This window comes from Salegentibacter sediminis (assembly GCF_002078605.1).
In the GTDB taxonomy this organism is placed as follows: domain Bacteria; phylum Bacteroidota; class Bacteroidia; order Flavobacteriales; family Flavobacteriaceae; genus Salegentibacter; species Salegentibacter sediminis.
In genome coordinates this window covers 288,357-346,027 of sequence record NZ_MSJR01000003.1, presented here as the reverse complement: position 1 = coordinate 346,027, position 57,671 = coordinate 288,357, and the positions used below count along the sequence as shown (strand labels likewise).

Below are 57,671 nucleotides of genomic sequence, written 5' to 3'. Positions count from 1 at the left end.
TGACCATTCCATCCTCATTCAAGCCGAAAAAAGCAAAATTCTGCACCTGGGTGATTTCAGCATCAATATCAACTAGCTTTTTTGAATTCAGTTTAAAATATAATTGCTGTGTATTTACATTTTCGAAACTGGTTTGCCAGTTATAGTTAAGATAATTGCTTTGATAAAGCAAAAAGTTATAATCGGGCAGACTGCTGTTCTGGTTAAAGCCGAATTCGATCTCGTTCTCTTCATTAAAAGCATAAGCAGCCGAGGCGTTAAGATAATTTGCATTGAAATCGCCACCAAAGCTTAGCATGGCATCGGCCTTTATACTAAATCCGCCCAGTTTATTTTCATATTCTCCCCCGGCGGCATAATTTGTTCCCTTCAAGCGATTATCGATCCTGCCTACCGAAGTATAATAGACAGTATTATAACCATAATTATAAGTGGTAACCGAGGCTTTGGCCTTCAGATCACCCAGGATTTCATTAGTAAACCGGGCATAGGCTTCGTTGGTAAGTTCTTCCAGACGAACCTCATCATTGAGGTTAGCACTATCGAAAGATTCTCCAAAAATATCGTTGGCCGCATTGGTTTGCTCAAACTGAAACTTTTTGTAATCGAAATGAAAAATATGCCCAAAAGACAGGGCACTGGTATTATCGGGTCGTGGCTCGGCCAGATGATAAAGATGATCAAGATAAAAACGCTTTCCAAAAAGTGTGCTTTGGGCATTTTCAAAATTCATTTCCAGAAGGGAACGATCTTCAAATTCTTCCTCCTCGTTAATATATTGTTCCATCGCCTGGGAGCTTAGCCCACCGTTTTCCTGATTCAATAGCTTGTGGGACACAAAATGAGACTTCAGCTGATATTTTCTATTTAAGGTTTGATAATTAAGGGTGGTCCTGAAAATTCCGGTACTCGTTAATTGATGCTGGTATTTTCCCAGGGCACGCACTCCATTGTAGGCCATAGAGAAATTTAACCTATCGGAAGTATTGATGGTGAAAAACGCATCTAATTGCTGCCCCTGTTCGGGGACTGTTTTAAAATATAATTCGGTAAGCGGCGTTGGCACATGGTAGTAATAAATATCCTCCACCTCCATAAAACCAAAGTGTCTTGCTCCTGCGACAAACCCCGGCATCAATTTATCGGTTTCCCGCCGCATACTTAAAGAGTTGTAAGTTTGACCGGTATTGGGAAAGTTGAGAAGCTCAAAATTATCCTTCCGCAGGTAATTGAATTTATAGTCTTTTTGAATATTAAGGCTAGTGTCTACATAAGTGGTATCACTATCAATTGAAATTATCTTGTAAGCATCTATAGGAGCCTTTGCCAGAGTATCGGAGCCAGCTTGCTCCTGGTCTCCACTACCACCAGTGGATCGAATAGGATTTTGAGCAACTAGCCAGGCAGGAAAAAATATTAATAAAAGAAGGTAACTCTTCATTAAACAGGATTTGCAACAAAGTTATATTATTTAAAAAAACAAAGGCCGTTTTGTAGAAAGTTTTAAGGAAGACTGGTTTCAAGTTAACGTGGATGACCCAGGCCGAACATGCAGATAGACCCGAAAAAGATCTAAGCTATTACCGCATCTACAGTTGTAAACTTTTTTTACCAGATTTAAAGCAGCATAAAAATAAATATAATATCAAAAAAAACCGCCCGGGACGTGCCGGGCGGTTTATCAATATTGAAACGGATTAAAATTAGTATCCAGGATTCTGCTCCATATTAGAGTTAGCATCCAATTCAATCAATGGAATTGGGTAAGCAAGTCTAAAGTCACCATAAGGAATGGTTTCAGTAATGTTTTGCTGAGGATCGATTTTCTCGATATCCATACCATTTCTCAATAAATCCCAGTAGTAAAGACCTTCAAAAATAAATTCTTTTCTTCTCTCTTCAAGGATATTATCAAGGTTCACTTGAGTATAAGGAGTTGCATTTCTATGCTCAGGAATCTTATTAAGCTGAATAAGCGCTTCAGCTTCATCTGGTGTAGATGAACGGTATAAAGCTTCAGCATAGTTAAGGATCACTTCCTCATAGCGGATAACAGGGATATTAGCCTCACGGTCTGGGTATTTCGCCATGTTTCTAATCATCTCTCCATCCATACCAAGAACATCTTCACGAACATCTGAATCTTCGTAAAGATTCAGTACGTTCGGAGCAGCTTCGATATCACCGTAAGATTCTCCACGGTAAATATATTCCATAGAGTCACTTCCCTGGTTGTCAGTTCCACTAAGGGCGATCTCAAAAAGAGAGTTAACTGCACCATCAACAGCGAAGGAGGATACGAAATTATCAGCATCTACGATATCATATTTACCAGAGTTGATCACTTCTTCAGCCGCAGCGATAGCTTCAGGCCACATTTCGAAGTAAACGGCAGCTCTGGATTCAAGAGCTGGAGCGGTATATTTAGACATAAATTCTTTTGAAGGGTCGAAGTAGTCTTCACTCATCAATTCAAAGGCAGTTTGAAAGTCACTCATTATCATACTGCGATTATCTTCAATAGTAGGTCGTGAAGGAATATTATCTTCTCCCTTAAACTCGGTCATATAAGGAACTCCAAGAGTACCTCCGGTATGTTCCTGTCCAAAAGTTTTCAAAAGGTCAAAGTGAGCTAATGCTCTAATAGCATAAGCTTGCCCCTGGATATGCTTGGCATATTCCTGATCTCCTTCAAGTGTTGTCAAATCGGCTCCAATCAGGATGTTTGCAATTGCAATAACACCGTAAGCTTCATCCCAGAAGAAAGTACCACTAGGCAAGTAAGCGAACTGTGCCTGAGTTACAAAACGTCCAGAGTTACCATTTGAAAAGGCATTTGGAGTTCTAACCTCGTTGGTAACAAAGTAATCCCTTCCATAATAAGCAGCACTGGACATCCGGTTATAAGCCCCTTTAATAAGGCCCTCCATATCTCCAACAGTTGCCAGCGCCTCACTCCCCTCTTTAGATTGCTCTAAAGAAGGATTAAGATCATCTGTTGAACACGCACCAACTACCGTTAGAGCGGCAATTAAAACTGCGTATATAAATTTATTTGTCTTTTTCATAGTTCTTAAATATTTAAGTTAATTCCTAACACTACAGACTTAAGTGGTGGAGTAAATATACTGGTAAAACCTAGTTGCTCAACTTCAGGATCGTGCTGAAGGTTGTCATCTTTAACCCATGTGTAAAGGTTTGTACCTCTAACGAAGATTCTACCTGAGTTTAATCCGATAGCGTCATTGATAGCAGGTGAGAAGTCATAACCAACAGTTACATTTCTAAGTCTAAAGAAGTCTCCTTCGTGTAAGAACTTAGAGTTGTACTGCCATGGCTGACCACCATAGATCATCTTAGTAACCCTGGTTTGGTCACCAGGTTGTTGCCATCTGTCCATTAGACTTGCATAACCATTGTATATCCCCGCCGAATAAAGGTTCGGTTGGTTTAAGTATAGATGCCAGGATTCATAAGTGGATTGACCACCAGCGTAGTATCCGCTAGCATCAAGGAAGAAACCTTTGAAATCTACATGGAAGTTAAGCCCTGCTGTTAAAGTAGGCAAAGCACTACTTCCCTGGAAGGCTCTTTCAGCAGCATTATAATTCGTAGTAGTTTCTCCATCTACACCATTAACGTACCAGGTATCCACTCCCGTTTCAGGATCAACTCCCGCCCAGGTTGGCATATACCATTCGTTAACCATAGAACCGGTTTCTGAACGCTGAGTACCACTTGGGGCGTCAGGATTAATAACTGGAATTTCTACTCCGTTTGCATCGCCAGCAAGTTCAAGAATTTCGTTTTCGACAGTAGCTACATTTCCTCCTATACTGAGGTTAAAGTCATCAGATCTTACGATAGCAAGGTCAAGTTCTGCTTCAAAACCACTGTTTTCCATTCTACCTATGTTTCTTCTTTGCGTATCAAAGCCGGAAGTTAGGGAAAGAGGCACATTAAGCAACATGTCTTCAGTCTCTTTGGTGTAGTAAGCAAGGGAACCGGTTATTCTGTTTTCAATTAAACCAAACTCAAGACCTACATCAAGGGTATAACTGGTTTCCCATGTTAAATCCTCATTACCAAAGGTATCAGGATAAGAAGCACCCGTACCCGCATAGTCGGCATCATAATTAAACAAAACCTGGTAGCTATTAATATCAATATTAGCATTACCCGTCTTACCATAAGAACCTCTCAACTTAAGGGTATTAACCATATCGTTGTTAGCAAGGAAAGCTTCTCTGTGAAGGTTCCAGGCAGCACCAACGGCCCAAAAGTCACCCCATCGGTTATCTGAACTAAATCTTGAGTTACCTTCTCGTCGGTAAGTAAGATCTAACACATATCTATTGTCAAAATTATAAGAAGCACTTCCAAGATAAGAAGCCACAGCCCAGTCAGTAAATTCTGAATAAGCAAGAGTTGGATTACCGGCTGAAGCAAGATTGGTTAAGCCATCCGTTACAAACTGGTCCCCATCAGCACTTATATAATTTCTTCTGTACTTCTGATATTCCTGAAGAACCTGAAAATCAAAATTATGATCTCCAGTGTTCCATAAGTAATTTAGAGAGTTCTGGAACACATAGGTAGCAGTATTTCTATTCACAACCCATCCATATCCATTGGTAGCGTCTCCATCACCTCTTACACGATTACGGTATCTCTTGTAGTTATATACCTGATAATCTACAGAGAATCTTGAGGTAGCCGTTAGATTCTCAATAGGAGTCTGCCAGTTCAGGGAATTGTTAGAAAGAATCCTTGTAAGTTTAGACTGGTCGATATCATTTTCAGCGATATACAATGGGTTAGGAAGACCTGTACCAATGTTTATAGAACCATCTTCGTTGTAAGGCTGATCGATAGGAGACATAAAGTACTTGGCGGTATGCGGAGAAGAGAAGTAAGCACTTCCTTCAAGAATACCATCCTGGAAAGTATGCGACGCATTATTTGAAGAAGTGAATTCCAACTTATCATTAAATTGTTTGCTAAAATTCAAGGCTCCTGAAATTCTGTCAAAAGCTGCACCAATTACGGTAGCTTCCTGATCGAAGTATCCTAAAGAAGCATAGAAGTTATGATCTTCGGTACCACCGGTTGCAGAAATCACGTGTTCCTGAATAGGCGCATCTTCATTTTTAATATTCTCTTCCCAGTTACCTTCAGGTCTTCCCGCGGCATTCCATGCCTGATAAGAACGACCATACGAAGATTGAAGAAGGTTTGTATCAAATTCTTTAGCATCTTCTATAGATGTTAAATCATAGTCTTCTCCAAAAGTATTCAGAACGCCTTCGTAAAAAAGTTCTTCTCTCTGAGCTCCGGTAAGCATTTCTGGTCCATCAACGGCATTATTGGTGAAACCATAGTATGAGCTTACATTAAAGGTAGTTTTTCCTTCTTTACCACTCTTAGTAGTAATAACGATTACCCCGTTTGCTCCACGCGCACCATAGGCTGCAGTGGCCGAAGCATCTTTAAGAACGGTCATACTCTCAATATCATTAGAATTGATACTGGCAAGAGCAGATAAAGATGAACCAGAAGTAGCACCCCCAACGTTATCGTTGATAATTGGCACTCCATCAATTACATATAAAGGCTCGGTACCGGCATTAAGTGAGCTCACCCCACGAATTCTGATATTTTGAACAGCACCGGGAGTACCAGAAGAACTCTGAATAGTTAAACCAGCAACTTTTCCCTGAAGCGCCTGGTCTACAGAAGCCATAGGAGTTTGCTGCAGTTCTTCTGAGCCTAACTGCACAGCAGAACCAGTCATATCGTCTCTTCGTTTAGAAACATACCCCATAACCACCACCTCTTCAAGAGCTGCGGCATCTACCCCAAGAGTAGCATCAATTCTAGTCTTATCACCTACAGGAATTTCCTGAGTTTTAAAGCCTACATAAGAAAACACAAGAACATCTGTACTCTGAGCACTGATGTTGTAATTTCCGTCAAAATCTGTTTGGGCACCTTTCATGGTACCTTTAACAATAATGTTCACCCCCGGAAGAGGCAAACCATCTTCATCGATAACCGTACCGGTTATCGTCTTTTCTTGTGCAAAGGTTATTTGCACTACGAACGCTAATAATAGCGTTAGAAAACCATGTAATTTGTTTTTCATTATTAAGTTAATTTGAATTAGCCTGCGCCAAAAATCCTAATTATTTCTTAATAAAACAAGTAAAATTATATTTAAGAGTAGTTAAATAGCAAAATCTCCATGAAAGCGATTTAAAATAATGGAAAGTTTTATCACCATCCAGAAAGCCTATTAATAATTGAATTTCATCCTTTAATAAAAAAAAGGCCGCCTTTGGAGGCGACCTTTTTTCGTACAAATTTCAGGTTAAATTACCTCCAACCTCCGGTTGAATAATCTTCTCCGGGAGTTCCGGTAGTCCCTCCAAAAGTATAATAAGGAATTCCGGCGGCATCAAGTGCGGCTCCAGGAATTGGGAAGTGCAATAGCGTGCCAGGCTCAAGTAGGTCTTTACCTCTAAGGCTTTAGAAAAGAAATCTCCGAGGGAATTCCTGTTAAACCAAATATTAATAAAAACATTATTCTCATTTTTTTACCTTTGGCCCTCAAAGCAAGTCAATCATGCTCCTACCCTATTTTAACGATACTAATCTTTATGAGTGCGGCACCGATGAAGCGGGGCGGGGATGCCTGGCGGGGCCGGTAACAGCTGCAGCAGTAATTCTACCAAAAGATTTCAGAAACGAGTTGCTTAATGACTCGAAGCAAACGGGGCTTAAAACGCGAAATCTATTAAAAAGTATCATCGAAAAAGACTGTACTTCTTACGGACTGTCGTATGTATTCATGGAGGAAATTGACGAAATCAACATTTTAAACGCTTCTATTCTGGGTATGCACAGGGCAATAGACCAACTCAAATGCGAGCCGGATTACATCCTGGTAGATGGAAATAAATTTAAGCCTTATGCCAGCATAGCCCATTCCTGTATCATTAAAGGAGATGGAAAATATCTTAGTATCGCTGCGGCATCAATCCTGGCAAAAACTTACCGCGACGCCTATATGGAGAAGATCCACGAAGAATTTCCTATGTATAACTGGAAACAGAACAAAGGTTACCCCACGGCCGAGCACCGGGCTGCGATTAGGAAATACGGCAGCACAAAATATCACCGCCAAAGTTTTCGGCTTCTGCCTGAAGAGCAGTTGAGGATGGAGATTTAGAATTTTTTTCGGTTTTCAGTTATGCGTTCTCAGTTTTAACTTTTTCTTAGTTGGATTGGAGGAACATATTAGCTCACTCAGAGGCGATTTCTCCCCCTGGTCGAAATGACAAATCACGGCTTATTCAGATGTGACTCTGAATCGATCCTGAAAGTTTTTGGGACAGGGGGATAAATTTTTGAAGTTATTCCTCAATAGTTTTTTCCGTCATCCCTCCCGATAGCTATCGGGATGACCCGGGATCTCATCCAGCGAATTGATTCATAAACCTGATTATTCACAGCAAAAAGAATTCAACAACGAGATCCCGCCCGGCGGCGGGATTAATTCAGCCAACCGCCTCACCTACGCCTTCGGCTTTGGAAAATTCCAAAAAAAATCCACCCCAAACAATGAATGAACAATTCCAGAGATCCCGCCCTTCGGCGGGATTAATTCAGCCAACCGCCTCACATACGCCTTCGGCTTTGCGAGGCGGGGCTTCATTAAATTAAGAGGCCGCGAAGATATCTCCGCGGCCCCACCTTTAAAAAACCAAACAAAAAGGATCATTTCAGACTAAAAGAACTCAAAAGCCTGATGTTGTTATCAGTATAGGAATACTGATGCAGAATGCCATCCCCAACCATTAACAGCACCTCTTCCAGAGGGATTACATCATAGGTGTTAATGTCCTGAAAGTGGTCTGTTAAGGTTAAACCAGGGGATTGTGTTTTATCATAAATTTTAAGTCCGGAGTCGCCGTCGCATACGAATAACATATCGTCTTTAACACCCAGGCCATAAGGGCTATCCATTTCGTAGGTTGCCAGCAGCTCGGGATATTGTTTGTCGGCTACATCTATTACCTGCAATTGGCTCCAGCCTTGTCCGCATTCGTTACCGCCACGAATAGTTACATAGGCCATATCTCCATCTACAACCACAGGGTCACAACCCAGCACATGTTGAAGATGGGAGACAAAAACCGGTGTAGAGGGATCTTCAATGCTGTAGATATACATTCCGGAAGAACTACCTAAATACAAATAATCGTCTTTATTAAAGATGGTTTCTATCTGCCAGCCAATATAATCTGTTGAAAAATGTTCCGGATCAGAAAGACTGGAAATATCAAAAACCGACAAGGACTGGTTCCCTACCACATAAAGAAATTTGTCCTTAATATTAAAACGGGCCATAGAGCCGCCCGTTCCAGTATTGGCATCACCCGAAGCATAGGAGTTAAAAGATTCAGCAGCTATCATTCTTCGCTCATCCCGTACCATTTGGATTTTTCTACGCTCTAAAACATAGCCTATAATTACTTCTTTTTGAAAATCAAGATTTTCTGTATCCACAAATGCAACACCCACAGGAGTTGAAGGTTGATAATTCTCAAAAACCTCTTCCAGTCTTTCCTCCTGCCTTATATTATTGATATCACTTATATTAAAAACAACCAGATCCATCCCGCTATTAGCAAAAAGCATATCCTCTTTTATAGCGACATCAGTATTTTGTGGAATCTTCAGGTATTTTATTTTTTGAGGGGCTTCAGGATTGGAATTATCTATAATATGCACTCCACGGTTAACATCATTTATAAAAACAAAATTCTTATATGCATAGATCTTTCCGGCCTGTTCAATTTCTTTTGGTTCCTGGATAGCTACCGAAGACCTGAAATCGGTTACCGAAATGGTTACCGGAACGGCAACCAGTTCAACATTCCCGGCTTCTTCCTCCTTTTCACAGGAAGTGAACAAAGTCATTAAAGCCATAAGGAGCAAAGTGATAAGAGAGTAGAAAATTCTCATAATAGTGGTGGTTAGTTTCCTATTAGATGCAAAAATTCCGGAAAGGTTGCGTTGGAGCGATAAAAAAATTTCTGTCACTTTGTCAGAAACAGCTTAAGTTCTATCTTTGCAAATCTTAAAGCCCCTAAAGGCAATAAAAGTAGTATGGAGAAGATAATTGATGAAAAGCAGCAAGGCAACAGCCTTGTGATGGAACCAAAAAAAGAAAACAGCCGAAAGCTCTTTATTGAGAGTTATGGCTGCGCGATGAATTTCAGCGACTCTGAGATAGTGGCTTCAATACTTTCCAAAGAAGGTTTTAACACCACCCAAAACCTGGAGGAAGCCGATCTTGTTTTGGTCAACACCTGTTCAATACGAGAAAAAGCCGAGCAAACTGTTAGAAAACGCCTTGAAAAGTATAATGCCGTAAAACGCATTAATCCTGAAATGAAAGTTGGCGTGCTTGGCTGCATGGCCGAGCGGCTAAAAGACAAATTCCTCGAGGAAGAAAAAATAGTAGATCTTGTAGTAGGACCAGATGCCTATAAAGATTTGCCTAACCTTATCAACGAAGTAGAAGCAGGAAGAAATGCGGTAAATGTAATTCTTTCTAAGGAAGAGACCTACGCCGATGTTTCCCCGGTGCGTTTACAGAGCAATGGGGTTTCTGCTTTTGTCTCTATTACCAGGGGTTGTGACAATATGTGTACTTTTTGTGTGGTGCCATTCACCCGCGGAAGGGAACGCAGCCGTGATCCACAGAGCATCGTAGAGGAGGTAAACGACCTGGCTGCAAAAGGTTATAAAGAGATCACGCTTTTAGGCCAGAATGTAGACAGCTACTTATGGTACGGCGGCGGCCTGAAGAAAGACTTCAAGAATGCTTCTGAAATTCAAAAGGCTACGGCTACGAATTTTGCCGGCCTGCTGAAGCTTGTTGCGGAAGCCCAACCAAAGATGCGCATTAGGTTTTCTACCTCAAATCCACAGGATATGACTTTGGATGTTATAGAAGCCATGGCTAAATACCCGAACATTTGTAAATACATCCATCTGCCCGTGCAAAGCGGAAGTGACAGGATTTTGCAGAAAATGAACCGCTTACATACCAGGAAAGAATATTTCGGTTTAATTGATAACATCAAAGAGTTGATTCCCGATTGCGGAATCTCCCACGATATCATCACCGGTTTCCCCACCGAAACCGAGGAAGATCACCAGGATACGCTTTCACTTATGGAGTATGTGAAATATGACTTTGGATTTATGTTCGCCTATTCTGAAAGACCGGGCACTATGGCCGCAAGAAAATTAGAAGATGATGTACCTCAGGAGGTGAAAAAACGCCGACTCACCGAGATCGTAAACCTTCAACAGGAACACAGTTTATACCGAACTCAGCGCTTTGTGGGAAAAACAGTAGAAGTTCTCATTGAAAAAGAATCAAAGAAGTCGAGCGAACACTGGAGTGGTCGCAATACTCAAAATACCGTCGTGGTATTTCCGAAGGAGAATTACAAGATTGGGGATTTCGTGAATGTAAAAATAAACGATTGTACCAGTGCCACCCTAATTGGGGAACCGGTAGAGCTGAGTGAGAATAATTAGATTTCCGCCTTCACGGAAATGACGAAGATTAAAAGAAGTTTCCGCCTTTACTGAAATTAATTAAGAACAGGCTGGTAAGAATAACAAGGATTGGATTAGATTTCCGCCTTCGCAGAAATGACAGAGATTAGAATTATGGAATCTATACAAGCAACAAAACAAAGGTTTGGTATTATTGGGGACGATCCCAAACTGAACCGGGCCATCGAGAAGGCCATACAGGTTGCCCCTACCGATATTTCGGTGTTGGTAACCGGAGAAAGCGGGGTTGGGAAAGAGAGTATTCCCAAGATCATACATTCGCTATCTCATAGAAAACATGGCAAATATATCGCCGTGAATTGCGGGGCGATTCCAGAGGGAACAATTGACAGTGAACTTTTTGGGCACGAAAAAGGCGCTTTTACAGGAGCTTCTCAAACCCGAAGCGGTTATTTTGAAGTTGCCGATGGAGGAACCATTTTCCTGGATGAAGTTGGGGAACTCCCCCTGCCAACCCAGGTGCGCTTGCTTCGGGTATTGGAAAATGGCGAGTTTATGAAGGTAGGTTCTTCCAAAGTCCAAAAAACCAATGTGCGTATCGTAGCTGCCACTAATATAGATATGCAGGAATCCATAAAGAAAGAAAAATTCAGGGAAGATCTGTATTATCGCTTGAGCACGGTAGATATTCACCTGCCTCCTTTAAGAGAACGAAAAGGCGATATCCATCTTTTATTTAGAAAATTCGCCTCCGATTTTGCTTTGAAATATAAGATGCCCACCATCAAACTGAATGATGATGCGATAAAGCTTTTGGAAAATTACCGATGGGGTGGAAACATCAGGCAGTTAAGAAATATAGCCGAACAAATTTCGGTGCTGGAACAGGAACGAATCATTACTGCTGAAAATCTCAAAGAGTATCTTCCAGACATTGGCAGCAACCTGCCTGCGGTGATTGCCGGGAAGAAAAAGGAAGGCGATTTCAGCAATGAGCGCGAAATCCTTTATAAGGTGTTGTTCGATATGAAAAATGATTTAAACGATCTGAAAAGCCTAACTCTTAAATTGATGGAGCATGGAAACACTGAAAAGGTACGCGATGAAAACGAAAGCCTGATCAATAAAATTTATGGGGATGAGGACGAGGAGGATATCGAATCAGAAGAATTAACTGCTGAAAAACTTGAGGTTTTACAAATTCCGCAGCAAAGTCCAAAATCGGCTCAAAAACCTGAAAATGACAAATATTATTTCGCTGAGGAGATCGAGGAGGAAGAAACCTTATCCCTTCAGGACAAAGAACTGGAGCTCATCAAAAAATCTTTGGAGCGCCATAGCGGCAAGCGCAAAGCAGCAGCCGAAGAACTGGGCATAAGCGAGCGTACACTATACCGCAAGATCAAGCAATATAACCTCTAACAGAAAGTTTAAATAATTATGAAAAGAAGCCTGATTCTGTTTAGTTTTTTACTGATTTTTGTGGTGCAGTCCTGCGGAATGTATTCTTTCACGGGAGCCGATACCGGCGATGCCGAAACCTTCCAGGTTAATTACTTTCAAAACACGGCCGATCTTGTAGAACCGGGCATAGACAGGACCTTTACCCTGCAATTACAAGACCTTATACAGAACCAGACCAGCCTGAACCTGGCCAACAACAACGCCGATCTAATTTTTGAGGGTGAGATCATAGATTTTTATATCGCTCCAATGACCGCCACTGCCGATAATACTGCCGCACAAAACCGCCTCACTATTGCGGTAAATGTAAGGTACTATAACACCCTGGAACCCGAAAAAGATTTTGAACGCAGATTCTCATTTTATTATGATTATCCTGCCAACCAACAACTTATTGGCGCAAATTTAGATACGGCCATAGAAGAGATATATTCCAGGTTAACTCAGGATATTTTTAACGCTGCACTAACCGATTGGTAATGGAAAAACAGGAGTTTATAAAAATACTGGAAAAGCCTGCTTCAATTACCGAAGCCCAAACAAAGGCGCTGGAGAGTATTTTGGCCGAGGCTCCCTATTTTCAAACTGCCCGGGCTTTAAGGCTGAAAGGCCTTAAAGATCATAATGCCTTAAGCTATAATTCGGCGCTAAGAAGAACTGCAGCTTATACCACAGACAGAAGTGTGCTTTTTGATTTTATTACTTCGGCTGAGTTTAATCAGAACAAGATAGCCAAACAGATAAAAGAGCAGGAAGAACATTTAAAAAATATAGTGGTTTACGAAGCCCAGGAGGTTTTTGGCAAGAGAAGCATCGCCATAGACGAGGCGATAAAAATGAAGCAATCGGAATCGGAGCGGGTGATGGACCCCGAACTTTTTCAGGAAACAAGCCCTAAGAAAGAAGAAGAAAAAAATGAAGCTACAGCTGAAGAACAGCTTGGTATCGGAGATCCATTGGAATTTAGTTCATCGGAGTCACACTCGTTTTCAGAATGGTTAAAACTCACTTCTGCAAAACCTGTAAGGGAATCGGAAAAGACTTCAGAAGAAATCACGAGAAAATTTGAACTCATCGACGAATTTATTTCCAAAAGTCCAAAGATAAAACCGGGTAAAACCACCAGGAAAAGCAATCTGGCAGAACGTAGCACAGCCTCCCCCGAAGCCCTGATGACCGAGACTTTGGCGAAAGTATACCTGGAGCAAAAAAACTACATTAAAGCCATACAGGCATATAAAATTTTAATTTTGAAAAATCCCGAAAAAAGTGGTTTCTTTGCAGACCAAATTCGGGCAATAGAGAAATTACAAGAAAATAATAACACTTCAGAATGAGCACATTCACTATTTTTTTAGCATTAATTATTATTGTAGCCTTTTTACTGATAGTAGTAATTATGGTACAAAACCCAAAAGGTGGCGGTTTATCTTCTTCTTTTGGCGGTGGAGGCCAACAGGTTGGTGGCGTTCAAAAGACTGGCGACTTTTTAGATAAGAGTACCTGGACCCTGGCCACTTTATTGTTGGTTTTAATCCTGCTTTCCAATATTACGATCATGGATGGAAGCGGAATTAGTGAATCACGAGTTTTTGAAGGCGATGAAGAAATAGAAACGAATATCCTTGCACCAATTCAGGCACCAGTTGACCCTGAAGCTGACAATAACTAGGGATTAGCAAACCATCATAAAATAAATTAATGCCAGCTTATGACAAGCTGGCATTTTTTATTTCCATATGTCAGTAATTATCCGATGGCACAATTTTAGAAACTGCTGTATTCACTTTAAAAGTTAATTAACCTTAAAAATAAATTTATAAAAAATGGGACTAAACATTAAACCGCTTTCAGACCGGGTACTTATTGAACCGGCAGCAGCCGAAACAAAAACCGCTTCGGGAATTTATATCCCTGAAACCGCCAAGGAAAAACCTCAACGCGGCAAAGTAGTAGCTGTAGGTAAAGGCACCAAAGATCACGACATGACCGTAAAAGAAGGAGATATGGTTCTTTATGGAAAATATGCCGGCACCGAACTAAAACTGGAAGGTAAGGATTACCTTATTATGCGGGAAGATGATATACTTGCAATAGTATAAGCCTTCGCTTTTCCCTCAAAGGAAATTTTCAATAAAAACATTAATATTAATAGCATTCCGCATTAGCGGAATTAACTAAATTAAATTTAACTATGGCTAAAGATATAAAATTTGACATCCAGGCCCGTGACGGGATCAAACGCGGTGTAGATGCATTGGCTAACGCCGTAAAAGTAACCCTTGGACCAAAGGGACGTAACGTAATTATCAGTAAATCATTTGGTGCACCAACCGTAACCAAAGATGGTGTTACTGTAGCCAAAGAAATAGAGCTGGAAGACCCACTTGAAAATATGGGAGCACAAATGGTGAAGGAAGTAGCCTCAAAAACCAACGATCTTGCCGGTGACGGTACCACTACGGCTACCGTTCTTGCACAGGCTATCGTAAAAGAAGGTTTAAAGAACGTTGCTGCAGGTGCCAATCCTATGGACCTTAAACGAGGAATCGACAAAGCCGTTACCGCCTTAACCAAAGATCTTGAAAAACAAACCAAAGAGGTAGGAGACTCTTCTGAAAAAATTAAGCAGGTTGCTTCTATTTCAGCCAACAACGACGAGCACATTGGGGAACTTATCGCCGAGGCCTTCGGAAAAGTAGGAAAAGAAGGGGTGATCACCGTTGAGGAAGCAAAAGGTACCGAAACCCACGTAGATGTGGTTGAAGGAATGCAATTTGACCGCGGATACCTTTCTCCTTACTTCGTGACCAACAGCGAAAAAATGACCGCTGATTTGGAGAATCCTTATATTCTTCTTTTCGACAAGAAGATATCTGCGATGAAAGATCTATTACCTGTACTTGAGCCTGTAGCACAATCTGGAAAACCGCTTTTAATCATTGCTGAAGATGTAGACGGAGAAGCTCTTGCAACCCTTGTAGTAAACAAACTACGTGGTTCCCTAAAGATCGCTGCTGTAAAAGCTCCAGGTTTTGGAGATAGAAGAAAAGCTATGCTTGAAGATATCGCTATCTTAACCGGTGGTACAGTAATTTCAGAAGAAAGAGGATTCACTCTTGAAAATACCACTATCGATATGCTTGGTACTGCTGAAAAAGTAGCCATCGATAAGGATAATACGACTATCGTAAATGGTGCCGGAGACAATGCCACTATCGATAACCGTGTGAACCAGATTAAATCTCAAATCGAGTCTACCACTTCAGACTACGACAAGGAGAAGCTTCAGGAGCGATTGGCTAAATTAGCCGGAGGTGTTGCCGTACTTTACGTAGGTGCAGCTTCAGAAGTAGAAATGAAAGAGAAAAAAGACCGTGTTGATGATGCTCTACACGCCACAAGAGCGGCGGTAGAAGAAGGAATCGTTGCCGGAGGTGGAGTTGCCCTTGTACGCGCTCAGGCTGTTTTAGCGAGTTTAAAAGCTGAAAATGACGATGAGGCTACCGGTATACAAATTGTTGTACGCGCCATCGAGTCTCCACTAAGAACTATTGTGGAAAATGCAGGAGGTGAAGGCTCAGTAGTGATCAACAAAGTACTGGAAGGTGACAAAAACTACGGTTATGATGCCAAAACTGATACATATGTAGACATGATGAAAGCCGGAATTATAGATCCTAAGAAAGTAACCAGGGTAGCTCTTGAAAACGCTGCTTCGGTTGCAGGAATGATTCTGACTACAGAATGTGCTCTTACTGACATCCCTGAGGATGACAAAGGAGGAGGCGGAGCTATGCCCGGCGGAATGGGCGGAGGTATGCCCGGAATGATGTAACAGGCTAGACCTGAAAGCAAATAATCAATCCCGCTTCTTTTAGAGGCGGGATTTTTTGTTTTATAGAAAAAAGGAGCTTTCCACCTGGCACAGGCAAAAAGCTCCTTACAAATTAAAACTTAAAAAATAAAGGTCAGAGATAATCAACAACACTCAAACAATAACCTGCTCCTGTTTTAGAAGCGCTTCCAGGTTATTGGCTGCATTTAAACATTTGCTCACTTTAGGCATATCACTGCAATCCCGGGTATTCAAAGCCTGGGATTTACACTGGAGTGCACTTAAATCCAGCTGTGCAAAGTTCTTATTAATGTCTAAGCATTTCTCATAAAGGCAATCCAGGGTTTCACAATCATCTACCTTAATCTGGTGTTTCATAAGATAACCCTTTAGAAAGTTCTCAATGGAGAATTGTGCATTCTTACAAACCGAATAGGTTACAAGGTCCTCCTCCGGCCGGAAAAATTCGTCGTTTGCCTGACTTAATTTTTCCAGAGCCTCATCAAAAAATTTGTTACTGGCTTTCATTTATATGATTTTAAAATATTGATTCTTTCTAAAGGGCAATCTTTCTTTTACATATCTCTAAAGAGTTGAAGTTTTTCCCATTTGGTTTCCACTTCTTCCTGAGCCTGTTTTAAAAGTTCAGCACCTAATTCGGCATTTTCCTTTGCTACCCGGGTAAACCTGGTTTCCTTGTACATAAAGTCGCTTAAAGGAGCGGCTGGAGCTTTGGAATCCAGTTTAAACCTCTTACCTTTTGGTTGCGCAGGATTAAACCTGAACAATGGCCAGTAACCGGTTTCAACGGCTTTTTCCTGTTGAGTAACCCCGTGTTTCAATTCATAACCGTGTTCTCCACAATGAGAGTACGCGATAATGATAGAAGGACCGGGATAAGCTGCTGCCTCCTCGATAGCTTTCAGCGTTTGCAGATCTTTTGCACCAATAGCAACCTGAGCTACATATACATTTTGATAGGATACCGCTTGCAAGGCCAGGCTCTTCTTAGAAGATTTTTTACCTGATACCGCAAACTTAGCGCTTGCTCCCAGAGGAGTCGCTTTAGACATTTGCCCTCCGGTATTTGAGTAAACCTCAGTATCCATTACCAGAATATTGATATCTTCCCCTGAAGCCAGGACGTGATCTACTCCTCCGTATCCAATATCATAGGCCCAACCATCGCCCCCTAAAATCCACACTGCTTTTTTACGCAAGTATTGGGTAAGCTGGTTTAATTTTCGGGCTTCATCGGTATCGATTGTTTCCAAAATAGATTTAAGTTCGGTGATATGAGCATGTTTCTGTTTCTTCTGCGTTTCATCTTCTTCAGTATTATTCAGAATAGAAGTCACAAGCTCTTTACCAATAACCGGTTCCAGTTCTTTAAGTAAATCAACAGCGATTTCCTGTTTCTTGGAAAGTGCCAGTTTCATACCTAAACCAAATTCGGCATTGTCTTCAAAAAGAGAGTTAGCCCAGGCCGGTCCCCTTCCAAACTCATTGGTTTTATAAGGGGTGGTTGGCAGGTTACCTCCATAAATTGACGAACAACCAGTTGCATTGGCGATCAAAATACTATCGCCGTATAACTGGGTAAGCATTTTAATATATGGCGTTTCTCCACAACCCGAACAAGCTCCAGAGAACTCAAACAATGGCTCAAGGAATTGTGAACCTTTCAGGTTTGTGATCTGTAGTTCTGAACGCTCGTAATAAGGTAATTCTGTGAAGTAATCCCAATTCTGATTCTGCTCTGCGGCAACATCTAGTTTGCTATGCATATTAATAGCCTTGAAGTTCTCGATCTCCTTGCTTTCTGCAGGACAAACGGCCACACAAAGGTCACAACCAGTACAATCTTCAGGCGAAACCTGAAGGATATAGGATTCGGTATTACTATCAAAAGGACGGCCTTTCGCAGGAACTGCTTTAAAAGTGCCCGGAGAATCGGCCAGCTGCTCGTTAGGAACAACCTTAGACCTTATCGCGGCGTGAGGGCAGATAGCCACACATTTGTTACACTGAGTACAAAGATCTTCACCGTCCCAAACAGGAACGAAATCGGCGATACCCCGTTTTTCAAATTGAGTGGTACCGGTTGGGAAAGTTCCGTCTACCGGGAAGGCACTTACCGGCAAGCCATCTCCCTCTCCTGCCAGGATCTTACCGAGAACCTCTTTCACAAAAGGATCGGCATCTCCGGTCATCATCGGTTTAAGGCCACGGGTACTTGTTATTTGTTTTGGATAATCTACTTTTTGAAGATTTGCCAGGGAGCTGTCTACCGCGTCAAAATTCATCTTCACGATCTTATCTCCTTTATGCGAGTAAGATTTCACGATAGCATCTTTGATCTTCTGGATGGCTTCCTCTTTAGGCAACACTCCCGAAATAGCAAAGAAACAGGTTTGCAATACAGTATTGGTTCTTTTTCCCAGTTTTGCTTCGTGAGCTACTTTAGTAGCATCTACCACATAGAATTCCAGTTCATTTTCCACAATCTCTTCCTGCATTTTCTGCGGAAGCTTATCCCAGATCTCCTCATTGGAAAAAGGAGCATTGAGAAGGAAAGTTCCGCCCTTCTTTACCTTTTTCAGGATATCATATTTTTCAATAAAATTAAACTGATGACAGGCAATGAAATCGGCGGTATTTATAAGGTAGCTGGAAGAAATTGGTTCCGGGCCAAAACGAAGGTGGGAAACGGTTTGAGCCCCAGCCTTTTTGGAGTCATAAACGAAATATCCCTGAACGTAATTATCGGTAGTTTCTCCAATAATCTTAATAGAGTTCTTATTAGCACCAACAGTACCATCAGAGCCTAAACCGTAGAACAAACAGTTAAAGGTTGCTTTTTTGGTCTTGAAAACAGGGTTATAAAGCAAGCTCTTAAAGCTAAGATCATCATTAATACCTATAGTAAAGTGGTTTTTGGGTTCGGCTTTTAGCATTTCATCAAAAACACCTTTTACCATCGCAGGATTAAATTCTTTGGAAGACAATCCATAACGACCACCAATTATCTTTGGCATTGCTCTATCGCTTTCAGCAAAAGCAGTAATCACATCAAGATATAAAGGCTCTCCGGTACTTCCAGGTTCTTTGGTCCTGTCTAAAACAGCGATATTTTTAACACTGGCAGGAATCTTATCCAGGAAGTCCTTCATAGAGAAAGGCCTGTACATTCTTATAAATAAGGCCCCAACTTTCTCATCATCATTAAGCAGAGTTTCTACGGTCTCCTTTACCGCGCCTTCCCCGGAGCCCATAATAATTATGAGTCTTTCCGCTTCGGGATGCCCTACATAGTCATATAAACTATATCGACGACCAGTGTGGGCATAAAATTCGTCCATTACTTCCTGAACTATTCCCGGTACCTTTTCATAATGTAAATTAGAAGCTTCCCGGGCCTGGAAGAAAACGTCGGGGTTTTGAGAAGTCCCCCTTATCACCGGGCTATCGGGATCAAGAGACCTGTTTTTATGATCCATGATCTTATCTTCCGGCATCATTTTCTTAATGATATCATCGGGTATTGCATCGATCTTGGATATTTCGTGAGAGGTCCTAAATCCATCAAAGATATTCATGAACGGAACCCGGCTACGCAAGGTTGCCACCTGGGAGATAAGCGCAAAATCCATCGCTTCCTGCACAGAGCCACCAAAAAGCATAGAAAAGCCCGTTTGCCGGGCTGCCATAACATCGGAATGATCTCCAAAAATTGACAGTGCGTGAGTAGCGACGGTCCTGGCGGCTACGTGAATTACCGTGGGCAGCAACTCCCCCGCAATTTTATACATATTAGGAATCATGAGCAACAGCCCTTGCGAGGCAGTAAAGGTAGTAGTAAGAGCACCAGCCTGCAATGAGCCATGAACAGCACCTGCGGCACCACCTTCACTTTGCATCTCCACAATTCGGGGGATGTTATTCCAAATATTCTTTTTGCCCTTTGAGCTAAAAATATCAACGTGCTCCCCCATAGGTGAAGCAGGAGTAATAGGGTAAATAGCACAGACCTCATTTGTTTTATGTGCCACCCTTGCAACCGCCTCATTGGCATCACAAATGAGTTTGGGAAATTTTTCCATCATATTACATCATTTTTAAAAAATTTATGCTCCGTGTAGCCATTCTTTCTTCTCAAGTAATTGCGCTTCAGTTTCTTCGTGCTCAGGATCCGGAAGACAAGCGTCTACGGGACAAACCGAAGCACATTGAGGCTCATCGTGGAAACCTTTACACTCGGTACACTTATCTGAAACGATAAAGTAGAATTCATCAGAGATCGGTTCTTTTTCTTCATCGGCGTCTACCTCATTGCCACTTGGCGTAGTTACGGTACCGCTTAAAGAAGTTTCATCGGAATAAGACCATTCCTGATCGGGTTCATAAATTGCGTTGTTTGGACATTCTGAAATGCAAGCATCACAGTTGATGCAATCCTCGGTTATAAAAAGTGCCATAGATATTTTATTTTATTAAACTATTCTATAAAGTTAGAAAGCATCATCTTCTCAAATTATGACAATCATCATATTTTCAAACAATTGAAAATCAGAAAATAAATACCGGTTTTTATGATGTCAATCATATTTAAAGGACAGGGGTAAATATAAATTTGATACAGATCATCAACTATCAGTAAGTGAACTGATAATTAAAAAATACTAGGTTTATGATTACACTTGAAAAGAATCCCAATACTGAAACCCTGGATGCTGTTGTTATTCGTTTTGTAGGCGATTCAGGTGATGGGATGCAATTAACCGGCACTCAGTTTTCTGACACCTCGGCCATGTTTGGCAATGATGTGGCTACTTTCCCTAATTATCCTTCTGAAATAAGGGCTCCCCAAGGGAGTTTATACGGTGTTTCAGGTTTCCAGGTACATATTGGGAGCGTAGAGGTTAGCACCCCCGGTGATAACTTAGATCTGCTGGTGGCGATGAACCCCGCAGGTTTAAAGACCAATTTGTACGCGGTAAAACCGGGTAATACAATAATAATAGACAGTGATTCCTTTACCAAGAAAAATCTGGAAAAGGCACAATATGAAACCAATCCTCTGGAAGACGGAAGTCTTGAGAATTACAGGGTGGTACAGGTACCGATGACCTCTTTAACCAAAGAAGCCTTAAAGGATGTTGAAGGTTTAGATAACAAAAGCATCACCAGAAGCAAGAATATGTTCGCCCTGGGAATGGTATACTGGTTATATGACCGGAATCCCGAGCATACCATCGAATTTTTTCAGAAAAAATTCAAAACCAAACCTCACCTGATAGAAGCCAACACCAAAGTATTGAATGCTGGCTTTTTTTATGCTGAGACTATTGAGTTAATTCCTAATTCCTATAGTATCTCTCCGGCAAAAATGCAGGGAGGGACTTACAGGATCATCATGGGGAATACGGCTACCGCCTGGGGCTTTTTGGCCGCAGCCGAAAAATCGGGCCGGGAATTATTTTTAGGTTCCTACCCTATTACTCCGGCGACAGATATTTTACACGAGCTTGTAAAGCACAAACATTTTGGAGTAAAAGCTTTTCAGGCAGAAGATGAGATTGCAGGAATAAGCTCGGCTATAGGGGCTTCCTTTGCCGGTGATCTTGCCATCACCACAACCTCGGGACCGGGTCTCGCCTTAAAAGGCGAAGCCTTAGGACTTGCAGTAATGATAGAATTACCTTTAGTAGTAGTAAATGTGCAACGCGGCGGGCCCTCTACAGGACTACCCACCAAAACCGAACAATCTGATCTTATGCAGGCAATGTACGGTAGAAACGGAGAAAGCCCGGTGATCGTAATTGCCGCGAGCACCCCGGCCAACTGCTTTAATTTCGCTTACCAGGCCTCCAAACTTGCCCTTGAACATATGACGCCGGTGGTATTACTCACCGATGGATATATCGCCAACGGCTCAGCACCCTGGAAGATAAAAAGTCTCGAAGAAATGCCGGAGATCAAAAACAACCTGGTACAGGAAGTTAAGGAAAACTGGCACCCCTATGATCGTGATGAAGCTACCCTGGCAAGAAACTGGGCTATTCCGGGCACGCCAGGATTGGAACACCGTGTTGGTGGACTTGAAAAAGACCGCATCACAGGCGATGTATCCCACGTTCCCGAAAACCACGAAATCATGACCCATACCAGGGCCGAGAAAGTAAAAAGAGTGCAGAATTATATTCCCGAGATTGAGCCTGAGTTTGCCCAGGAAGGCGACCTGTTGGTTATTGGATGGGGAGGAACGTACGGTTCGCTGCATTCAGCAGTTAAGCAAATCGTGGAAGAAGAAGGTTACAAGAACATAGGTTTTGCCCATTTCAACTACATCAATCCGCTTCCAAAAAATACGGGGGAGCTTTTAAGCAGGTTTAAAAAAATACTGGTTTGTGAGTTGAACAACGGGCAATTTGTAAATGTGCTCAGAATGAATTTCGAGGAACAAAAATTCCTTCAATTCAATAAAATTCAGGGCTTGCCTTTCGCCAATAGCGAACTTATCGAAAAATTCAAACAAATAGCAAAGTAATCATGGAAACAACTGTAAAAAAATATACTTACAAAGATTTTGCAAACGACCAGGAAGTAAGATGGTGTCCGGGCTGTGATGACTATGTTATTTTGCGTTCGGTACAGAAAGCACTTCCCGAAACAGGAGTTAAAAAAGAAGATGTGGTCTTCATTTCAGGGATTGGCTGTTCTTCAAGGTTTCCTTATTATATGGGAACCTACGGCATGCACGGAATTCACGGTAGAGCTCCCGCCATTGCCTCTGGAGTGAAACTGGCGAATCCAGACCTAAGCGTTTGGGTAATAACAGGAGATGGAGACAGTATGGCTATTGGAGGAAACCATTTCATACATGTCTTAAGAAGGAATATCGACCTTAATATTATTCTCTTTAATAACGAGATTTACGGACTTACCAAAGGGCAGTTCTCGCCAACCTCACTGGTGGGACAGAAAACCAAATCTTCTCCTTATGGGAACACCCAACCACCATTTCAGCCAGGGGAATTGGCTATTGGTGCGCAGGCCAGATTTTTTGCAAGAATAGGAGGAAATGCGCCCAAGGAAATGACCGATATTTTTATTGAAGCTCAAAAATTTAAAGGCACTTCATTAGTTGAAGTACTTCAAAATTGTGTGATCTTCAATGACGGTTGTTATGTAAAGTATACCGACAAAAATGTTAGGGAAGATCAACAACTTTTTGTTGAGCATGGAAAACCGATGCTCTTCGGAAAGAATAAAGATAAAGGACTGGTACTAAACGGCCTGAAACTGGAAACAGTTACTATTGGTGAAAACGGAATAAAGGAAGAAGATATCCTTATTCACGACGCCAAAACCGAAGATCCAACTATGCACCAAATGCTGGTAAGGCTGGAGCACCCATTAGTAACAGGAATTATAAGAAGTTTTCAGGATGTCACCCTGGAAGAAAGAGAAGACGCGTTAACCGCACAGATAAAAGCAAAATCTGAATTCAGAAAAACCAACGACCTTTTCTTTTCAGGGGAAACCTATCAGGTAAATTAACGAATACCTGATAGCCATCAGTTTTTAATGTTTTGAAAACTGTTAATTTTATTAACATATTAAGAACTACATTATGGGTTCAGAAGCATTGATAGTATTCTTTCTCGCCGGCGTTATCCTGGTCGCCGGCGCGAATTTTATCTCAAATTTAATATCACACAAATCAGATAACCCACAAAAACGGGAACCCTATGAAAGTGGGATGCCTACCATAGGCCCTACCTGGGTCCAGTTTAAAGTAGGTTTTTATCTATTCGCAATCCTATTTTTAATCTTCGATGTAGAAATAGCTTTTCTGGTTCCCTGGGCCGTAGTGTATCAGGAAGTTGGAACTGTGGCATTGGTGGAGATTATCATCTTCCTGTTTATTCTGGGATTAGGTTTGGCATATGCATGGAAAAAAGGAGCATTAAAATGGAAGTAGAAACTCAAAAAGTACCAAAAGATTTTCCCGGCCAGGTTTTACCGGCGGGGAACGGAGCGAATATTATTATAACCTCTTTGGATAAGGTCATTAACTGGGGGCGATCTAATTCATTATGGTCGCTGTATTTTGGGACAAGCTGTTGCGCCATAGAAATGATGCAAACCGGAGCTGCCCGTCATGATTATTCCAGATTTGGTTTTGAGGTTGCCAGGCCCTCCCCAAGGCAGGCCGACCTGATTATCATTGCCGGAACCATCGTGAATAAAATGGCTCCCGTACTACGCAGGCTTTACGACCAAATGGCCGAACCAAAATACGTGATCGCCATGGGGGCCTGTGCCATTTCTGGCGGTCCCTTCTTTTACAATTCCTATTCGGTGGTGAAAGGCGCCGATCACGTGATTCCGGTAGATGTATATGTCCCTGGATGCCCTCCCCGACCGGAAGCTTTACTTGATGGGATGTTGAAACTCCAGGAAAAAATTCGCACTGAAAGCATAAAAAACAGGAAAAATCCTGTGGAAGGTTTTGATGAAGGACTTTAAAAGAGGTTAGTTATGACAAATCAAGAAATAAAGGAATTGATCACCACCTGGTTTTCCGGCCCAGAAAGTGCCCACCTGGAATTTACCGAAGAAGGTTCCCAATTTCTAAATCTAAGTATTGACCCCGAATATCTGCACGAACTGATGTCGTGGTTGAAAACAAATAATAAAACCAGTTTCGACTACCTATTTTGCCTCACCGGAGTAGATTGGGGAAAAGAGCTTGGAGTAGTCTACCACCTGGAATCAACTTCCCACCGTCATATTATAGTGGTGAAAGTGCAAACTTCAGATAGGGAAAACCCGGTTTTCGATTCGGTTCAGGATATATGGCCAACAGCAAATTTTCACGAAAGAGAAGTCTTTGATCTCTTCGGAATAAAATTTAAAGGGCATCCCAACTTAAAACGCCTGTTTATGCCAGAAGACTGGGAAGGCTTTCCGCTTAGAAAGGATTATGAAGATGAAGTAAATATGGTTGTTAAATAAAGAAATATGGAAACTGCTACTATAAATAACAACTTTAAATCTGAGGAATACTTTATCAACATGGGACCTCAGCACCCTGCAACGCATGGGGTTTTGCGGCTTCTACTCACAATAGATGGAGAGATTATAAAGAAGGTAGAGCCAGACCTGGGCTATATTCACCGTTCCATAGAAAAGATGTGTGAACGAGACAGCTATCAGCAGATCGTACATCTTACCGACAGAATGGATTATTTATCCTCACATATTAATAACGAAGCTGTATGTCTTGCCGTAGAAAATGCCCTGGAACTTGAAGTCCCAGAGCGGGTAAAAGTAATAAGGACCATTATAGATGAATTAACCCGTATTTCTTCCCACACACTTTGGTGGGGTGTCATGGGTATGGATGTAGGCGCCCTTACCTCCTATTTCTACGGATTCAGGGACCGGGAAATGATCAACGATATTTTCGAAGAAACCTGCGGGGCGAGACTTACCATGAATTATAATATCCCGGGAGGTCTTATGCAGGACATTCATCCTAATTTCGTTAAAAGGGTTAAAGAATTCATCGCTCATTTCAAGACCAAATTACCTGAATATGATAAGCTGCTAACCGGGAACATCATTTTTCAGAAGAGGACTAAAGGCGTAGGCGTTTTAAGCAAAGAAGATGCTATCGCTTATGGAGCTTCCGGCCCTGTAGCTCGAGGTTCGGGTTATTCTTGCGATGTAAGGAAACACCACCCTTACAGCGCTCTGGATAAAGTGAGTTTCAACGAAGCCCTGCATACAGAAGGCGATTCTTATGCCCGATATCTCGTAAGAATTCAGGAAATGTGGGAATCTGTTTCGATTATTGAACAGCTCATCGACAACATTCCGGAAGGAGATTTTAAGGTAGCCACTAATGCGGTGATCAAGCTTCCGAAGGGAGAATATTATCAAAAAGTGGAAACGGCAAGAGGTGAACTGGGAGTTTATATAATAAGTACCGGAGGTAAGAATCCGCACCGGATGAAATTCCGTTCCCCGGGGCTTTCAAATCTTTCCCTGTTAAACCATATAACTGTAGGCGGAAAAATTGGAGATCTGGTTGCCACCATGGCCACCATTGATATTGTTGTACCAGATATTGATCGTTAAAACTGAAACAATGTATAGTTCCCTAATCATAACAAACAATATTCACAGCTGGGTTTTAAGTTTGATGCCGGCAGCGGTGACCGGTATCACCGAAATGATGATGATCGCAATGATCTATCTTACGGTTTTTGCCGTTCTGGGTTTATTCCTGGTCTTGATGGAAAGAAAGGTAGCTGCCTGGTTCCAATTACGAATTGGCCCAAACAGGGTTGGATTCTTCGGGATGTTCCAGACCATTGCCGATGCTCTTAAACTTTTATCCAAAGAGCTTACCGGCACAGATAAAGCCGATAAATTCCTGTATAATTTAGCTCCTTATTTTCTGATTATTTCGTCCCTGATGGCCCTGGCTGTTTTTCCGTTTAGCGAAAACCTACAGGCCTTTGACATAAATATTGGAATCTTCTTTTTAATCGCTATTTCCTCGATTGGAGTCATAGGGGTACTATTAGGGGGATGGAGCAGTAACAATAAATTTGCTCTGATTGGAGCAATGCGAAGCGGAGTTCAAACCATTAGCTATGAGCTTTCTGTAGGACTTTCTTTGCTCACCATGATCCTGCTTACCGGCAGTCTGCAACTTTCAGAAATTATTGAGGTACAGAAAAGCGGCTGGTTGATCGTCCAGGGACATATTCCCGCGGTGATAGCCTTTATGATCTATATGATCTCTGGAACGGCAGAAACCAACAGGGCACCCTTTGATATGGTAGAAGCCGAATCGGAACTGGGAGCTGGCTTCCACACCGAGTACTCCGGAATGAAATTCGCTTATTTCTTTTTAGCAGAATTCATCAATATGTTCATTATAGCGGCTATTGGAACCACAGTCTTCTTCGGAGGTTGGTTATCTCCATTCGGAATAACCGAATCTATCCCCTGGCTGGGTGTGTTCTGGTTTCTGCTCAAAGCTTTTGCCCTGGTGTTTTTAATGATGTGGTTTAGATGGACTTTCCCCAGGCTTAGAGTAGACCAACTTCTCACCCTGGAATGGAAATACCTATTGCCCATCAACCTGTTTAACATCGTGTTAATGGCAATAATAGTGTGGCTTAATTTCACAATTCAATTTTAGAAATTATGAGTTATTTTTCAGACATATATCACGGCATACAAACCCTGTTAACCGGAATGGGTGTAACAGGAAAGTATTTCCTGAACTCCAGGAAAGGAGCCATCACCCAACAATATCCAGACAACCGTGACACCCTAAAAATGTTTGAGCGTTTTCGGGGAGAAGTGGTTATGCCTCACGATGAAAATAATGAACACAGTTGCACCGGATGCCAGAAGTGTGAGATTGCCTGCCCCAACGGCAGTATAGAAATAATCTGGGACCGCCAGGTAGATCCCGAAACAGGGAAAAAGAAAAAAATGATAGATAAACACATTTATCATTTTGGAATGTGCACCCAATGTGGGTTATGTGTGGATGCCTGCCCTTCAGATGCAATAAAATGGGCCCCTAATTTCGAAAATGCAGTTTACGACAGGAGTCAGCTTACCAGAGTTTTAAACAAACCCGGATCCAAAGTAAGAGCCGGTGTAGAATAATACAGATATGGAAAAGTATATTTTTTATGTTTTAGCCTTAATAATGATAGTCTCGGCCATAGCATCGGTGAGCAGTCGCAGGATGCTTCGTTCGGTAGTCTATTTGCTTTTTGTCCTCATAGGTATCGCCGGAATTTATTTTATGGCAGACTATAACTTTTTAGCAGCCATACAACTTACGGTCTATGCCGGAGGAATAATTGTCCTGATCATTTTTTCGGTTTTACTGGTGCACCATATCGATATGGAACTGGAAGTGGCGAAAAAATCAAAACGAATCATCACGGCGCTTGCCTGTTTAATAGGTTTAGGCGTTTTTATGACAACAATTTATTCACATCCGTTTATTGAAACAACTACGGCAGTAACCACTACCACCGCCGATATAGGCTTCGCTCTTTTAAGCACAGAGGCGGGTGGCTTTATTCTGCCTTTTGAGGTGATAAGCATACTCTTGCTCGCTGTTATGATTGGAGCAATTATAATAGCCAAAGGAGAAGACGTGACAGAAGAACCACCAAAGGAAACGCCTCTAGTAAAACAAGAAAAACCGGTTGAAAAGAAAAAAGAACTTCTGGAAACTGAGGTTACTGTTTAATTAGAATTAAAAAATTAAGGCCCATGATACCCGGCATAAGCATAACAGAAATCCTAAGCCTCACCTCTATCCTATTCTTTATTGGGGTTTACGGATTCATTACCCGAACCAATCTCATTTCAATGTTGGTCTCGGTAGAGATCATTCTGAATTCTACGGTGATAAATTTTGTGGTCATCAACAAATACCTGTATCCCGAGCTTCTACAGGGGGTGGTGTATTCAATATTTATCATTGCCGTGGCGGCTGCAGAAACCGCTTTGGCAGTAGCAATTATCATCAACCTCTACAAGCAAATAAGCTCTGTAGATGTAAAAGAAACTGAAACTCTGAAGTATTAAAGGACGGAAGCTATGAACATAAGTTATCTCTTTTTAATTCCATTAATTCCCCTGGCCGTTTTTCTGCTACTGGGAATCTTCAACAAAAAAATCAAACCGGCTGTTTCTGGGTGGATTGGTGTTGCCGGACTCGTCGCCTCCACTTTGCTTTCATTTTATGCCGCTTTTCAGTATTTCTTTGTCACCGGCAAATTAGACGGCGCATACCAGACCTTCACTGCAAGGACGGTCTGGCTCAACTTTACAGATACCCTTCATATAGATCTCGGGATCCTAATTGATCCCATTTCCATAATGATGCTTATCGTGGTTTCTACCATCTCACTGATGGTACACATCTATAGCCGTGGATATATGAAAGGGGACCCGGGATACACCAAATTCTTTGCTTTTCTATCGCTTTTCACCTTTTCTATGTACGGTTTGGTGTTGGCTACCAATCTATTCCAGATTTACATTTTCTGGGAATTGGTAGGGGTGTCCTCTTTTCTTTTGATCGGATATTATTATACGAAGAACTCGGCTGTGGCTGCAGCCAAAAAGGCCTTTATTGTTACACGATTCGCCGATTTTGGTTTTCTAATCGGAATACTAATCATAGGATTCTACACCGGCACCTGGGACTTTGAGACTCTAAACAACCCCGAAGGTGCTGCAATAGCAAACTGGGCATCTACCTCCTTTATGGGCTTATCGGTATTAACCTGGGCCCTTATTCTCATATTTATGGGAGGTGCGGGAAAATCGGCTATGTTCCCTTTACACATCTGGCTTCCAGACGCGATGGAAGGGCCTACTCCGGTTTCGGCCCTGATTCACGCTGCCACTATGGTGGTCGCAGGGGTTTACCTTGTTGCCCGGCTATTCCCGATGTATTATTTCGTCGAAGAAGGTTACGTCTTGAATATAGTTGCTTATGTGGGCGCATTTTCCTCCCTCTTTGCCGCGATTATAGCGATTACCCAAACCGATATAAAAAGGGTGCTGGCGTTTTCTACCATGTCACAAATCGGTTATATGATGATGGCTCTTGGAGTTTCAGGTTTTGATGGTCACGAAGGGGTGGGTTATATGGCTTCAATGTTCCACCTGTTTACCCACGCAATGTTCAAAGCCCTTTTATTCCTTGGCGCAGGTTCGGTGATTCACGCTGTTCACAGCAATTACCTAAAGGACATGGGCGGCTTGAGAAAGCATATGCCCATTACCAACATTACTTTCCTCATCGCAGCACTGGCTATCGCAGGAGTACCTCCTCTGGCGGGATTCTGGAGTAAGGATGAGATCCTTGTGGCAGCATTTGAAAACAGTCAGTTTCTATATTCCATTGGAGTTCTTGTTGCCGGTTTAACCGCTTTCTATATGTTTAGACTATACTTCGGAATTTTCTGGGGGAAAGAAACTACCTACGCTCATAAACCGAAGGAATCTCCTCGTTCTATGACTATTCCGTTGATCATCCTGGCCATTTTTAGTGTAGTAGTTGGATTTATTCCGTTTAGTGAATATGTAACCGCCGATAAGTTGGGATTTGTAGCCCATCTTAATTATCCGCTTGCAGCTATAGCAGTATTTATAGGACTTATAGGTATTATTTTCGCCTGGATCTTCTATAAAAAAGAGAATGACCTTGCTGAAAGATTTGCCAATGCATTTGGAGTATTCTATCGTTGGTCCAGCAACAAATTCTATTTCGATGAACTATATCTATTCATAACCCGAAAACTAATCTTTAAAAGGATTTCGGCGCCTATTGCCTACTTCGATAAGAAATTCGTAGACGGGACTATGGAAGGTATCGGTAACAAAACTTTGGTTGTTGCCAATAAAATTAAAGGAATACAGTCTGGAAAGGTTCAGGATTATGCCTTCGGCTTTATAAGCGGTGTGGTGGTTCTGGCAATCGTTTTCATTTACCTATGGACTAATTAATTGATCATTATGGACATTTTATCACTCTTTGTTGTTCTTCCGGTACTCGTAATCATCGCACTGGTTTTTACGAAAGGATTAAAGCAGGCCCGGCAAATAGCTATGACAGGCAGTATTATTCAGCTGGGAATGGCAATTAACCTGCTTTTCGCTTATATAAAGGAACAACGTATAACCGACAGCATATTTGTGTTCACCAGGGACATCGTCTGGTTTGAAGAATTAAACATACATTATAATATTGGGGTAGATGGGATTTCGGTAGCTCTAATTCTCTTAACCTCTATAATTGTACTTGCCGGGGTTTTTATTTCCTGGAAAACCTACGATCTGCCGAAAGAATTTTTTGTTTCCTTACTGGTATTAGCTACAGGGGTTTACGGATTCTTCATTTCCATAGATCTCTTCACCATGTTCCTTTTCTACGAGATCGCGGTGATTCCGATGTACCTCCTTATTGGTATCTGGGGCTCGGGGCCTAAGGAATATTCAGCAATGAAATTAACTCTTATGTTAATGGGAGCATCTGCTTTATTGCTGGTGGGAATTCTGGGTATCTATTTCAACTCAAATGCAGATGGCGGCTCATTAACCTTCAGTATTCTTGAGATCGCACAGGTGAATATCCCTTTTGAAGCTCAAAAATTATTCTTCCCATTAACCTTTATAGGCTTTGCTGTACTGGGAGCATTATTCCCTTTCCACACCTGGTCTCCCGATGGGCATGCCTCGGCTCCAACCGCGGTTTCCATGTTACATGCCGGGGTCTTAATGAAACTTGGAGGATACGGAGTTTTCAGGGTGGCGATGTTTCTTCTTCCTGAAGGCGCACTGGAGTGGTCCTGGTTTTTCATCATCTTATCGGCAATTGGAGTGATTTACGGGGCTTTTGCTGCCATAAGACAAACAGATCTAAAATATATTAACGCCTACTCTTCGGTTAGTCACTTAGGGCTGGTACTATTTGCCTTATTAATGCTGAATAAAACTGCCTGGAACGGAGCAATATTACAATCATTATCCCACGGTTTTATGACTGCACTTTTCTTTGCCTTAATCGGGATGATCTATACCAGAACAAATACCCGGGATATTACCAAGCTGGGAGGCCTTTTAAAAGTGATTCCATTTATTTCGGTAATATATGTAATCGCAGGGCTGGCTTCCCTTGGTTTGCCAGGCTTCAGCGGATTTGTAGCTGAAATGAACATTTTTGTAGGGGCATTTCAGAATGAAGATATGTTCCATAGGGTGGTCACCATAATTTCGGTTTCAGCAATTGTTGTTACCGCAGTATACATCTTACGGGTAGTAGGAATAATGCTAATGGGCCCTGTTAAAAATGAAAGCTATTTAAGCCTTCCAAAAGCTACCTGGTACGAAACAACCGGGGTACTTTTATTGCTTCTTCCTATAGTGGGAATTGGAGTAGCTCCATTATGGTTAAGCGATATGATATTAAAAAGTTTGCAACCCTTTTTGCAGGGAGTATTATAATTTAAATAAAGAACGAAAATGGAACTTAGTAGTTTTTTCCTGATGCGGCACGAGATGGCCCTACTGGCAATAGCCCTGATCCTAATTATTGCTGAAATATTTATTCCAAAGCAAAAAAAATCCAGTGCTGTTCATCTGGCTATATTTCTCTTCGGGATACATACGGCGCTGGGCTTTTTTCCCCTGGAAGAAAACAGCTTGTTTGGCGGAATGTTCCGTACAAACAGCCTGATTCATTTCTTTAAAAATGTATTAAACATTGGAGTTTTCATTCTCCTGTTACAATCAGCTGACTGGATACAGGAAAAGATCGTTAAACTTAACCGGGGTACCGAATTCTTTATCCTCCTCTTCTTCTCCCTTTTGGGAATGTACTTTATGATCTCGGCGGGCGACTTCCTGATGTTTTATGTTGGACTTGAACTTTCTACTATCCCAGTAGCTGCTCTGGCAGCTTTCGAACTGATGAAAAGGAGGTCCAGTGAAGCAGGTATAAAACTAATACTTTCGGCGGCATTAGCTTCGGGGGTTTCCTTATTTGGGATCTCTATGCTGTATGCGACCTCGGGTTCCATCTATTTTGATGATATCCTGGTGGCAATAAGCCCTAACAACTTAACGATCCTTGGGTTCATTCTCTTTTTTGCCGGAATGGCCTTTAAAATATCCCTGGTGCCATTTCACTTCTGGACCGCCGATGTGTATGAAGGAGCCCCTATAAGTGTAGCTTCTTATCTTTCGGTTATTTCAAAAGGAGCGGCGGTTTTCATCTTAATGATCCTGATGTTCACCGTACTTAAACCTTTAATGGAGGTTTGGGAAAATATGATCTACGTAGTTGCCTTAGCGACCATGTTTGTGGGTAACCTTTTTGCCCTTCGCCAGCAGAATATGAAGCGCTTTTTGGCCTTCTCTTCTATCGCACAGGCAGGATTCATTTTACTTGGTCTAATAACGGGAACTCAGCTCGGCACAGCTTCAGTTGTATATTTTGTAATGATCTATATCTTTTCCAACCTTGCCGCCTTTGGGGTGGTTCAGGCAATTTCCTTAAAAACAGGTAAAGAAAACATAGACGATTATAACGGTTTGTACCGAACTAATCCTAGGCTGAGTCTTATTATGCTACTGGCTTTATTTTCTCTCGCGGGAATTCCACCGGTGGCCGGATTCTTCGGGAAATTTTTCCTGTATACCGCAGCAGCAAGAGAAGGTTACTACCTGCTGGTATTTCTGGCAGTGGTGAATGTTACTATCTCTTTATACTACTATTTGCTGGTTGTAAGAGCGATGTTCCTGCGGCAGAGTGAAAACCCTATTCCATTTTTCAACAACAAGTTATATATGCGCTTAGGGCTTGGAATCACGGTAATTGGCATCCTTGTTTTGGGTATTTACAGCCCTTTATACGATTATATTTATGAACTAAGCGCTGCTTTTAATCATTAAGTTATGGCACTAGAAGGAAAACATACATTTGGCAGTATTGGGGATACCCGGGTTAGCTTTGTAGAGAAAAAAATAAATGAAGAAAGAAAAGATTTCCTTAAAAAGTTACTTGAACATAACGGCTTTGAAGTGATTGTGGAAGAAGAAAAACGCAAATCGGAAGAAGAACCCCAACTCTATACAGTTGGTGTGACAGATATGGTGTTTAATCCCACTACCTATGTCTTTGAGCGCCGTTTAAAAACCTTCGACGGTCATAAGGTTACCCAGGATTACTGGAATCAAAAATCGGAGGACACCAATCCGCATTACTATAAATAAGGCTATTGAACTCACTTCAAATAATTGCGAACCCTAACCCAAAAAGTATATGAAAATAATGAAGCTCCTTTTATTCCTGGCACTCTCTTTAAATTGGGTAAATGCACAAAACTTAAAACCTTATGTGCTTGCTTTGGAAACAACGGATAACATAGCAGAGATAAAAGACAAATTATCCATAAACCTCCAACAAAATGGAATTGAGGTTGTAGGGCAATATCAACCTGCAAATGATGCTAATCGATGGATTTTTATTTTCACATCACCAGAACTTAAATCTGCAGTAAAAGAGGTTGGAGAGTTAACCGGGTTTGCTGCAAGCCTGCGGCTAGCAATCACCAGTGAAAACGGAAAAACACTGGTTTCTTATACCAACCCTGTTTATTGGGGGAACGCTTATTTCAGAAAAGATTTCCCAAAGGTTTCATCAAATTACACGAAACTTTCCAGCAAACTGGAAAACGCAATGGAAGCTACAGGAGCCTTTAAAAATTTAGCTTTCGGTTCTGAAAAAGGTTTATCGGAAAAGGAGTTAAGGAAATATCATTATATGTTTGCCATGCCTTACTTTGACGATACCATTGAGTTGGCAAGTTTTAATAGTTACCAAACGGCCATAAATACCATTGAGACAGCTGCGAAAGAAAAGAATTCCAATTTAGAATTGCTTTATAAAATTGAAATTCCAGGAAAAGACCTGGCTCTGTATGGCTTTGGAATTAAAGGCGAAAAAGGAGAGGCTAAATTTCTTCCAATAATCGATATAGGTAGTCCTAAGCACACAGCATTTCTTCCTTACGAGGTATTAGTTATGGGAAATGAAGTGCACATGCTCCACGGCAGATATAGAATTGCCATTGCTTTTCCCGATTTAACCATGGGAACATTCAGCAAAATAATGTCAACTCCGGGAGATATTGAAGATTCATTAATGCAATTGGTGAAATAGGATTAAAGTTGTTTTTGATTCCATTTTTCTAAAGATTTCTGAAGTAATCTGTTTAACGAGATTATTGCGAAGTGTTAAGCTATAGCAACATAACTTTTTAAATTCATAAATTTCTTAGCGAACTATTAGTATTAAGATAAACAATACCACGGCTCCCTAAAATGAAACTCAGAACTTTAAATTAACTCAAGACATCCATTATTTGTAAAGTTTTTAATCCTTCTTCAGCAGAACAAGGATTGGGCCCTTTTCCTAAAAAATAACTGTTGACAGTTTCTATCATGGGTTGTTGAACGTGTGGGATTTGGTCAAATGAAATGGTTTTGGTTGATTGTTCACTCTGGATAAATAACGCACTTCCATAAAATGAAAATTTGATGGAACCTTTACTGCCATAAATTATGCATTGATCTTTCTGGTCTCCTTCCGAAACATTAAAATTCCAAATTCCTCTTAAGTGAACTCCATTTACGAAAGTAGCTATGCCGTTAACGATGTCCGCAGCATTATAACTGCCTGACTGATTTTCAGAAAACCCATGAACTTGGTCAAAATCACCAAAAAATAGGAGCATTAAATCCAAATGATGTGGTGCTAAATCGTGAAAATAACCTCCCCCTGAAATACGAGGATTCACTCTCCAGTTTTCCATTAACTCAAAGTCCTGAGGTCCCTGAGATTGTAAAACCTGAATATCAACAAATCCCACCTTCCCAATGGCCTCCTGATCGAGCAATTCCCTTACTTTAGTAAAAACCGGTAATTTTCTTCTATAATGCGCCAGACTGAGTTTCACATCACTTTTCTTCAGGGCCTTTATAATAATATCAGCTTCCTCCCGGTTAAGAGCCATAGGTTTTTCAAGATATATATTTTTGCCTGCTTTTATCGCTTTCAGGGTCAATTCAAGATGACTAACAGGGGGTGTGGCTATATAAACGGCATTGATTTCAGAATTGTTTAGCAAATCATCCACCTCATTATACCATAAAGGTACAGCATGTCTATGAGCAAAATCTTTTGCTTTATCGGCATTCCTGCGCATCACAGCCAGCAACCTGGAATTTTCAGACTTTTGAAATGCCGGACCGCTTTTTTGTTCAGCAACAGCACCACAACCTATGATTCCCCAAATTACTTCTTTCATTGATCTTCTGTTATATTCTAAAGACTCCTTTCAATCCCTAATTCCAGTCCACGAAGTTCCGCAAGGCCCCTTAATCTCCCAATTGCTGAATAGCCGGGATTGGTTTTTTTCTGAAGATCATCAAGCATTTGGTGTCCATGGTCCGGACGCATAGGTAATCTATAATCTTTCCTTTCTTCGGAAATTCTTTTTTGTTGTTCCTTTATCAAAGCTTTCATCACAGAATACATATCTACATCCCCATCCAAGTGATCTGCCTCGTAAAAATTGCCTTCAGCATCCCTACGAGTACTTCTTAAATGAACAAAATTGATACGGCTACCAAGTCTATTGATCATTCCTGGCAGATCATTTTCTTTTAATACTCCGTAAGAACCAGTACAAAAACACAAACCGTTATAAGGACTGTCTATAACCTCCAATAAAGCTTTCGCATCTTTCTCTGTACTTACCACCCTTGGAAGTCCTAAAATAGGAAACGGAGGGTCATCAGGGTGAATGGCCATAAAAACCCCAGCTTCTTCAGCAACTGGAATTATTTCCCTGAGGAATTCATGAAGATTTTCTCTTAGCTCTTCTTCACCAATATCCCGATATTCATCCAGAACCGCCTGAAATTGATCCAGGGTATAGCCCTCTTCAGCTCCAGGCAGACCGGCAATAATGTTATTCACTAAAATCTTCCTTTCCTCTTCAGATAGTTTTTCCAAAGCAATTTTGGCTGCCTGCTTTCGTTTTTGAGAATATATCTTTTCTGCACCTGGCCTTTTCAAAATATATAATTCAAAAGCAGCAAATTGAGCTGCATCAAATCTAAGGGCTCTTGACCCATCAGGCATTTCGTAGGCCAAATCGGTTCGGGTCCAGTCAAGGACTGGCATGAAATTATAGCATACCGTATCAATTCCGCAACTTCCCAGATTTCTGATGCTCTGCTTGTAATTATTTAAATATTTCTCAAAATTGCCATTCCTCTTTTTTATTTCTTCATGCACCGGTATACTTTCTACCACTGACCATGTAAGTCCAGAGGCTTCCACCTCCTCTTTTCGTTTAATTATCTCTTGCGTTTTCCATACTTTCCCATTAGGAATATGATGGAGCGCGGTTACAACACCTGTTGCACCTGCCTGTTTTATATCTTGAAGACTAACCGGATCACTGGGTCCGTACCATCTCCAGGTCTGTTCTAATGCCATGTCTATAGATTATACGCCACTAAATGCTCCAAATCCACCATCGACAGGAACTACAATCCCGGTTACAAAAGAGGCGGCTTCCCCAGCCAGCCAATTCGTGACTCCTCGCAATTCTTCAGGTTTTCCAAAGCGCTTCATGGGGGTTTGGTTAATAATAATCTCTCCTCGTGCTGTCAAACTTCCATCTTTCTCCAATAACAGGTTTCGGTTCTGTTCCCCGATAAAAAACCCGGGTGCAATGGCATTCACGCGAAAACCATCTCCATATTTCTGAGCCATTTCTACAGCAAGCCATCTGGTAAAATTATCTACTGCAGCTTTGGCGGCACTATAACCTACTACCCTGGTTAATGCCGATTGCGCAGCCATAGAGGACACATTGATTATACTCCCTTTTTTGAGGCTAGCCATACCTTTCCCAAAAACATAAGTAGGAAGCACCGTCCCTTTGAGGTTCAGGTCATTCACTCTGCTAAAATCTTCCATAGAAAGGTCAAAAAAGTCCTGATCTGGACCAATTGTCGCGCCTTTTAGATTTCCGCCTGCAGCATTAATTAGGATATCGATTTTCTTCCATTGTTTGAGAACTTTATCTCTGGCTTCTTCGAGGCTTTGTTTATCCAGTACATCTGCAATGAGGCTTAAGGCAGTACCATCAGCTTCCTGAATTTCCTTTACACGTTTTTCAACAGTCTCAGGCGAACGGCCCAAAACACCAACCTTTACCCCTTCAGCGGCAAGGCCGTGAGCCATGGCGCCGCCAAGAACGCCATTCCCTCCTGTAATTATTGCTACTTTTCCCTTTAATTTATTCATGCTAATTATTTTATTTATTTCTCAAGGTAGATATTTGGGAAAGGGTCTTGTCAACGCGTTGGGTTAACAATTGATAATCCTTATTAGAAATAATATCTTCAGATATTAGTTTTGAGCCAATTCCAACGCATTTTACGCCAGCTTCAAACCATTTTTCTAAATTCCCTTTTGAAATAGAAACTCCTCCTGTAACCATTATACTTGTCCATGGGCACGGTCCTTTAATAGCCTTCACGAATTCTGGGCCATAAACACTTCCTGGAAAGACTTTCACCAGTTCGCAACCTAATTCTTCTGCCCGTGCAATTTCGTTTAGGGAACCACAACCAGGAATCCACAATATTTTTCTACGGTTACATAGCACTGCAATATCTTCCCGAAGGACTGGAGAAACGATAAAATTGGCTCCCATTTCCAGGAAGAGTGCACCGGAGGATGCATCGCCAATCGAACCCACCCCAAGGATCATTCCCGGCAATTTATCTTTACAATATCTGATAAGCTCACTAAAAACTTCAAAAGCAAAATCGCCACGATTTGTAAATTCAAAAATACGTGCACCACCTTTATAGCAAGCATTAATTACTTCTTTACATACCTGTATGTCGGGATGATAGAAAACTGGGACAAGACCCGATTTTTCCATTTCAACCACTACTTCAATTCGACTATAATCTGCCATGATTTTATCTGTTTATTCGTCCTTCAATATTACCTTTTGCTATTTTCCATATCTCTTCCTCTGAAGCTAAATTAACATCACCAACAATGGTATGTTTTATCGCACAGGATGCATTGGCAAAATCCAGAACCGACTGTTCATCATATTTATCCATAGTAAATATAATACCTGCAACAAAAGCATCCCCTGTGCCTATACGGTCTGTAACCGGATTTATCTCGATTTCATCAGTGGAAAAGTATTGCTGCCCGTTCCAGTACCTGGCATAAATTCGATGGCTTGAAGCACCCTGACTAATCCGAACCTTATCAAACACTTTTTTAATGGAAGGATAGCTTTTCATTAGCTCCTGAGCGGCCTTAATAAAATTGTTTTTATCATTACTAAAATTCGTATTCAAAATCTCATTAATCTCATTAGTTCCTCCGAAAAAGACATTTGAAATTGAAATGAATTCCTGAAGCACCTCCCGGGACCCCCTCCCATAATTCCAAAGATTTTTTCTATAAGTCGGATCCACCGTAATCTCCACCCCTAGTTCTGCAGCTAACCTCAGGGCCCGCTTTAGACCTTGATAGGTTTTCTCGGAGATTCCCGGAGTGATACCGGTCCAATGAAAAATTTTTGCCTCTTTTAAAATATCCTCCCATTTTACATCTTCCCAGTCTATATTGGCAAAAGCACTGGAAAGGCGGTTATAAATAACCTGAGTCGAACGTAATGAGGTGCCTTCTTCCATGAAATACAGCCCCATCGGATGAGGATTCCTCTGGATATGAAGGGTACTTACACCAGATTGCCTAAGAAAGGCCAAGCTACTTTTTCCTATAAAATCATCAGATACTGCAGAAACAAATTCAACCTTATTATCCCAATTGGCCAAAGCCATAGCAACATTTGCTTCGGTACCCCCAAAGAAAAAGTTTAATTGATTACTCTGAGATAACAAACGCTTCCCCGAAGGAGAAAGTCTCATCAAAATTTCGCCAAATGTTATTACCTTCTTTTGTTCAACGTTTGTTTCCATTAGAAATCGAAATATTCATTAGCATTAAAATAACTAATATCAGCGATAGTCTTTCCAATTAAATCGATTTCCCGGGGCAGTTCCCCGGAGGCCATTTCCTTTCCAAAAACGTTACAAAGAATTCTTCTGAAATATTCATGCCTGTTTAGGGATAAAAAACTACGGGAATCGGTGAGCATTCCTACAAAACAACTAAGAAGTCCCATATTGGAAAGTGTATTCAACTGGTTAATAATACCCTCTTTCTGGTCTAAAAACCACCATGCAGCTCCATATTGAACCTTCCCTTTTATGCTGCCATCATTGAAATTCCCGATCATACTAGCAAATACGGCATTATCAGCAGGGTTTAGATTATAAAGTATGGTTTTGGAAAGTTTATTTTTGACATCAAGAGCGTCGAGGAACCTGGAAAGTCCTCTACTGTGATCAAAATTTCCTATGGAATCCCAACCAGAATCCGGTCCTAATTTTTTGAACATTCGGGTATTGTTATTCCTTAGCGCTCCGAGATGGTATTGTTGCACCCAACTAAATTCATGGTACATCTCACCAAGATATAACAGCAGTGCTGTTTTAAATTTATTTACCTCTGTATAGGAAAGCATTCCTCCCTGGAGCTTCTTTTTGAAAAGATTATTTATCTCTGAATCTTTAAACTGCTCAAAAGGTAGATTACCCAAGCCATGGTCAGATAATCGACAAGCATTGGCATGAAAATATTCAATTCGCTTATACAATGCGTCTTTCAGATTCTTATAAGAAGTGATTTCTATATTGGAAATTTCTCCTAATTTTTCTAAATAGGCTAGATAATTTCCTGATTCGATTTGGATCACCTTATCTGGACGAAATGAGGTACTAACTTTAACTTTATAATCACTTTCTTTAATTTGCTTATGATGTTTTAAGTCATCTATTGGATCTTCGGTAGTGCATAGGGATTCAACGTTCATTTTATTTAAAAAGCCTCGACAGGAATTTGAAGGTTTCTCCAATTGAGAATTTATTTCCTCATAAATTCCCTCGGCAGTTTTTTCATTCAGCAGCTTGTCTATGCCAAAATAACGCTTCAGTTCTAAATGGGTCCAATGGTAAATAGGGTTTCTGATTGTGTAGGGTACCGTCTTTGCCCAGGCCATAAATTTTTCCCTATTGCTTGCCTGACCAGTAATGTACCTTTCCTTTACACCATAGGTCCTCATGGCCCGATATTTTGCATGATCGCCCGCCAACCAGAGCTCTGTAACATTCGAATATTGTTTATCTTCAGCAATATCCTTTGGAGACAAATGATTATGATAATCAATTATTGGCAAATCCTTAGAATAGTTTTCATAAAGGCTTCTGGAAAAATGGTTTTCCAGTAAAAAGTCTTCTGTTATGAAGGAAGGTTGGTTCATCATCAATAATTTTAATCGCTATGATAATTTATACCCTTCAACTCCCATCTTTCCTTAAGTAGTTCAAGTTTATGTTGAAATCGTTCAAAACTTTTTTGATCTGGGGATGTCCAACCTACCTCCGCATAGGCAGCCAACCTTGGGTAAATTTGTTTCTCCATCTTTTCTACAGTAGGAATCCACTCACTCCACATTTGAGTGCCTAATCCAAGGATTTTGGCGTGGTACCTTTCTTCAAGGCCTTTAGGTACAGGATCAAAAGCATAAGATTTTTTTAATGGTAGTCGTTCATAAGTGTAGTCCAAATAAGTATCCCAGTGATTTGAGTTCACTACATCATAACCTTCTTCCACAGCTCTATTAATTAATTTTAAATCTCCTTTCCAAAAATGTACGATTGCAGATGAAGCCAATTTTTGTTCTACCTCAAGATCCTCACTTTTGCGTTCCCCATGAATATCATCACCCATAATTTCATTCCATCCCATCATCCTTTTTCCTGCTTCATCGATATAATTGGAAATTCCGTTGGTAAAATAAATTTGTAAATCCACAGGCGTCTTTAAGTTTTTCTTCTCCATATAATTTTGAATTTCTGCATTGTTTTGCCACGTGTCAAAATTTACCTCATCACCTCCAATATGAACTACATTACCAGGAAATAAATTCATTACTTCGTCTAACACATCTTCCAAAAACTTAACAACCTTAGGATCACTTATCAAAAATGAATCGTCCATCTTACCAAAAATAACGGAAACCTCTTTGGTTGTACCTAAAGATCCTAACCATGGATAAGCTGCTATTGCCGCCATGGCGTGGCCGGGCATCTCAATTTCAGGAACAATTTCAATATGAAGTTTTTTAGCATATTCAATCACTTCTTTAATATCCTGTTGCGTGTAAAACCCTTCATGTGGTTCCCCGGTTCTTTCATCGCTTTTTCTTGCCTTTTGAGTATCCTTCCTTTTGGAACCGATTTCGGTTAATTTAGGATATTTCTTGATTTCAATTCTCCATCCCTGGTCATCTGTTAAGTGCCAATGGAATGTATTCATCTTTAATAAAGCCATTTGATCAAGTAAATCCTTTACGACAGCCTTCCCTTTAAAATGACGGGACTCATCCAACATGAAAGATCTCCATGAAAATCTGGCATGGTCGGTTATCTTCAGTTTGGGTAAGGAAATATCTTTTTTATAGGTCATAAATTCAAATTCTTCAGGGAGCAACTGTCTAAAGGATTGTATACCGTAAAATACACCCCTGGCAGTATGAGCTTTAATTGAAATTTCTTGCTCTCCTATTTCAAGTATATAGCCTTCATCCCCTATTACCTCCGGTAAACTTTTATCTATTTCTAAATGGAATCCCTTCCCTTTAGATTTAATCCCGGGTTTTTGACCGAAACCCTTTTTTAGAATTTCTGATAAAAAGTGGGCTTCATTACCGAGGGAATCCTCCGCAATGATTGCCAGGTCTTTATCTAAAATCAGCTTACCTTCGCTATACTCTATGGAATTAGGTTGAGGTATAATATTTATCCCGTTTTGAGCGCTTGTCGGATCTGACCAGAATAAGACCACTAGTAAAAAAAGCTTTATGATTTTCATTGATTTTAAATTTTAAATAAGAATTTCATTTTTATTTAAGACTGGCCGAATTTGAAAGGTTACTTAATAGCAAATTCTCCCTTGATTATAGTTAATTATCTAATTGTTGGTCCTCATAGACCACCTTTCCAGATTTTATAGTTTTTAAAATTTTCAAATTCCCATTAGAATATTCAAAAAGAATAAGGTCTGCTTTCTTGTTGCGCTCAAAACCGAGAGTTCCCAGCTCCATAACTTCTGCCGGTTTTAGGGTACACATTTCCAATGAATTTTCGAGACTTGTAAGCTCATTACGGACTAAATGTTCGATACACCATCGTAAGGTTTTTGCGGAGCCTGCTAACATTTTAGGTGCATTTCTCATCTGTAAGCGCCCGCCTTTTGTCAACTCAATCTCACCTCCTATATGGGAATTATAGACTCCTGGAGGTAACCCAGCAAATTTTGTGGAATCGCTAACTAATAGGCTTTGCCCCTTTTTAACCTTCAAAAAGACCTTAAGGATGGATTCTGGTAAATGAAAGCCGTCAGCAATTAAACTACACCATAAACGCTCATTTGCTAATTGATCCCAGATATAATTAGAATGCCGGGGCAGGCTAAGATGGGTCGCATTCCCCAGATGAGTGGACATACTAGCACCTGCTTTAACTGCTTCAGTTATTTGTTCACCTGTTGCCGCTGTATGCCCAATGGCAACTTTAACCCCCGATGCAACACATTTCTCAATAAATTTGGAGGATTCTGACCACTCTGGGGAAATAGTAATTAGTTTTATTCTCCCCTGGGCAGTGTCCTGCCACTGGCAAAATAATTCCCAGTTCGGAGCTTGAATATAATTTTTGGGATGTGCCCCTCTGGGCCCATCTTTTTTAGAAAGGAATGGCCCCTCCAAATGGATTCCGCCGATACTATCTTCAATCAGAGAATCCTCACAGGCTTTGACAATGCATTTTATTGAAGTATGGATTTTCTCTTTATCGTTAGTGATAAGAGTTGGAAAATAAGTAGTAACGCCTTCCTTCCAAAGATCTTTGGTTAATTTAACTACCTTAGCTGGAGAAAGGCCTTCCTCATTAAAATCAAACCCATTAAAACCATTTACTTGCAGATCCACAAACCCAGGCCCAAGAATTCCTGATGTTGCCTTACCAGAAAATGGACTTATCTTTTGAATGTATCCATCCATAAATTCAATAAGAATAGGGCTTTTATCTTTATAATGCTTACCTACCACGCTTTCCATACTAAATCAATTTAATGATTCCTATCTAAATTTAAATGTAGTTCCTTTACCTTCTCCGGTGGTTCTTTCTTATTAAGGGCTCCATACAGGATAAATAATAAAAAAGAAATAAGGGTAGGACCTCCAATTTCAATGGCCAGGCTTTCAACCGGGAAAATTTTAAGAGCAACAAAAGTACAGAGGCCTCCCAGTATCGAAATTATTGCTGCACGCCCATCACTGTTTGCGAAAACGGGCAAAAGGCCTAAAATCATAGGGATTGAAATTGGCCCCAGTAAGGCTGCAAACCATGCGATAATAAGTCCAAAAACGCCTCCAAAATAACTTGCGTTTAAGGCTACGATTATAGTTAATAGGGTAAAGCTAAATGTGGTAACCCTGGCTAACTTTAAGGCTTTCTTTCGGGAAAATTTTCTGATCTTCGGAAATATTACAGGGAGTATATCCCTACTAATTACCGCAGATACCGTATTTGAATCTGAAGCAGTCATAGACAAGGTATTGGCAAATAATGAAGCTAAAACCAATCCAACTAAACCCTGAGGTAGAAACTCCAATACCATTTTCCCATAAGATAAGGTAGGGTCTTCCATATTTTCAAAAAATATAGGTGAGGCAAACATCGGATAAAGTAAAATCAAAGGCCATATGAAATAAAGAATAGAGGAAGTAATTGCCGCCTTTCGGGCAGTGCTACCCGAAGTGGAAGAAATAAACCTGGTAGCAAGGTTCCAGGTTCCCCCACTATAGCTAAAAAAATTGATCACTAACATCACCAGCATAAAGCTGAAAGTAAACGGATCATGGAAAAAATCAGAATGAGAATCCGGTAATTCCTCCCACATACTGAATATCCCACTCAGTCCATCATCTAACTTAAGGATAATCATAACAAACATAGTTAGCCCTGCTAACAATTGAACAATAAATTGCCCAAAATCATTCCATACATCCGCCCATAATCCACCAATAGTAATATATATTAAAGAAACACCACCTACTAAAAATATTCCCAGGCTGATTGGAGCCCCGCTAAAGACATTCAACAAGACAGCAATAGCCGCTAATTTTCCACCTGTATCAAATATTTTGATTATAGCTCCTGCCCAGGCTATAAGCTGTTGCGTCGAGAGATTATAACGAACTAACAAATATTCTGTTGGAGATTGGATCGATGCAAAAATTCTTAATCTAGACCATCGGGGCGCAATATAAAAAGCTGCAACCAGGGTGGCTAAGCCTACGGTAAAGGCCCACCAAACATATAAAGTAAAGCCATGAGTGTATGCAATCCCGGCATAGGCAACGAAGACCGCCCCGCTATATCCAGAAACATGATGCGACACCCCAGATAACCACCACGGCAGGTTTCCCCCTGCGGTATAAAAATCTGCTGAATTTTTAACGCGAGAATAAGCCCAAACACCAATGCTTATTAGCATTAGGAAATAAATGGAAAGAACAATCCAGTCCAGTAGTAGCATAGTTAGAGAAAATTAAATACTTAGTGTTTTATTGTGTTAATGCTAGATGTTGATAAGCACGTGCATATCGGAAACCAAGGAGCCTCTGAGAAGCACCATCGAAATGAACATTATCATGTCGTGCCTTTAAATCATCAGTTCTAACAAGGATAATATTTGGATCTTTGAATGCAATACTCTCAATCTTCTTATTGATCATTTGCCATAAAAATCTCGTTTCACCGGTAGAAGCGAAAGCTCCTAATTCAGCCGTTATTATGGGCAGTTCCATTTCTCCACTATACAACCGAAAATATTGAAAGAGGGTTTCCAATTTCTGTTGATATTCTGGAATCTTATCTAAAAAGGCATCGCTTTCCCCTTGATGCCATAAGATTCCTTTAAGGCTTCCTTTCTCCATAGCTAGCTGAAGCATCCTGTTGAAATTACTCCTTAATTTTATTCCTTGTATCTGCTCATCATTTAGCCAATAATCAATTGAAGTGCCCCCTACTGCTAAGGGGACCAATGCAATACTTACATCCCTATCTACATTTTTAATGAGTTCCCTGGCAAAGAATATTCCCGAACCAAGTCCGGTGAGAGCAGGTTGATACCGATGAAGAGGAGCCTTGGCTTGAATCCAGTTATCATTGATATCTAATGCAAATATTTTTGGATGTGCAATAGTATCAGTTGCTTCTACCAATCCTCTACCGGCCATATTAGACTGTCCAGCCAATAAAAAAACCCATACATCTTCTTTCTTCGGAAAAGAATCAATTTCCTTTATAATTGTTGGGAAATTCCTCATCCTTTCATTATCCCGGACCTGACTATGCACCCCTTCTACCAGAAAAAAGACGGCAATTATAAATGCATATAAGGGTATGAGACTCACTTTCATCTTAATTATTTCAATTTGACAAGACGATTATATAAAACCTTTACAGGTTCAAGCCTAATCTCATTTTGTTCCTTGATTTCAGCATCATACAAAAACCCTTTCTGCAAGGAGGAAAAACGCTTATTCAATTCTTTTGCCTCTGCAAAGATCTGGTCCAGTTCATCGACAAGTTGGGGAACCTGGTTTGTTGAGAAATCAGGTGAATTATATTTGGCCTCAACCATTTTGAAATCTAAATAATGCATTCTTAAATCAGCCATTAATTTAAAATGCTCGAATTCCTCTTTATTCCTTTTAGGGTTAATCCCATGCAGACGTGAATTTAATTGACTGAAATCATTATACATCTGCGCTATACTTTCACTTTTTGCAGGCTTGGCATTTTGGATCAATTCAGCAGGTCTGGAAAAATAATCCCAAAGTGTCTCTCCCTCCTGTCTACTAATTCCAAAACGTTCTTCAGAATAATTAAGTACAAATTCCTTTGGATCAATTGCATCTTCAGACTTAAGGGCCTGGGCATAGCTTGCTATAAGAATCCTAAATCCAGACATGGGATAAGTATTTCTAATCTGAACCATATCGACCACTTCATATCCCACATCCCAGGTAAAACCATATAGGCCAGTGGTTGACCATGAGGTCATTATTAGCCCCTCATATCCTGCTTGCCGTGCATATGGAATGAAATCCTTTTGGTTAGCAAAGTGTGTTTTCCAGTCTGTAATATACCAGTTATCCGGATGGCTTCGGATCGAAGGTGCTCCCCAGAATGTAAATCCTTTTTCCTGTAGCTTGGGGATATCTCCAAAGTGGTTAATCTTCCATCCGTAATTCCAATCCACAAAAATGGTTTCTTTGGGAAGTTCCTCGGCAGCTTCCGGATATTTCAAAATAATATCAGCCCACATAACCGGTTTTTTTCCCAGATCTATTACTATTTCGGCTATGGCTTTCATATGATCTACAAAAAGCTTAGACTTCCCCTGTTCCTGGACCTTTTTCTGGCAATCTTCACAATGCCCCAAAAGATAGGTTTCATCCCCTCCAATATGTATATAATCTGAATTATGCATTTGCGCTAAATCAGTGAAGAGGTCTCTGAACAATCCTGCACTTTCTTCAATTTTTATCGGGCAAAGTTGCGATATATCTTTTCTGTCCTCTTTAAGATAACTATAGCGAGGGTTTCTTAGAATATATTCCACATGTCCTAAACTTTGTTGAAGTGGAATTACCTGGATTCCTATCTCTTCACAATAGGCAATAAAATCCTCAATTTCCTTTCTTGTATAAGAATATTCATTGGATATTGTGGCATGTTTTTTATACGGATAAGTGCCCTCCCATTCCATGACCAGGGTATTTAAACCAAGCTCAGCAATTTCATCAGCAAATTCCTTTAAAGCTTCTGGAGTCATAATTTGAATACGTAAATCCAAATGAAAACCCTTAACTTCAAAATCTTCATCATTAGGCTTAGACTTTTCCTGGGTACTTCCTAAAAATGGAACGAATAAGAGTGAAACAATCACTATTAACTTTGATAGGTCTTTAAAACTCCGCATTGTCGATAATTTATAATACATTAAATTCTTTTTTTGAAATTTGTCCAAAGGCACTCAACTGTTTTGCATCCGGATTTTTTACCAGGAGAAATACTTCCTCCTCCATATTTTCAGAAAATTTCACTCCTATCCCATCCTTATTTGATTCCAACTCCATATCCAGCTCAATTTGATTCGGAGCAATGACAAGTATTGAGTGTGTTACTCCCTTTTCTTTGAATTTATAAGAAACTATAGGAGCCGCAATATGCGTTGCATTTTTATTAATCAGACCATTTTCTATAGCTACACTTTGATATAAATCTGGGTTAGGAGTTAGTATCTTAAAGGCATTGCTCCCTGACTTCCACAAAAGGTTTTTTCCCTGGTTAGAGAACTCCCCATCAGGGAAATGTAAAAGTAATTCATAATCATGTTCAAGATCGGTATTAAAACAATCGTGAAGAATGACAAACTTCGATTTAACAATTGCTAAAGTGCGAGTCCAGCTTACCCCTGAATTCACTTTCTTTGATTTGGGAGAAAGCATGCTACACGAAGAAAAAATCTCATTTTCTTCCAGTTCCAATACTTTATTTTCAGTTTCTCTTTTTGATGCCCATAAAACGTCGGTAGATGTTTCAAAATCACTTTGCCCATCAATTAATACCGTATTATGAGCTCTGGAGGTTCTATACCACGATACTAGTTTAGGGTCATCATAATTACTAACTCCACTTTCAACGATAATGGGACTGTTACTATACCACAAGGTAAAGCCTAATCTGCCGGCATGAGAATGAGCGCCAATGGTTTTTGCAGGATTACAGGTAGCATACCAGGCATTCTCCTTACCTAATGTCCGGAAAACGGCAAATTGGGTTTCCTCAAACAAAGCTGAATTTCTTCCCTTAATAGAAGTCTCTAAAATATCCTCAAGAATATCTATGCTCGGCCCTATAGGCATTTCATAGGAATCATTTATTGGGGGCATGGTTTGATTAGGCTGAGCAACTGTTTTCATAAAATCCCCCATTTTTATTAAAAAAGATTTTAGATTTCTAGGTACCGGGATATTATTACTTTCACCTATTAATAAAAAATCCCTAAAAATATGTGTCTCAAAAGGATAATAGCCAAACATCTGTTCTACATTACCTCCATCGGTATAAAAAGCATTGTTAAGATGGTGCTTAAGAATGGTAATTCCCGTATTTTTTAATTCCCCTGCGTTTTTAAAATGGGGGAAAAACACTCCCAAATATAGCATGGCCAAGCCTCCATGAACCTGATGATTGAATTCATTTAATTCCTGTCTTCCAAACCAGTTAACTAATACTTCTCCATGTTCTTGCAAAGATTTTTCTATAACTTCCTTATCTTCTTTCTTTAATTGTTCCTCTGTTAGAAAAAGACACCAGGTCCAATGGATAGCTCTCCAGGCGGCCTGCATATCTCTCCAATTATAATTTTTTTTGAGGCCATCTTCTGAAAGTGGGTTTTCCCGGATCCACATTGAAATATAATGCATCATCGTTTCCGTATAGGATACCTCCTTAGTGAGGAAATACATTCTGGCAAAGGATGGAAGAAAATAAAAACGGTTTAACCAAACACTTTTTTCAACTTGAGTATCCTCATAAATATCCCACCCAATGTTAACCCCAAATTCTTTTTCAATTATTCCATTCTTAACCAGATCAGTAATCTCCTTATCATTTTCAGTTCCCAATAATTCCATATGAACTAATTTCCCCCCTTGATCTTTTGGAATTATTTCTCCGATCTGATATTTCTCTATATATTTAAAAAAAGGGAAGTTGCTTTTCTTAAGATCTTCTGCAAGCAGCCCTATATTTATATAAGAATTACTTGCCAGGAATGGATTAATACAGCAAATCCCAAGCCCACCAGTAACAGCTAATTTTAAGAACTCTCCTCTATTAGTTCTCATAGTTCAACTTGTTTTCGATTTTCTCAATGGCTGAACTATCAAAATAAAAGGAACATCCATGATGTAACCGAAGAATAGATGCCGGACAACTTTCATCGATTTCTCCTGTTAGGGTGTGGTAAACGGCATCAGCCTTATTCTCACCGGTTACAATACAGAATAACTTTTTCCCTTTCATTAAGAACGGAATTGTTAAGGTGATTGCATTTTTGGGAACATCTTCTAATTCGTCAAAACACTCATCATTAACCTGTTGTTGCCGGCAAACCTCATCAAGTTCTACTATCTTTATTATCTTAGAATCATTAAAATCGGCGACAGGGGGATCATTAAAAGCAATATGGCCATTTTCACCAATCCCTAAACACACGACATCAATAGGTTCTTCTGTAATTTTTTCTTCAAATTTCGAGAGTTCTTTTGCATTAGACTGACTATCGATAAGGTGTACTTCTCCAACATTAATTTTTGAGAATAGATGTACTTTCAAATATTCAGAAAAATGTTGTGGAGCCTCTGAAGGTAATCCAAGGTATTCATCCATGTTGAATGCTATTACCCTCTGCCAATCGATTTTATTAGAATTAACAAGATATTTTAAGGTTTCATCCTGAGAGGGTGCTGCGGCAAATACTATTCTAATGAACTTTTTCTCCTTCTGGATTCTGTTTATTTCATCTTCAATAGCCTTACCAGCTGCCTTTCCTACTAACTCTTTAGTGGGGTATACATTAATATTTAACTTTGAAAAAGTATCGGTATCCATCTTTAAATTTTAAAAGTTATAAGTGCCAGAATAACACTTACTTTGTGAAAAAGGGAACCGGAAGCATAATCTTCCGGGATTCCCATAAGGAACTACTATAATATTAAATTAAAGGACATTAGCTAACCCTAGCAGTTCCTCCAGACCTGCCCTCTTGAACTATTAAAAAATACCTTCTGAGACTGGTTAATTAGTTAAATTGATATAATTTGTCACTTAATTCATGCAAGGTTTAAACCTGTATTTATTATAGAATTTCAACCTTGTCTATTATGATCTCTGCTTCTTCCATATTGACTGGTGGGTTACCTCGAAAAAGCCATAAATTGATCTTCAAACGTTCATTGCTATCCGGAGGAATATTCTCTCCAGTATAGGTCCACGAATGAATTATATCCTCAGCTTTTGGTTCCAGACTATGGCCATAACTACTTCTAAAGTCGATACTAGTAGGTTTCCAGTCAAAAAAATGGGTGGTTAAATGGTTTTCTCTTGGAGTAATATCAAATCGTACTTTATTCCCGGCTAAATAGGAGGGTTGTACTGCAAATTGCGCATTTTCATTATCTGGATCAGCCCATCTGGTGAACTCAATATCTATTTCCTCTTCATCATTCATATAGGTAAAGAGACCGGCAACAACATTCTCATCCAAATTATTGACATCACTGCTTACATAAAAAACATACTTATTATGACCATAAGATCTTCTTAGGTCTACGCCTGAACAGTACCAAATCCCCTGACGTTGAACAACTTTCAGGTGTAATCTACCTTGCTCATCCACCCATACATTTTCTTCTGAAGAAGAAAAGTAGTTAGGCCCAGGACCTTTTTTGGTGGCTTCGGTATCTCTTACTATCCATTCATATCCCGAAAATTCAATTATACGATTGGTCTTAATTGGATCAACTACCTCATCATCATTGGTCTGGCTGCAAGATGAAAAAGTTATTAAGATCATTAATAACCCAATTAAACGGGATTTATTAAAGTATTTAATTTCTTGTTTTAACATTTTTTACTGAATTAAGATTTCCACGTCAAATGCATCTAAGCGGGCTCCTGCTCTGTCTTTAGCCGACACCTTGATCATATCTTGATCACCACTTCCATCATTAATATATAGGAGGTTCATAACGTCGATATCCAACTGGGTAAACTGATCTCCTTCTTTTAATACATTGGCTCCTTTAATTAACCAACCATGTTGAGGTGCTTCTTCTATGGTGTATATCACATCCTGCGGTCCAGCTCCTTCTATTAATAGATTATCAGTTTTGAGAACTACCGTTCCTTCTCTTTCTACAGTAAAGCCGTTATTATTTTCTATGGTAAGCACTGAATCCCCTGAAGCAAGTGTAGCAATGAGCATTGGCATATTATAATCGGTATTCTCTTTTGAAGCCAAATCATCGGTTTCGTCACTTCCAGCAGCACCATCCAACATAAAGGATATTTTTCCTAAATCTTCCTGTTCGAGAAAGTAGTCGGTAATATTATAGTTAAAGGCTGCTACTTTTGTCGTAATTATACTCGCAATGGGATCTGCCTCCGGGAAGGTGGCATTGTTCCAGGTTAATTCATTTTCAGTCCATAAAGTATCCTGAACCGAATAGAGGTCTAAATTCACTCCTTTCGCATGAGTAAACCTTACGGCTATTTCGAATTGTAGATCTGTTATAACCCCTTCTTTGTCAAAATCATTAAGGTCAAACATTAAAAAAGCTTTACGATCATAAAGTCCGTCTCCCGTAACATTTTTCACTTTTAATAAAGGATCATTCCCGAAATTAGCATCCTTTTGCGACCCTCCATTTACATAAGCATCATGTAACGGAAAAATAGTATCTCTTACAATTGAAGGGTCTGGAGCATTAATATCTCCAGTTAATGCAGAAAAATAAACAATAGAAGGCACTACATGAATAACGCCATTGGTAGCCTCTAAATTCGAAGTAGTGATTTCCCACTGCCTGTTGGTACCTTGATTAACCAGTCCCGTATAGTTCGTATTATGAGACAAATATATCACCTGACCATTAACTGTTTCATAAGCAATAGGCTTATTGCTCTCCATTAGGTCAGGATTATTAAAGTTAACAGGAGTATTAACAATATGGTAGCGTAGCATATTCCTCAAAATTGGTACAGGAATTTGATCTAAAGATGCATAAGCATTTTCCTCTAAATAGGTTTTAAAAGCAGCATTGGTAGGCGCAATAAAAGTACGCTCATCTTGCTGCTCATAATAGGTTTTCAAATCAGCAATTATGATGGCTTCACTCAATAAAGTCAAAGAATCGTGAGATTGAATGTATTCCCAGGCAGAAATACCAAGTGGTCCAGAAGTATTGCTTTTCTTGTAGTTGAAATCTTCCTGTATTTCACAACTATTAAAAGCAAAGATTGCCATCGTTGTCAAAATACCGATTCCGATTGTTTTTATTATATTTTTATTCATCGTTCTAATTATTAAGAGTCAATAAGTTTTTAATCGTAAAACGAATTTTGTTGAAGGTTTGGATTACGGTTAATCGCATTTTCATGGATAGGCCAAACCAAATTTCCTTCAGCACTAAGTCCATTTATGGGATTCATAACTTCAATTGCCTTGCCGGTCCTCACCAGGTCAAACCAACGATGGCCTTCGAAGGAAAGTTCAATAAGACGTTCCTGTAAAATAGCTGACTGAACATCACCGTATAAAGCCGATGCTTCAGCCTGATCCAATTCGGACAAGCCGGCCCTTACTCTTATTTTATTTAATAAGTCTAAAGCTTCTTCTACTTCTCCTAACTGATTATGAGCTTCGGCTTTGAGAAGGATGATATCCGCCAATCGGAATAAAACGATATTATTAGCAGAAGGGTCAGGGCTTTCATCGTTAAAGCCTTCTCCAAAAAATTTCCAAACTTTAGTGGGCTCTTCCTGGGTGACATCATATATTAATTCCTGCCTAAGATCACCTTCCTCAAAGGAATTTCTGAATTTCTCACTAGGGAAATAATCACTATCAGAACCCAGGGCATATAACACCCGCATCATATTAGTTTGAGTTTCATTAAACCCTATCTCAAAAATACTCTCATTTGAAAATCCAGTGGTAAAGATCTTAGACCAATCACTAATATTTACCAGGGAATACATCCCGTTGTCCATTACCCGTTGGGCCGATTCTATGGCTTTGGAGTACTCTTTTTTCCACATATAAAAATGTGTCAACATAGCATCTGCTCCTCCTTTTGTAATTAAAAGACGGTCTCTCTCCCCTCCAAACTGCTCCCTGCAATTCTGGCTGGCAAACAATAAATCAGCTTCAATTTGATCCAAAACAAGTTCCTGGTCCGTCCTTCCAATGAAAATCTCCTGGTTTATACTTTCATAAGGTTCGGTTATTAAGGGAACATCCCCCCATATCCTTACGGCATAGAAATAAGATAGAGCGCGTAATGCTCTTGCCTGTCCAACTAATTGGGTTCCAAGTTCACTCTCACCTTCAAAAACATCAGGAATATATTTTATAGCATAATTAGCTCTGCTAATGGTTTGATAAAGCGAATTCCAACTTGCAGAATTAAGAGTTGGATTTAGATTGTTTTGTTTTAACAACAAAGGTTCTCCAGAGTGGTTGGTTTGTACTGCATCTGCCCTGCCTTCACCCCAAAAAGCGAAGTTTCTGGAAAAAGTTGATTGCATGGCATCATAAATACCGTACACACCTGCCTGAGCATCACTGGCAGTTTTATAAAAGCCTTGAGCAGGAAAGCTGCTAATAGGGTCCTTCTCAAGGACATCTTCAGAGCAGGAAGTGCTTCCTATCAAGAAAAATAGTGCGAATAGTTTATATATCGTTTTCATAGTTATTTTGTTTAAAATCCAAATTTCAATCCTAATATAATAGTCCGGCTTTGAGGGTACGATCCTTCATCAATACCTGCTCGTAATCCACTGTATGAGTTTACATCAGGGTCAAAACCAGTATATTTTGTCCAGGTTATTAAATTTGATGCCGTTAAGTACGCGTCTAAAGAGTTCATACCAATCTTTTCGATCACAGTACGAGGGACACTATACCTTAGATTTACATTTTTAAGTTTTAGGTAAGAGCCATCTTCCACCCATCTGCTTTGAATCCTACTATCAGATTGCATAGGATCATCCCTGACAGGTTTAGGAAAATCAGTAATATCTCCTTGTTCTCTCCACCTGTCTAATGCATTAGTAGAAAGGTTATTATAGCGAACTACAGAGTTTCTTTGATGATTAATCTCACTATAAATATCATTTCCATAAGAAAACTGAAAGAAAACATTCAACGAGAAATTCTTATAAGAGAAATTGTTAGCTATCCCTCCAAAAAAGTCGGGTTGTGCATCTCCAATTATTTGTCGGTCATCCTCATCAATGATATTATCTCCATTTAGATCATCCCAAATGGGATCCCCACCTTTGAATTCTTTACCTAAGGCTCCATTGGTTATACCATTAACATTATCTTCATCACTGGCATACACTCCTTCAAATTTCCATCCATAAAAAGTACCAATTGGTAATCCTTCTTTAAGAATATGGTAGCGCCCATTTTGGATGTAACCATTAGTTAACAATTCTTCAGGCAGGCTTTTAACGACATTTCGATTAGAACTTATGTTGAAATCGGTGCTCCACTTAAAGTCACCGGTAAGGTTCCTTGTAGACAAAAGAAATTCCACACCTTTATTTTCGATGGTCCCGATATTCTGAGTTATATAGCCAAACCCAGTGGTTCTAGGAATTGGAACATTATACAAAAGATCTTCGGTTCTTTTTAAATAGGCATCAGCAGTAAATAGTATCCTGTTGTTGAAGAAAGAGAGATCCATACCCGCATTATATTGAGTTGTGGTCTCCCAGGTCAATCCGGAATTAGGCATTACTGTTGGGGCAGCCCCTGAATAATCAAGGTAATTTGTACCTACGGCAAATTCCCCCTGCGAAGTATAATTACCTATGGCTTCATTTCCTGTCTGACCTGCACTAAAACGAAGTTTTCCATCGCTTAAGCCTCTAAATTCACTTAAAAAAGCTTCTTCAGAAAACCGCCATCCTACAGAGGCAGATGGGAAGTACCCGAACCTTTGATCTTTACCAAATCTGGAAGAACCATCTGCGCGAACATTAACTTCAGCGAGATATTTACCCATATAATCATAAGAAACACGACCAAAATAAGATAACATTGAATGTTCTCCAGCTATGTTAACCTCTTGGTTGGAAATAGTTCCTGCAGCATTTAAGGTTCTTATATCATCACTTGGAAAAAACATCCCGTCAAGTCCAGTTCGTTCATATATCCAATCCTGATAACTTATCCCTGCAACTGCGCCAAGATTATGGTCATTACCGAACTGTCTTTGAAAGCTAAAATAATTTTCTGTTCCCCAGGTAAGATTATGAATTGCCCTAACTGCTCCAGAGTTATAGCCTGGACGATAGTCCAGCGAAGACGGCATGAATTCATCCTCTTTCATTGTTACAAGGTCAAGATTCAAATTACTCCTAAAAGTAAGTCCTTCGATTATATCAATTTCAACATATTCATTTCCGATTATCCTGTTGCTTTTATTGGTGTGAGTTGCTAATTCAGCTAATCCTACAGGATTTCTTTTACCCCATTGATATCCATTGAGCGAACCATCTGGCAAATACATAGAATAAGAAGGTGGACGAATCAACAATTCTCTAACAACACTTAAATTCCCCCGACCAGCAGCATTGATCCTGTTATTGTGTGAATTGGAATAAGAAATACTTTGACCGACCCTTATTCTATCTGAAACTTCAAAATCCACATTCAATCTAGAGGTAACCCTCCGAAAATTGGAGTTTAGAATAATTCCATCCTGATCCAAAAATGATGAGGCCCAGGAATATTTCACTTTTTCAGATCCTCCTCTAACGGCAAGATCCACCTTATACTGAGGAGCGACTCTAAGGACTTCTTCTTGCCAGTCCACATCCCCATTATTCTTTGGATTCAGCGAATCGAGTACAGCCGTGGTGGGCTCCACTGGATTATCCATATTCTGATATGAATCAATTATCACTTCTCTATACTGACTAGCATTCAGCACACTTAACTTCCTGGTTATTTCACTTACTCCTGCACTAACTTCTAGTGAAATTTCAGCTTTTCCTTCACTCCCTCTCTTTGTAGTAATCATCACCACTCCATTTGCAGCCCTAGAACCGTATATGGCAGTGGAGGCAGCATCTTTTAAAACCTCTATAGATTCTATATCCCTGGGATTAATATCAGCCAATGGGTTAAGACCAAAATTTTCCGTTCCATTTAAGGAAGAAAGACTGTTTGATTCGATAGGCACTCCATCGATAACATACAAAGGTGAATTCCCCGCATTCAGGGAAGAGGCCCCTCTCACCCGAATAGACATTCCTCCTCCCGGCGCTCCGGAATTAGAAGTTACCTGAACTCCAGGAGCCCGGCCCTGCATTATCGAAATTGGATCCTGCAAGTTCGTTTGCTCTATCTCCTCGGAACCCACAGAGACCACTGATCCGGTCAGATTTCTCTTTTTCTGAACACCATATCCTACAATTACCAATTCTTCCAATTCGTCTGCGGAAGGAACAAGGTCAACATTAATTTGATCTTGATTCCCTACCACTATTTCCTGAGGTTCGTAGCCCATGAACGAAAACTGAAGAACATCTGAAGGCGATTCTATATTAATGGAATAACTCCCATTAATATCCGTAGAGACTCCTCTAGAAGATCCTTTTAGTAATACATTGACACCCAACATAGGTTCGTTATTACTGGCATCCATCACCACCCCTGTGATTGTTCTTTCTTGAGAATACACTGAGTTACTTATAAAAAGTAAAAGGATCGGTAACAAGACAAAAACACTCACTTTCCTTGTAGTTCTGGAAAAGTTATGGTCATCTTTTCTCTTCATAATTTAATTGTTAAATAGTTTTTAAAAACGGTTTTCTGATCACCTAATAAGCCAAATATATTATTTTTAATTCATAATGCAAACGTTTGCGTTAAATTTTCCATTAAAATTTTTAACAATAATTTGCTTATTGCTCTCTCATTACCTAATTTTATTAATGTTTAGTTAAAAATTATACGAAGAAAATAATTTGAAAATTACGTATTAAATTTATTTTAACGCTTATAAAGCAAACGTTT

47 protein-coding genes (1 of these 47 only partly in view) are annotated in these 57,671 nt (G+C 40.2%); 23 read left to right on the top strand and 24 right to left on the bottom strand.

Going from position 1 to position 57,671, the window contains the following annotated elements; translation table 11 throughout:
* From BUW93_RS07680 to BUW93_RS07670, 3 genes are all read right to left on the bottom strand, one after another.
* Window positions 1-1,441, bottom strand: partial view of a putative porin gene (locus BUW93_RS07680; protein ID WP_081210748.1) — the 5' portion only. 473 nt of this gene lie to the left of the window's left edge; the window shows 1,441 of its 1,914 coding nt (coding positions 1-1,441); it begins with the start codon at window positions 1,439-1,441; the stop codon falls past the left edge of the window.
* A 262-nt stretch (window positions 1,442-1,703) separates the two neighbouring features.
* Window positions 1,704-3,068, bottom strand: a complete 1,365-nt coding sequence (locus BUW93_RS07675) for a RagB/SusD family nutrient uptake outer membrane protein (protein ID WP_081210746.1) — start codon at window positions 3,066-3,068, stop codon at window positions 1,704-1,706.
* A 5-nt stretch (window positions 3,069-3,073) separates the two neighbouring features.
* The gene (locus BUW93_RS07670) at window positions 3,074-6,145 is read right to left on the bottom strand and encodes a SusC/RagA family TonB-linked outer membrane protein (RefSeq protein WP_081210744.1); all 3,072 of its coding nucleotides are present in this window, start codon (window positions 6,143-6,145) and stop codon (window positions 3,074-3,076) included.
* Window positions 6,146-6,625: 480 nt separating this feature from the next.
* On the opposite strand from BUW93_RS07670, the gene BUW93_RS07665 reads away from it, so the two are divergent.
* On the top strand, window positions 6,626-7,231 hold the full coding sequence (locus BUW93_RS07665) for a ribonuclease HII (RefSeq protein WP_081210742.1): 606 nt from the start codon (window positions 6,626-6,628) through the stop codon (window positions 7,229-7,231).
* A gap of 548 nt (window positions 7,232-7,779) precedes the next feature.
* Here BUW93_RS07665 and BUW93_RS07655 read toward each other — a convergent pair.
* Window positions 7,780-9,030: an LVIVD repeat-containing protein gene (locus BUW93_RS07655; RefSeq protein WP_081210738.1), complete on the bottom strand. Its 1,251-nt coding sequence runs from the start codon at window positions 9,028-9,030 to the stop codon at window positions 7,780-7,782.
* A 144-nt stretch (window positions 9,031-9,174) separates the two neighbouring features.
* Between BUW93_RS07655 and miaB the strand changes: the two genes are divergently transcribed.
* The 7 genes from miaB to groL all read left to right on the top strand — a co-directional run bounded on the left by miaB (window position 9,175) and on the right by groL (window position 15,904).
* Window positions 9,175-10,620, top strand: coding sequence for a tRNA (N6-isopentenyl adenosine(37)-C2)-methylthiotransferase MiaB (gene miaB / locus BUW93_RS07650; protein ID WP_081210735.1), 1,446 nt, complete (start codon window positions 9,175-9,177; stop codon window positions 10,618-10,620).
* Window positions 10,621-10,755: 135 nt separating this feature from the next.
* The gene (locus BUW93_RS07645; protein WP_081210792.1) at window positions 10,756-12,024 is read left to right on the top strand and encodes a sigma-54 interaction domain-containing protein; all 1,269 of its coding nucleotides are present in this window, start codon (window positions 10,756-10,758) and stop codon (window positions 12,022-12,024) included.
* A gap of 18 nt (window positions 12,025-12,042) precedes the next feature.
* Complete coding sequence (locus BUW93_RS07640; protein WP_081210733.1) at window positions 12,043-12,546, top strand: LptE family protein; 504 nt, start codon at window positions 12,043-12,045, stop codon at window positions 12,544-12,546.
* Window positions 12,546-13,403 carry a hypothetical protein gene (locus tag BUW93_RS07635; protein WP_081210731.1) on the top strand — a complete coding sequence of 286 codons (858 nt, stop codon included), beginning with the start codon at window positions 12,546-12,548 and terminating at the stop codon, window positions 13,401-13,403. The genes BUW93_RS07640 and BUW93_RS07635 overlap by 1 nt, the downstream gene beginning before the upstream one ends.
* Entirely contained in the window at window positions 13,400-13,738 is a 339-nt protein-coding gene (secG, locus tag BUW93_RS07630) for a preprotein translocase subunit SecG (protein ID WP_081210729.1), read from the top strand. Before BUW93_RS07635 ends, secG begins: the two co-directional genes overlap by 4 nt.
* 154 nt (window positions 13,739-13,892) lie before the next feature.
* On the top strand, window positions 13,893-14,168 hold the full coding sequence (locus BUW93_RS07625; protein ID WP_081210727.1) for a co-chaperone GroES: 276 nt from the start codon (window positions 13,893-13,895) through the stop codon (window positions 14,166-14,168).
* A 92-nt stretch (window positions 14,169-14,260) separates the two neighbouring features.
* Entirely contained in the window at window positions 14,261-15,904 is a 1,644-nt protein-coding gene (gene groL / locus BUW93_RS07620) for a chaperonin GroEL (RefSeq protein WP_081210725.1), read from the top strand.
* Window positions 15,905-16,057: 153 nt separating this feature from the next.
* Here groL and BUW93_RS07615 read toward each other — a convergent pair whose 3' ends face one another.
* The 3 genes from BUW93_RS07615 to BUW93_RS07605 are packed head-to-tail and all read right to left on the bottom strand — an operon-like array spanning window position 16,058 to window position 20,382.
* Window positions 16,058-16,432, bottom strand: coding sequence for a hypothetical protein (locus BUW93_RS07615; RefSeq protein ID WP_081210723.1), 375 nt, complete (start codon window positions 16,430-16,432; stop codon window positions 16,058-16,060).
* 47 nt (window positions 16,433-16,479) lie between these two features.
* Window positions 16,480-20,010 carry a pyruvate:ferredoxin (flavodoxin) oxidoreductase gene (gene nifJ / locus BUW93_RS07610; protein ID WP_081210721.1) on the bottom strand — a complete coding sequence of 1,177 codons (3,531 nt, stop codon included), beginning with the start codon at window positions 20,008-20,010 and terminating at the stop codon, window positions 16,480-16,482.
* Between the two features lie 21 nt (window positions 20,011-20,031).
* The gene (locus BUW93_RS07605; RefSeq protein WP_081210719.1) at window positions 20,032-20,382 is read right to left on the bottom strand and encodes a 4Fe-4S binding protein; all 351 of its coding nucleotides are present in this window, start codon (window positions 20,380-20,382) and stop codon (window positions 20,032-20,034) included.
* A 212-nt stretch (window positions 20,383-20,594) separates the two neighbouring features.
* On the opposite strand from BUW93_RS07605, the gene BUW93_RS07600 reads away from it, so the two are divergent.
* The 15 genes from BUW93_RS07600 to BUW93_RS07535 all read left to right on the top strand — a co-directional run bounded on the left by BUW93_RS07600 (window position 20,595) and on the right by BUW93_RS07535 (window position 34,697).
* Window positions 20,595-22,454, top strand: a complete 1,860-nt coding sequence (locus BUW93_RS07600; protein WP_081210717.1) for a 2-oxoacid:acceptor oxidoreductase subunit alpha — start codon at window positions 20,595-20,597, stop codon at window positions 22,452-22,454.
* A 2-nt stretch (window positions 22,455-22,456) separates the two neighbouring features.
* Window positions 22,457-23,467: a 2-oxoacid:ferredoxin oxidoreductase subunit beta gene (locus BUW93_RS07595; RefSeq protein ID WP_081210715.1), complete on the top strand. Its 1,011-nt coding sequence runs from the start codon at window positions 22,457-22,459 to the stop codon at window positions 23,465-23,467.
* Window positions 23,468-23,540: 73 nt separating this feature from the next.
* On the top strand, window positions 23,541-23,891 hold the full coding sequence (locus BUW93_RS07590; protein WP_081210713.1) for an NADH-quinone oxidoreductase subunit A: 351 nt from the start codon (window positions 23,541-23,543) through the stop codon (window positions 23,889-23,891).
* Window positions 23,882-24,439 (top strand): NADH-quinone oxidoreductase subunit B, encoded by a 558-nt coding sequence (locus tag BUW93_RS07585; RefSeq protein ID WP_232778330.1) that lies wholly within the window; start codon window positions 23,882-23,884, stop codon window positions 24,437-24,439. Before BUW93_RS07590 ends, BUW93_RS07585 begins: the two co-directional genes overlap by 10 nt.
* Window positions 24,440-24,451: 12 nt before the next feature.
* On the top strand, window positions 24,452-24,928 hold the full coding sequence (locus BUW93_RS15025; protein WP_198536996.1) for an NADH-quinone oxidoreductase subunit C: 477 nt from the start codon (window positions 24,452-24,454) through the stop codon (window positions 24,926-24,928).
* A 6-nt stretch (window positions 24,929-24,934) separates the two neighbouring features.
* A complete protein-coding gene (locus tag BUW93_RS07580; protein ID WP_198536995.1) occupies window positions 24,935-26,056 on the top strand; it encodes an NADH-quinone oxidoreductase subunit D in 1,122 nt (373 codons plus the stop codon).
* A 10-nt stretch (window positions 26,057-26,066) separates the two neighbouring features.
* Window positions 26,067-27,131: an NADH-quinone oxidoreductase subunit NuoH gene (gene nuoH, locus BUW93_RS07575; protein WP_081210709.1), complete on the top strand. Its 1,065-nt coding sequence runs from the start codon at window positions 26,067-26,069 to the stop codon at window positions 27,129-27,131.
* A gap of 5 nt (window positions 27,132-27,136) precedes the next feature.
* Complete coding sequence (locus BUW93_RS07570; protein ID WP_081210708.1) at window positions 27,137-27,610, top strand: 4Fe-4S dicluster domain-containing protein; 474 nt, start codon at window positions 27,137-27,139, stop codon at window positions 27,608-27,610.
* 7 nt (window positions 27,611-27,617) lie between these two features.
* Complete coding sequence (locus BUW93_RS07565) at window positions 27,618-28,208, top strand: NADH-quinone oxidoreductase subunit J family protein (protein WP_081210707.1); 591 nt, start codon at window positions 27,618-27,620, stop codon at window positions 28,206-28,208.
* A gap of 23 nt (window positions 28,209-28,231) precedes the next feature.
* Window positions 28,232-28,549, top strand: a complete 318-nt coding sequence (gene nuoK / locus BUW93_RS07560) for an NADH-quinone oxidoreductase subunit NuoK (protein WP_081210706.1) — start codon at window positions 28,232-28,234, stop codon at window positions 28,547-28,549.
* Window positions 28,550-28,561: 12 nt separating this feature from the next.
* Window positions 28,562-30,481, top strand: a complete 1,920-nt coding sequence (nuoL, locus tag BUW93_RS07555; RefSeq protein WP_081210705.1) for an NADH-quinone oxidoreductase subunit L — start codon at window positions 28,562-28,564, stop codon at window positions 30,479-30,481.
* A gap of 9 nt (window positions 30,482-30,490) precedes the next feature.
* On the top strand, window positions 30,491-31,978 hold the full coding sequence (locus BUW93_RS07550; RefSeq protein ID WP_081210704.1) for a complex I subunit 4 family protein: 1,488 nt from the start codon (window positions 30,491-30,493) through the stop codon (window positions 31,976-31,978).
* Window positions 31,979-31,996: 18 nt separating this feature from the next.
* Window positions 31,997-33,427 (top strand): NADH-quinone oxidoreductase subunit N, encoded by a 1,431-nt coding sequence (locus tag BUW93_RS07545; RefSeq protein ID WP_081210703.1) that lies wholly within the window; start codon window positions 31,997-31,999, stop codon window positions 33,425-33,427.
* A 3-nt stretch (window positions 33,428-33,430) separates the two neighbouring features.
* On the top strand, window positions 33,431-33,748 hold the full coding sequence (locus BUW93_RS07540; RefSeq protein ID WP_081210702.1) for a hypothetical protein: 318 nt from the start codon (window positions 33,431-33,433) through the stop codon (window positions 33,746-33,748).
* 58 nt (window positions 33,749-33,806) lie between these two features.
* Complete coding sequence (locus BUW93_RS07535; RefSeq protein ID WP_157893296.1) at window positions 33,807-34,697, top strand: hypothetical protein; 891 nt, start codon at window positions 33,807-33,809, stop codon at window positions 34,695-34,697.
* 181 nt (window positions 34,698-34,878) lie between these two features.
* Here BUW93_RS07535 and BUW93_RS07530 read toward each other — a convergent pair whose 3' ends face one another.
* The 17 genes from BUW93_RS07530 to BUW93_RS07450 all read right to left on the bottom strand — a co-directional run bounded on the left by BUW93_RS07530 (window position 34,879) and on the right by BUW93_RS07450 (window position 57,432).
* On the bottom strand, window positions 34,879-35,844 hold the full coding sequence (locus BUW93_RS07530) for a Gfo/Idh/MocA family protein (protein ID WP_081210700.1): 966 nt from the start codon (window positions 35,842-35,844) through the stop codon (window positions 34,879-34,881).
* Between the two features lie 17 nt (window positions 35,845-35,861).
* The gene (gene uxuA, locus BUW93_RS07525; RefSeq protein ID WP_081210699.1) at window positions 35,862-37,043 is read right to left on the bottom strand and encodes a mannonate dehydratase; all 1,182 of its coding nucleotides are present in this window, start codon (window positions 37,041-37,043) and stop codon (window positions 35,862-35,864) included.
* A 9-nt stretch (window positions 37,044-37,052) separates the two neighbouring features.
* Entirely contained in the window at window positions 37,053-37,859 is an 807-nt protein-coding gene (locus tag BUW93_RS07520) for an SDR family oxidoreductase (RefSeq protein ID WP_081210698.1), read from the bottom strand.
* 10 nt (window positions 37,860-37,869) lie between these two features.
* Window positions 37,870-38,541 carry a bifunctional 4-hydroxy-2-oxoglutarate aldolase/2-dehydro-3-deoxy-phosphogluconate aldolase gene (locus BUW93_RS07515; protein ID WP_081210696.1) on the bottom strand — a complete coding sequence of 224 codons (672 nt, stop codon included), beginning with the start codon at window positions 38,539-38,541 and terminating at the stop codon, window positions 37,870-37,872.
* A gap of 4 nt (window positions 38,542-38,545) precedes the next feature.
* Window positions 38,546-39,568, bottom strand: a complete 1,023-nt coding sequence (locus BUW93_RS07510) for a sugar kinase (RefSeq protein ID WP_081210694.1) — start codon at window positions 39,566-39,568, stop codon at window positions 38,546-38,548.
* Window positions 39,568-40,971, bottom strand: coding sequence for a glucuronate isomerase (uxaC, locus tag BUW93_RS07505; RefSeq protein WP_081210692.1), 1,404 nt, complete (start codon window positions 40,969-40,971; stop codon window positions 39,568-39,570). The genes BUW93_RS07510 and uxaC overlap by 1 nt, the downstream gene beginning before the upstream one ends.
* Window positions 40,972-40,982: 11 nt before the next feature.
* Window positions 40,983-42,584, bottom strand: a complete 1,602-nt coding sequence (locus BUW93_RS07500; protein WP_081210690.1) for a beta-N-acetylhexosaminidase — start codon at window positions 42,582-42,584, stop codon at window positions 40,983-40,985.
* A 91-nt stretch (window positions 42,585-42,675) separates the two neighbouring features.
* Entirely contained in the window at window positions 42,676-43,830 is a 1,155-nt protein-coding gene (locus BUW93_RS07495; protein ID WP_081210688.1) for an N-acetylglucosamine-6-phosphate deacetylase, read from the bottom strand.
* Window positions 43,831-43,841: 11 nt separating this feature from the next.
* Window positions 43,842-45,314, bottom strand: a complete 1,473-nt coding sequence (locus tag BUW93_RS07490; RefSeq protein WP_081210686.1) for a sodium:solute symporter family protein — start codon at window positions 45,312-45,314, stop codon at window positions 43,842-43,844.
* A gap of 28 nt (window positions 45,315-45,342) precedes the next feature.
* Window positions 45,343-46,200, bottom strand: coding sequence for a sialate O-acetylesterase (locus BUW93_RS07485; protein WP_081210684.1), 858 nt, complete (start codon window positions 46,198-46,200; stop codon window positions 45,343-45,345).
* 5 nt (window positions 46,201-46,205) lie between these two features.
* Window positions 46,206-47,789: a family 20 glycosylhydrolase gene (locus BUW93_RS07480; protein ID WP_198536994.1), complete on the bottom strand. Its 1,584-nt coding sequence runs from the start codon at window positions 47,787-47,789 to the stop codon at window positions 46,206-46,208.
* Window positions 47,779-49,701 (bottom strand): alginate lyase family protein, encoded by a 1,923-nt coding sequence (locus BUW93_RS07475; protein ID WP_081210682.1) that lies wholly within the window; start codon window positions 49,699-49,701, stop codon window positions 47,779-47,781. The genes BUW93_RS07480 and BUW93_RS07475 overlap by 11 nt, the downstream gene beginning before the upstream one ends.
* Window positions 49,691-50,467, bottom strand: a complete 777-nt coding sequence (locus tag BUW93_RS07470) for a glucosamine-6-phosphate deaminase (RefSeq protein ID WP_081210680.1) — start codon at window positions 50,465-50,467, stop codon at window positions 49,691-49,693. Before BUW93_RS07470 ends, BUW93_RS07475 begins: the two co-directional genes overlap by 11 nt.
* Window positions 50,468-50,714: 247 nt before the next feature.
* Entirely contained in the window at window positions 50,715-51,431 is a 717-nt protein-coding gene (locus BUW93_RS07465) for a LamG domain-containing protein (RefSeq protein WP_157893295.1), read from the bottom strand.
* 57 nt (window positions 51,432-51,488) lie between these two features.
* Entirely contained in the window at window positions 51,489-52,931 is a 1,443-nt protein-coding gene (locus BUW93_RS07460; protein WP_198536993.1) for a CBM96 family carbohydrate-binding protein, read from the bottom strand.
* Window positions 52,932-52,960: 29 nt separating this feature from the next.
* Window positions 52,961-54,328 carry a RagB/SusD family nutrient uptake outer membrane protein gene (locus tag BUW93_RS07455; RefSeq protein ID WP_081210676.1) on the bottom strand — a complete coding sequence of 456 codons (1,368 nt, stop codon included), beginning with the start codon at window positions 54,326-54,328 and terminating at the stop codon, window positions 52,961-52,963.
* An 11-nt stretch (window positions 54,329-54,339) separates the two neighbouring features.
* Window positions 54,340-57,432: a SusC/RagA family TonB-linked outer membrane protein gene (locus BUW93_RS07450; RefSeq protein ID WP_081210674.1), complete on the bottom strand. Its 3,093-nt coding sequence runs from the start codon at window positions 57,430-57,432 to the stop codon at window positions 54,340-54,342.
* Window positions 57,433-57,671: the final 239 nt, after the last annotated feature.

Coding starts and splice junctions, on each gene's coding strand:
- BUW93_RS07675 (WP_081210746.1), bottom strand. CDS start 3,068: ATGAAAAAGACAAATAAATTTATATACGCAGTTTTAATTGCCGCTCTA.
- BUW93_RS07670 (WP_081210744.1), bottom strand. CDS start 6,145: ATGAAAAACAAATTACATGGTTTTCTAACGCTATTATTAGCGTTCGTA.
- BUW93_RS07665 (WP_081210742.1), top strand. CDS start 6,626: ATGCTCCTACCCTATTTTAACGATACTAATCTTTATGAGTGCGGCACC.
- BUW93_RS07655 (WP_081210738.1), bottom strand. CDS start 9,030: ATGAGAATTTTCTACTCTCTTATCACTTTGCTCCTTATGGCTTTAATG.
- miaB (WP_081210735.1), top strand. CDS start 9,175: ATGGAGAAGATAATTGATGAAAAGCAGCAAGGCAACAGCCTTGTGATG.
- BUW93_RS07645 (WP_081210792.1), top strand. CDS start 10,756: ATGGAATCTATACAAGCAACAAAACAAAGGTTTGGTATTATTGGGGAC.
- BUW93_RS07640 (WP_081210733.1), top strand. CDS start 12,043: ATGAAAAGAAGCCTGATTCTGTTTAGTTTTTTACTGATTTTTGTGGTG.
- BUW93_RS07635 (WP_081210731.1), top strand. CDS start 12,546: ATGGAAAAACAGGAGTTTATAAAAATACTGGAAAAGCCTGCTTCAATT.
- secG (WP_081210729.1), top strand. CDS start 13,400: ATGAGCACATTCACTATTTTTTTAGCATTAATTATTATTGTAGCCTTT.
- BUW93_RS07625 (WP_081210727.1), top strand. CDS start 13,893: ATGGGACTAAACATTAAACCGCTTTCAGACCGGGTACTTATTGAACCG.
- groL (WP_081210725.1), top strand. CDS start 14,261: ATGGCTAAAGATATAAAATTTGACATCCAGGCCCGTGACGGGATCAAA.
- BUW93_RS07615 (WP_081210723.1), bottom strand. CDS start 16,432: ATGAAAGCCAGTAACAAATTTTTTGATGAGGCTCTGGAAAAATTAAGT.
- nifJ (WP_081210721.1), bottom strand. CDS start 20,010: ATGATGGAAAAATTTCCCAAACTCATTTGTGATGCCAATGAGGCGGTT.
- BUW93_RS07605 (WP_081210719.1), bottom strand. CDS start 20,382: ATGGCACTTTTTATAACCGAGGATTGCATCAACTGTGATGCTTGCATT.
- BUW93_RS07600 (WP_081210717.1), top strand. CDS start 20,595: ATGATTACACTTGAAAAGAATCCCAATACTGAAACCCTGGATGCTGTT.
- BUW93_RS07595 (WP_081210715.1), top strand. CDS start 22,457: ATGGAAACAACTGTAAAAAAATATACTTACAAAGATTTTGCAAACGAC.
- BUW93_RS07590 (WP_081210713.1), top strand. CDS start 23,541: ATGGGTTCAGAAGCATTGATAGTATTCTTTCTCGCCGGCGTTATCCTG.
- BUW93_RS07585 (WP_232778330.1), top strand. CDS start 23,882: ATGGAAGTAGAAACTCAAAAAGTACCAAAAGATTTTCCCGGCCAGGTT.
- BUW93_RS15025 (WP_198536996.1), top strand. CDS start 24,452: ATGACAAATCAAGAAATAAAGGAATTGATCACCACCTGGTTTTCCGGC.
- BUW93_RS07580 (WP_198536995.1), top strand. CDS start 24,935: ATGGAAACTGCTACTATAAATAACAACTTTAAATCTGAGGAATACTTT.
- nuoH (WP_081210709.1), top strand. CDS start 26,067: ATGTATAGTTCCCTAATCATAACAAACAATATTCACAGCTGGGTTTTA.
- BUW93_RS07570 (WP_081210708.1), top strand. CDS start 27,137: ATGAGTTATTTTTCAGACATATATCACGGCATACAAACCCTGTTAACC.
- BUW93_RS07565 (WP_081210707.1), top strand. CDS start 27,618: ATGGAAAAGTATATTTTTTATGTTTTAGCCTTAATAATGATAGTCTCG.
- nuoK (WP_081210706.1), top strand. CDS start 28,232: ATGATACCCGGCATAAGCATAACAGAAATCCTAAGCCTCACCTCTATC.
- nuoL (WP_081210705.1), top strand. CDS start 28,562: ATGAACATAAGTTATCTCTTTTTAATTCCATTAATTCCCCTGGCCGTT.
- BUW93_RS07550 (WP_081210704.1), top strand. CDS start 30,491: ATGGACATTTTATCACTCTTTGTTGTTCTTCCGGTACTCGTAATCATC.
- BUW93_RS07545 (WP_081210703.1), top strand. CDS start 31,997: ATGGAACTTAGTAGTTTTTTCCTGATGCGGCACGAGATGGCCCTACTG.
- BUW93_RS07540 (WP_081210702.1), top strand. CDS start 33,431: ATGGCACTAGAAGGAAAACATACATTTGGCAGTATTGGGGATACCCGG.
- BUW93_RS07535 (WP_157893296.1), top strand. CDS start 33,807: ATGAAGCTCCTTTTATTCCTGGCACTCTCTTTAAATTGGGTAAATGCA.
- BUW93_RS07530 (WP_081210700.1), bottom strand. CDS start 35,844: ATGAAAGAAGTAATTTGGGGAATCATAGGTTGTGGTGCTGTTGCTGAA.
- uxuA (WP_081210699.1), bottom strand. CDS start 37,043: ATGGCATTAGAACAGACCTGGAGATGGTACGGACCCAGTGATCCGGTT.
- BUW93_RS07520 (WP_081210698.1), bottom strand. CDS start 37,859: ATGAATAAATTAAAGGGAAAAGTAGCAATAATTACAGGAGGGAATGGC.
- BUW93_RS07515 (WP_081210696.1), bottom strand. CDS start 38,541: ATGGCAGATTATAGTCGAATTGAAGTAGTGGTTGAAATGGAAAAATCG.
- BUW93_RS07510 (WP_081210694.1), bottom strand. CDS start 39,568: ATGGAAACAAACGTTGAACAAAAGAAGGTAATAACATTTGGCGAAATT.
- uxaC (WP_081210692.1), bottom strand. CDS start 40,971: ATGAACCAACCTTCCTTCATAACAGAAGACTTTTTACTGGAAAACCAT.
- BUW93_RS07500 (WP_081210690.1), bottom strand. CDS start 42,584: ATGAAAATCATAAAGCTTTTTTTACTAGTGGTCTTATTCTGGTCAGAT.
- BUW93_RS07495 (WP_081210688.1), bottom strand. CDS start 43,830: ATGGAAAGCGTGGTAGGTAAGCATTATAAAGATAAAAGCCCTATTCTT.
- BUW93_RS07490 (WP_081210686.1), bottom strand. CDS start 45,314: ATGCTACTACTGGACTGGATTGTTCTTTCCATTTATTTCCTAATGCTA.
- BUW93_RS07485 (WP_081210684.1), bottom strand. CDS start 46,200: ATGAAAGTGAGTCTCATACCCTTATATGCATTTATAATTGCCGTCTTT.
- BUW93_RS07480 (WP_198536994.1), bottom strand. CDS start 47,789: ATGTATTATAAATTATCGACAATGCGGAGTTTTAAAGACCTATCAAAG.
- BUW93_RS07475 (WP_081210682.1), bottom strand. CDS start 49,701: ATGAGAACTAATAGAGGAGAGTTCTTAAAATTAGCTGTTACTGGTGGG.
- BUW93_RS07470 (WP_081210680.1), bottom strand. CDS start 50,467: ATGGATACCGATACTTTTTCAAAGTTAAATATTAATGTATACCCCACT.
- BUW93_RS07465 (WP_157893295.1), bottom strand. CDS start 51,431: ATGATCTTAATAACTTTTTCATCTTGCAGCCAGACCAATGATGATGAG.
- BUW93_RS07460 (WP_198536993.1), bottom strand. CDS start 52,931: ATGAATAAAAATATAATAAAAACAATCGGAATCGGTATTTTGACAACG.
- BUW93_RS07455 (WP_081210676.1), bottom strand. CDS start 54,328: ATGAAAACGATATATAAACTATTCGCACTATTTTTCTTGATAGGAAGC.
- BUW93_RS07450 (WP_081210674.1), bottom strand. CDS start 57,432: ATGAAGAGAAAAGATGACCATAACTTTTCCAGAACTACAAGGAAAGTG.